This window comes from Mesorhizobium sp. C264A (assembly GCF_040324515.1).
Lineage (GTDB): Bacteria > Pseudomonadota > Alphaproteobacteria > Rhizobiales > Rhizobiaceae > Mesorhizobium.
This window is the reverse complement of record NZ_JAMYVY010000001.1, coordinates 1,916,666-1,973,376: the sequence shown is the minus strand read 5'-3', so window position 1 is coordinate 1,973,376 and position 56,711 is coordinate 1,916,666. Positions and strand designations below refer to the sequence as shown.

The window sequence follows — 56,711 nt, the reverse complement described above, 5'->3', positions numbered from 1 at the left end:
CATCCGCTCCCGTCTCCGGCGGCGGCAATCCGGCCTATGTCAACGCGCTCGACAGCGCCTTCGGCGAGGCGGCGAAGGATATCGTGGGCTGGACGGATTCGGTGATCTGAGCCGGTCGAGGCTTCGAACGATCGTTCGTCGCGTTAAACCAGCACTCGACCAAATATCGCAGGTTCGCGCTGCCCCTCATTGCGCTGCCGGGCATTTCTCCCCGTATAGTGAGAAAGAACGCCATCGCCAATGATTTCGCCAATTGTCACCGTCGCAGTATGGGCGGCGAGGCTGATGCCATCTCCCTTCACCCTCGCTATACGGGAGAAGGTGCCGGCAGGCGGATGAGGGGCAGCGCAGACCGACGATTTTGCACAAAGAAAAAGGCGGGAACTTCCCGCCTTTTCTGTGTCTGTGGTGTCGCCTCAATCAGTGCAAACGGCCGCTCGCATGGGCCAGCATGGTGTAGACCTTGCCGGTGTCCGACGTCAGGTAGGTCTGCGCCATGATGTTGTCGCGGTCGTTGCGCGAGACGTCCTTGAGCAGCTTCTCGAAATCGTCGCAGTAGCGGTCGACGGCGGCGCGGAACTCCGCCTCGGCCTGATATTTGCGGCGGATTTCGTCAAAGGTCTGCTGGCCCTTGAGCGTGTAGAGGCGGCGCGTGAACACGTCACGCTCGCCGCGCCGGTAGCGGTTCCACAGCTCGATAGAGGCGTCGTGGTCGATCGCCCGGGCGATATCGACCGAGAGCGAGTTGAGCGACTCCATGACATGCAGGGGCGAGCGCTGGGCGGGAGCCGCGCGCGGTGCTTCCGCGGGCGCTGCCGGCCTGGCGACTTCCTCCTCACGGGATGCCCCGGTCAGGAGATCGCGCACCCAGCCGCCTTGCGGCGTACGGGCGTTGGCGTCGCGCTGGCGCGGTGCTTCGGCAGGACGTTCGATATCGAGCGTGCCGCGCAGGCCGCCCAGCGGCGCCTGCGGAGCAGGGCGCTCCGGCTGTGGCGCCGGCGGCGGGCGGCGTACCGGCTCGGCCGGGCGCTGCACTGGCGCCTGCGGCGCCGGGCGCAGGGCGCGCGGTTCGGCATTGTCGCCGCCGCGTCCCGATTTCGCAACGATATCCGAAAGTTCCTTGAGCGCGTTGATCTGCTCGGCAACGGCACGGCGGATCGCCGAGGTCGATTCCTTGGCCTCTTCCGGCATCTCGATGACGCCCTTCTTGAGCTCGGCGCGGGTGAGGTCGAGCTCGCTCTTGATCGAGCTTGCGGTGCGCCGCATCTCCTCGGTCGCGTCGGCGAACCGGCTGGTTGCCGAATCGACCACTTCCGTTATGGCGATGCGGATCTTGTCGGCTGATGCCAGCGTCTTGCCTTCGGCATTCTGCATCGTCTGGCCGACAAGGTTTTCGAACGAACGCATGACCTTCTCGAGGTCTTCCGACTTCTTGACCAGGCCGACGGCTAGGTCTTCGAGCGACGACTGCCGCTCAAGCGTGTGTTCGAGATTGCTCTGCGCCGAGCTCAACAGATCCGAAGCCGAGGACAGCAAGCGGCTGTGCTCGTCGAACTTGGTGGCGATCGAGGCCACTTCGCGCAGGGTCGACGACGACAGTTCGGTAAGCCGCGTGGTGTTCGAATCGACCAGGCGTGCCGAGCTGGCGAAGGTCTGCGCCGCCTTTTCGGTGGTTGCCGCGAAGCTTTGCGTGCTGCCGCTCAGACGTTCGTCAACCTGGCCGAGGTTGATCGCCGCCTGTTCGATCAGCTCACCAAGCTGCGAGCTGGAGACGCTCATGCGGCCGATGAGGTCGGCGACGCTATCGGCGAGCGACGAGCGCGCGCCTTCGACGGCCGACAGCGTTTCGGCGGTGCGGCTGGCGAGCGCGTTGACGAGGGCGGCATTTTCGCTGCGCAGCTTCTCGGTCGCGCGTCCGGTGACCTCTTCCATGCTCTTTTGCAGTTCCGAGCCGCCCTGGGCGAAGCGCTCCACCAGCGGCCGCGCGGTTTCGTCCAGGATCTTCGCCATCTCGGCCGAACGCGCCGCCAGCATCGTATTGAGCTCGCGGGTATTGGTGCCGATGGTCTTGGCAGCGTCGTTGGTGCTCTGGCCGATGTGCTGGCCGACCGCGGTAAAAGTCTCCGCAACCGTGTTGGCGCGCGAGATCAGCTGAGCTTCTGCGCTGGAAACCTGCTCGTTGAGCTTCTGGCCCATCGTCTCCGTCGTATAAAGAAGGCGGTTCTCGACGCTGGCGACCTGTTCCTCGACGCGCGAAGCTGCGGACGCAACGCTCGCGGCCAGCCGCTCGTCGGCCCCGGCCAAAGCCTGCTCCATCTCGCGGGCGTGGACGGCAAGTTCCTGGCCGGTCTGGCGTGCGCGTTCGGCAACGCGCTGCTCGGTGCTGGCGAAGGCGCCGACGATGTTGTCGGCATGCTCGCCGATCGTCGACGTGGAGTCGGCGATGCGCGACACCAGGCGGTGATCGGCCTCGTCGAAGATGCGGCTGATCTCGGTGGCGCGTGCCGACAGCGCGTCCGAACCCTCGGCAATGCGCGAGATCAGCTGCTGGTCGGCGGCGTCGAAGATGCGGCCAAGGTCGGAGGCGCGGGCCGCGAGCGCTTCGGCGGATTCGCCGATGCGCATGCTCAGCCGCTGGTCGGCGCCCTCGAAGTTGCGCAGGATGTCGCCGGCGCGGTCGGCCAGCGACTGCGCCGTCTCGACCGCGCGCGCGACCAGCTTCTGGTCGGCGGCGTCGAACGTGCCGGCGATCTCGCCGGCGCGGGCAGCCAGCCGTCCGGCCGTTTCTTCGGCGCGGGCGAGCAGCGAGTTCGACGTCTCGTCGTGCCGGGCAAGCAGCACGCTCGTCGTGTCTTCGGCGCGAGCAAGCAAGGCATTCGTCGTATCCTCGGCGCGAGCAATCAGGGCGCTCGACGTGTCCTCGGCACGGGCGTGCAGACGGCGATCCGCGTCCTCGAAGGTGCGGGCGATGTCCTCGGCCCGGGCCAAAAGGGCGGCCGAGGTCTGCTCGGCACGCTCGGCGATCTTGCGGTCTGCGTCGCTGAAGGCAGCACCGGCCTGTTCGTGCAGCGCGCTGGTGACTTCCATCACCTTCTCGCGGAGCGCGCCGGCAACGAAGACGGCGCTCTTTTCGAGCACGCTGCGGACATTGTCGACACCCACCGACAACGCGCGCTCCATGGTTCCGGCGCGCTCTTCGATGATGCCGGTCTGCTTGCTGAAGGCCTGCTCGATCTTCTCGACATCGGCAGCGATTGCCGCTGAGATATCGGTGCTTCTGCCGGCAATCTGGTCGATATGGCCCGACAGCGAGCGGTCGACATCCTTGCGTATGTCGGCGAGCTTTGCCAGATCGTCTTCCAGCGCCTGGGTCAACATGTTGCGGCCTTCGGCCAGCTTGCCGACATGGCCGGCGATGATGTCGTCAACCTCACCGCGGCTTGCCGACAGCTTCTGCAGGTCGGCTTCCAGCGCACGTTTCAGGATGTCTCGCCCCTCGGCCAGCTTCTCGACCTGGCCTGCGACCAGTCCGTCGATGCTCGACCGGCTCTCGGCCAGCTTGGCGAGGTCGTCCTCGAGAGCCTTCGACAGCGTCGCGCGATCCCGGACGAGCTTGTCGCTGTGACCCTCGATCAGGCTGTTGACATTTTCCAAATCCGCTTCCAGCACCCGTGCGAACTCGCCACGGTTTTCGCTCAGCTTCTGCGACTGGTCGGCAATGGCGCTCCTGATCGCATTGAGATCGGCTTCGAGCGCCCGTGTGAGGATGTCCCGGCCCTCGGCAAGCTTCTCGACCTGCCCGGCGACCAGCCCATCGATGTTGGAGCGGCTCTCCGCCAGCTTGGCGATGTCGTCTTCCAATGCCTTTGAGAGCGCCGAACGGTCCTGGACGAGCCTGTTTTGATGATCGGCCATGATGCCGCTGACATTGTGCAAATCGTCCTGAAGCGCCTGGGATAGCGTCGAACGATCCTGGACAAGCCGGCTCGAGTGGTCGGTGATCAGGCTGTTAACATTCTGAAGGTCATCCTTAAGCGCCTGGGATAGCGTCGAACGATCCTGGACAAGCCGGTTCGAGTGGTCGGCGATCAGGCTGTTCACATTCTGCAGGTCGGCCTCCAGTGCCCTGGAAAGCTGACCGCGCTCTTCCGCCACCTTGTCGGAATGACCCGCGATGGCACCCTTGATGGTGTTGAGGTCGGCTTCGAGCGCGCGCTTGAGGATATCGCGGCCCTCGGCCAGCTTCTCGACCTGGCCGGCGACCAGCCCGTCGATGCTCGACCGGCTCTCGGCGAGCTTGGCGAGGTCGGCCTCGAGCGTCTGTGACAACAGGCCACGATCGTCGGCAAGCCGGCTCGAATGGTCGGAGAGCAGGCCTCTGATGCCGGACAGGTCGTTCTCCAGCGCCTTGCTGAGTTCGGTGCGATCCTCGGCCAGTTTCGCCGAGTGGTTCTCGATCACGCCCTTGATGCCGATAATGTCGTTTTCGAGCGCCTTGGTCAGGATGGCGCGGCCTTCGGCGATCTTTTCAACCTGGCCAGCGACCAGCCCGTCAATCGAGGCGCGGCTGTCGGCGAGCTTGCCGAGATCGGCTTCCAGGGCGCGCGACAGAATGTTGCGGCCTTCGGCCAGCTTACCGACATGCCCGGCGACCATTTCGTCAATGATCGTACGGGCTTGCACAAGTTTTCCGGAGTCTTCATGCAAAGCCTGGTTGAGCCGGTTGCGGCCTTCTTCAAGCCGCTCGAGATGGCTGCCCAGCGACGCGTCGATGGCGGCGCGCGACTCGTTGACCTTGCGCAGATCCTCTTCCAGGGCGCGCGAGATCAGGTTGCGGCCTTCGGCCAGCTTCTGCACCTGGTTGGTTACGGCCGCATCGATGCCGGCGCGGCCCTCGGCGAACTTCGCCAGGTCCGCCTGCATGGCAGCCGCCATGCGTTCGCGGCTTTCGGACAGCTTGCGGCTGTGGTTTTCGACGGCGTCCTCGATGCCGACACGGGCATCGGCAAGACGCTGGATGTCGGTGTCGAAGGAGCGCGACACGACATGGCGGGCGGCTTCCATCCGGCCGGCGAAATCGCTGGCGCGGGCTTCGAGCATCGACGAGGTCGACGAGACGATGTCGGCCATGTCGGCGCCGATCTGGGTCTTGCCCTGATCGATCATCGCCGACAAATGATCCTTGCTCTCGGCAAAGGTGTGGGCGATCTCGCGGGCGCGCTCGACCAGCGTTTCGTTGATCTGGCGGGCGCGCGCCTCGAGCGCGGCGTTGAGCTTCTGCGTGCCGGTATCGAGTGCTTCGGCGCGGGTCTGGAATTCGCTGATCAGCGCCTGGCCCCGCTCGGCCAGCGTCCGCTCGATGCCGTTCAGGCTGGACTCGAATTCCGAGCTCAGGGTGCGGGCGGCGCCGCCGAGCAGCGACACCATACCGGTGGTGCGGTCGTCGAGCAGGTCGGTCAGCGACCGGGTTAGGCCGTCTGTGGTGTCCGTCAGCTTGGCGATGCGGGTGTCGAGCAGCGAAGCAAAGGCTTCGCCCGATGTCGACAGCCTGTCGGTGATCGAATCCAGCCGGGTTTCGACCGAATCGAAGATCGACATCGAGCTTTCATTGATGCGGTCGATCAGCGTGTCGCCGGAATTGGTGATCGTCATCGACAGCTTGGTCGACGCGTTGAGGATAGAGTCGCGAATAATGTCGGAGGCGGCGCCGATCTCGTCCTTCAGCGTTTCATGCGCGCCGGTGATCGAGGCGCGCACGCGCTCGGCATGAGTGACGACGGCTTCGCGCTCGCTGCCCAGCCCGTCGACCAGCGACCGGATGCGCGATTCATTCTCCGAATAGGAGCGTTCGATCTGGTTGACCTCGCTGTGGACCAGCGTTTCGAGTTCGACGGCGCGCGCCAGTGTGCGCTCGATGCCTTCGCCCATCGCCGCCACTTCACGGCGAACGGCCTGGCCGATCATCATCACGCGATCCTGGGCGAGGTTTTCCGGCTCCGCCAAGCGGAAAGCCACCTCCGTCATCGACTGCGCGGCAATGCGCATTTCCTGCGCGCGGCGGATCATCGCCGCGAAGGCCCAAAACAGGACGACCGGTATGATTGCCGCGATCGCCAGGCCGATCAGTTCAGGGCGGGCCAGGATTTGATCGAACGTACGAATTTTCCAGATGCTGGGGCCAAACAGCAGATTGGCGAGGCCGCCGGCGCCGGCGATCCAGGCCAGCGACACGAACGCCACGACCCAATAGATCGTGCTCGACGCGCGCCGGTTGAGGCTGTGCAGCAGCGTCTTGTAATCTTTTTGGCGGTCATCGTTTGCCGGCTTGAAGCCGGCTGGCTGAGCGCTGTTGCGCGATTCGACCGGGCGCAGCTCGGCGGGCTTGGCTGCCGGCTTCGCACTCTGGTTTTGTTGGACGGGCGCGTTTTGAGCGGGGGCGGGCTTCTGGGGGCGGCCTTCGCGCGCCAGTTCGTCCGCGGCCTGCGATATCTGCGCTTCCAGATCTTCCATCGACGCCGCGATATCGAGATCGCCGCTGCCGTCTCCGCTGAGATCGAGGTCTAGTGCCTTTTCGAGTTCCCTGGCTACGTCGCTGTCGAGAGTTCTGGTCGTCGTTGGTTTCTTCGCCATGCCTTCGCTACCCTGTACTAGCTGCCGAGGGACTTCTTATTTTTGCCTGATTCTGGCTCGTCTTATCCCACGCAGGAGGCTGAAAATGGACCTTCGTATCGTAATGACACACAGGGGTAAAGAAAACATGCATTCCGCGAGATACGTAAAACTTTAAATATAAGGTTAACGACAACGTGATCTAACCGCCTCAGCGGCAACAATTTTCCAGCCCATTCATTAACGCGTTGGCGACGGAAATCGCCTAGTTTTTTCGGCGATCGGCACAAGGAGTTTCAAATTGGTACGCGGTGAAAGCGGCATTGCCTTCTCAATGCCGGGCGGCGATGCGTCGGGACCGGCCCGTTCCCGCCCAGTGGATCTGGCCCATCTGGCCCGTCAGACAATGGGCGATCGCGCCCTCGAACAGGAGGTATTGGCACTGTTCGTACAGCAGGCGCTTTCCGTCCGAGACAGAATAGTCGATGCCGACATCAGGGAGCGACTGCTTCTGGCGCATGGGCTGAAAGGTTCGGCGCGCGGGGTCGGCGCCTTTGCCATCGCCGACTGCGCCACCTCGATCGAACAGCAGCCGGAAGATGCGCGCATCCTCAAGCGCCTCGGCACCCTGATCGAGGAAGTGCGCGATTTCATCGCCGCCATCAGCCGGTAATGGCTGCCGCTCGGCAGCGGCCACCGGGATGAATCGACGGGGCCAGGGCGTGCGTTGGCCAGCTTTCCGAAAAAACGTCACAAAGCGGCGCTTTCGCGCCGCAGTTGACTTGTCCGGCGGATTGATTATCTCGGCTGGGACTCCCTTCAGGTGACAAATGACCAAGCTGACCTTCATTGCCCATGACGGCACTCCTTTCGATGTCGAGGCCGAAAACGGCTCGACCGTCATGGAGAATGCGATCCGTAGCGCGGTGCCGGGCATCGAGGCAGAATGCGGCGGCGCCTGCGCCTGCGCGACCTGCCATGTCTATGTCGACAAAGCCTGGACGGCCGAGGTCGGCGAGCCGGAGGCGATGGAAGAGGACATGCTGGACTTTGCCTATGACGTCCAGCCGAACTCGCGCCTGTCCTGCCAGATCAAGGTGCGCGACGCGCTTGACGGCCTCGTCGTGCGCGTGCCGGCTCGCCAGGGTTGATCTCCCGTACCATGTGATTTTTCCCGCCGCTTGGCAGCGGGCCAATGCTCATGCAGTCTCGCGCCAGTTTCGCCCCAGTTTGACAATGAGGCTCGCCTGGCATGACCGATGTAATCAAGACGGACGCACTCATTGTCGGGGCGGGGCCGGTCGGCCTGTTCGCCGTGTTCGAACTCGGCCTCTTCGACATGAAGTGCCATCTGATCGATATCCTCGACCGGCCGGGCGGCCAATGCGCCGAACTCTATCCGGAAAAGCCGATCTACGACATTCCAGGCTGGCCCTCGATCTCGGCGCAAGGGCTGGTCGACAAACTGCTCGAGCAAATTCACCCGTTCAAGCCGGATTTTACCTTCAACCGCATGGTCTCCAGCCTGGAAAAGCTGGACGACGGCTCATTTCGGGTCACCACCGACGAGAACGAGGTGTTCGAAGCCAAGGTGGTGGTGATCGCCGCCGGTGGCGGCTCGTTCCAGCCCAAACGGCCGCCCATTCCCGGCATCGAGGCCTATGAGGGCAGGAGCGTCTTCTATTCGGTGCGCCGTATGGAGGAATTCCGCGGCCACGACCTCGTCATCGTCGGCGGCGGCGATTCCGCACTCGACTGGACGCTGAACCTGCAGCCGGTGGCAAAAAGCGTGACACTGGTCCACCGGCGCGCGGAATTCAGGGCGGCGCCCGACAGCGTCAACAAGATGTATGCCATGCAGGAGATGAAGCAGCTGGAGTTCCGGGTCGGCCAGGTGAGCGGCCTGACCGGCGCCGACGGCGAGCTGGCCTCTGCTACCATCAAGGGCGGGCCTGACGGCGACATCGAGGTGCCGTGCACGCGCATGCTGCCGTTCTTCGGCCTGACCATGAAGCTCGGCCCGATCGCCGAATGGGGGCTCAACCTTCATGAGAACCTCATTCCGGTCGATACCGAGAAATTCCAGACTTCGGTGCCAGGCATCTTTGCCGTCGGCGACATCAACTGGTACCCAGGCAAGCTGAAGCTGATCCTGTCGGGTTTTCACGAGGTGGCGCTGATGGCGCAGGCCGCCAAGCGCATCATCAGCCCCGGTGAGCGCATCGTCTTCCAGTACACGACGTCGTCGACCAGCCTGCAGAAGAAGCTCGGCGTCGTGGAGTAGGTCCTACAGGGCTTTCCGAATCACTCCACCAGAACGACTGGCGCCTCGGCGTCGTCGCGGCCGCGCAGTGACTTCTCCGGCATCAGCGCCAGCGTCATCAGCGCCAGCACGAGCGTGACGGCCGCGGCAAGGAAGATCATCATGAAGGGCGTCGCCGAGACGATCTGTCCGGCAGCCGGCGCGCCTTCGCCGGCAAGCGGCAGGCCATAGCCGAGCGCGACGGCGCCGAGCATGGCGACGCCGAGCGCGCTGCCCAGCGAACGCAGGAAGGTCAGCACGCCGGTGGCAACGCCGAGATGCGCGCGGTCGACGGCGTTCTGCACCGATACGGTGGCGACCGGGAAAGTGGTGCCGCTTCCAAGGCCGATGCAGATGGTCAAGAGCTCGACCACCAGCAGCGAGGCGCGGCCGGCGACCAGGCTGAGCACGCCAAGGCAGATAATGGCGAAGAGAACGCCGACCATGGCGATACGCTTGTAGTGGAAGAAGCGCGGTATCGTGCGGCCGCTGAAGGTCGCGCCGGCGACCGTTCCGAGCAGCAGGCCGAGCATGGCAAGGCCCGACTGGCTGACCGACAGGCCGATGATCGACTGCAGATAGACCGGCAGGTACACCGACAGGCCGATATTGGCGGCCTGCAGCAGGAACATCGACGCCGTGCCGGCAAGCACGATCGGATTGCTCAGCACTTCAAGCGAAATCAGCGGCTCGGCCGCACGCATCAGCCTGAGGGCGAACGCACCCCAGAAGACCGCCGAACAGGCGAGCAGGCCGACGATCTCGCGCGAGGCCCATGGATAGGCGCTGCCGCCCCAGTTGAGGGCCAAAAGCAGCAATGCCGTCGCCACCACCAGAAGCAGCGCGCCCGGCGCGTCGATGCGATGCCGCTTTGCGGCGACCGGCAGTTTGCGCAGCGGCTTGTTGATGATGGCCATGGCCAAGATGCCGAGCGGGATATTGATCCAGAAGATCAGCGACCAATGCAGATGTTCGGCAAATCCGCCGCCGAGCAAAGGCCCGGCGATGCTGGCGACCGCCCAGGTGCCCGAAATCCAGGCGGCATAACGCGCGCGTTCGCGCGGCGGCACCAGGTCGCCGATGACGATCTGCGCCAGGGCGAACAGGCCGCCGCCGCCCGCACCCTGGATCGCCCGGCCGATGACCAGCACGAACATGTTGGGGGCCATGGCGCTGACCAGCGATCCCAGAAGGAAGATCAGGATCGCCGCATAGACGGTCGGCCGGCGGCCATAGACGTCGGAAATCTTGCCGTAGAGCGGCGCCATGGCGGTCGCCGTCAGGAGATAGCCGGTCACGATCCACGGCAGGTAGTCGGCATGGCCGAGCGAACGGCCGATGGTCGGCATGGCCGGCGCGACGATTGTCTGGTCGAGCGCCGCCAGCAGCATCGACAAAAGGATACCGGCGATGATGACGTTCTTCTCGCTTTCCGTCAGCGGCGCGGCGGGGGGCAGCCTAGCCGGCTTGTCGACAGCCTGGTCCATATCAGTTCATCCATAACGTTTGAGAGCGATTGCGCGGCGCCAAATGGCCGCTCCGCTACGCGCCGCCTCAATTGGTCTTGATCGAAGCTCGGGCCTTGCCAGCCTGACATATCTTGCGAGCCTGACATATGTCGTCCCGTATAGGCCGATTTCGACCTATGCCCGAAAATTTTCTGGGGCTGGCCTCATGTTTCGGCAGAATTGGCTTGGTATCAGTCCGTGTTTCAGCCGGGCGGAAGCTGGCCGTTCTCGACGCGCTGCATGCGGTAGCGCAGCAGCCGCAGGATGCGGCTTTCGAAATTCACGCCTTCGACGCGGTCGAAGCGCAACTGGTCCTGGTCATGCCTGGCGAGTTCGGCCGCGGTGATCTGCGCCGCCTTCGCCTTTGCCCCGGCGCAGGTCTTTTGCGCAAAGCTCGCGTTCAGCGCGTCTTCGAGCAGACGGCCGTGGTTCTTGGCGATCTCGACATGACGCTCCTCATGGCGCTTGATGTCGGCCGACAGCGTGTCCCAGAACAGTCTGACATCGGGATCGGCCTTGCGCGGCCTGCGCCACTCCGGAAGGATGACCTTGACCTTGACGGTGACGGCGGCCTTGGCGATGCGGCAGGTGTCTGCGGTTTGCGAGTAGCTGATGCGGGTGGTGAACGCCATCTGGGTGGCGCCTGGATGCCGCATCCCGGTGCTTTTCACCTCGGGTCCATGCTTCGACAATTGCGTCTCGATGTCATCGAGCGTGCTGCCGCCGATGGCAAAATAGCTGTAAGTCTTCACCAGATTGGCAGCATTCGCCGGCAGGACGGTCAAAGCCAGCATCAGGGCGCAGAGCAGGGGTCGTTTCATCATGTTGCCTCTTCACTCACCTTGCTTTACGGCCGTTGCCGGCGCAACGGAATTGATCTTCCACCGATCACGCATCGTTGATGGATTGCAAGCGCTCGATGAGCCCCATGCCAATGAGCCACATGCCAACGAGACACATGGTTGAAGGACAATGACGACAAGGCGATGGCAACTGGCGCATAAGTGCCATCTCGACCTTGGCGAGAAAGCCATTGTGGTCGGCATTCTCAACGTCACGCCGGACAGTTTTTCGGATGGCGGACTGTTCATCACGCCTGACCAGGCGGTGGCGCAGGCGCACCGCATGGTGGAAGAAGGCGCCGCCGTCGTCGATATCGGCGGGGAATCGACGCGCCCCGGCGCCTCGCCCGTGACGCCTGAAGAAGAGCAGACCCGCATCCTGCCGGTGATCGCAGCACTTGCCAGTTCAGGCGAAGCCCTGATTTCGGTCGACACCTATCGCGAGGAAACCGCGCGCCTGGCCGTCGCCGCCGGCGCGCATATCGTCAACGATGTCTGGGGCTTGCAGCGTGAACCCGGCATCGCCCGCGTCGCCGCCGAGACCGGCGCCGGACTGGTCATCATGCATACCGGGCGCGGGCGGCAAAAACTGCCCGATGTCATCGCCGACCAGTTTTTGTTCCTCAAGGCTTCGCTGGAAATCGCCAGGCGCAGCGGCGTTGCGGACGATCATATCGTACTCGATGCCGGCTTCGGCTTCGCCAAGGAGACGGCTGAGGAAAACCTCGACCTGATGGCGCGGTTTTCCGAGCTTAAGGAGCTCGGTTTTCCCTTGATGGCCGGCACCTCCAGAAAACGCTTCATCGGCACCGTCACCGGCCGCGAAGCCGGCGCGCGCGCCGCCGGGACGGCAGCCACCAGTGTCATTCTGAGGCTGAATGGCGCCGATCTGTTTCGCGTCCACGATGTCGCAATCAACGTGGACGCACTGGCCGTCGCCGATGCTATGCTGGCGCGTGAAAAGCCAGGACGCTGAGCCCAGGACACCAAGAAATGCCAGGACGCTGAGCCCAGGACACCAAGAAATGCCAGGACACTAAGAAATGTACGTCATCCGCATGAAGAACTGCGCCTTCTTTGCCCGGCACGGCGTGCTGGACGAGGAAGAGGCGCTTGGCCAGCGTTTTTATGTCGATGCCGAGTTGACGGTCGAGCCCAGCCGCCCACTGGAGGATGATTCCATCGAGGACACCGTCAATTACGGCATCGCCTTCACGGTGATTGAAAAGATCGTCACTGGACATCGCCGTTTCCTGATCGAGGCGCTGGCGCTCGAAGTGGCGAAGGCGCTGACTTCACGGTTTCCGCAGATCAGGAAGGCCGAGATCACCGTGCGCAAGCCCAACGCACCGGTGCCCGGCGTGCTCGATTATGTCGAGGTGACCGTTGTCTGGCCAGAGTAACAATAACACGGTCTATCTCAGCCTTGGCGGCAATCTCGGCGATCCCTCGGCCTCGATGGCCACGGCGCTGCGCCTGCTAGACGCCGACGAGAACACGCGTGTCATCGCCGTCTCTTCGCTTTACCGCACGCCGGCCTGGGGCAAGCTCGACCAGCCGGATTTCCTCAACGCCGCTGCCGAAATCTCGACCTCGCTGGCGCCAAGGGCGCTGCTCGACCTCTGCCTCGAGGCCGAGCGCAAGCTGAAGCGGGTGCGCGAGGAGCGCTGGGGGCCGCGCCTGATCGACATCGACATATTGGTGTTCGGCGACCGCACAATCCACGAAACCGGGCTGGAGGTGCCGCATCCCCGAATGCTGGAGCGCGCCTTCGTTCTGGCGCCCCTGGCCGAGATCGCGCCGGATCTGGCGGTGGGCGGCAGGAGCGTGACCGAGCGGCTCAGCGCCGTCGATACGTCAGGCATAGAGCGGCTGGCTTCCGGCCGCGACTGGTGGCGAGCTGACCAATCTTGGTCGCGTTAAATGGTCGAATTGGTCAACTCGGGAGGGATCGATGGAGGGTGGATGCCTTTGTGGCGCGGTGCGCTATATCGCGGAGTGCGAACCGATCGGCAGTGGCATCTGCCATTGCGAGACCTGTCGGCGCGCTGCATCGGCGCCCCGGCTGCCCTTCGTTGGCGTGCGGTCGGCAGGCTTTCGCTACACCCGCGGTGCACCGGTTGACTACACCTCCTCACCCGGAGTCACCCGCAGCTTCTGCGGCCGATGTGGGTCTCCGCTGACCTACCGGCGGGACGACACCCCCGACGAACTCGACGTAATGACAGTGAGCTTGGACAACCCGAACGCGATCCCTCCAACCTTCCACGTTTGGACGAGCGAGGCTCTCGAGTGGGACCGGTTGGCGGGGGATCTGACAAGCTACTTGAGATCACGCAAAGACTAAGCACTTTCCTGGAATTGCTTCGAAGTCAGCCGGAAAAACCGCCATCGTCCAGAAAGGCCTTTTCCTCGGCCGTCGTCTCGCGGCCAAGCATCTTGTTCCTATGTGGAAAGCGGCCGAAGCGCTGGATGATGTCGCGGTGCTCGACCGCGTATTTCACATAGTTGGGCGCCCTGGCGGTGGTGAGTTCGACCGATTTGTCCTGGTCCGCGGGCAGTTCCGAATGTTCGTAGGGCAGGTACAGGAAGACGCGCAGGTTTTCTTCCAGCGAAAGGTCATGGCCGGCGGCGATTGCCTTGGCGGCAAAATGCCTTGCCAGCGGATCGGTGGCGTACATATGGCCTGAGCCGCGAAAGCAGTTGCGTGGAAACTGGTCGAGCAGGATCATCAGCGCCAGCGAACCCTCGGCATGCTCCGACCATGCGTCGCACTCGCGCCGCGCGGCGGCAAAGTGCAGGTCGAGAAACCTGCTGCGGAAATTCGCGTCGAAGGCGTCGTTCTTCTCGAACCACGCGTCTTCGCCGGCCTCGCGCCAGAATTTTGTGACGGCGAGCGCGCGCTCATCCAATGCGGCCATCAGCTTTCCCCCTGATCGGCGGGCTCGGGCTTGTGCAGCACGCCGGCCGTCTCTTCGTTCAGCGCCTGGCCGGGCCGGCGCGGTTGCGTCAGCGGCGTCGGGATCGGCGTGCCGGTATTGCCCCTGAGGAAACGTTGCCCGGCGCGGACGCCTTCGGCCAGCTGCGTCTCCAGTCGGGCATTGTCGCGCCGTCGCACATCCTCGATGACATCGGCGACATCTTCCGGCTCGACGCCCAAAACCTCGAGCGCGGAACCGCCGAAGACGAGGGCCGATTCGAAGGTCTCGCGCAGCTGGAAGTCGACCCCGGCGCGGATGAGCGACAGCGCGGTGCCGCGATCGAAGGCACGCGCCAGGACAGTCAGCAACGGGAACTCCGCCTTGATCAGTTCCGCCATGCGCACGGCGGCGTCCGGCTTGTCGACGCAGATCAGCACGGCGCGCGCGCGGCCTGCACCTGCGGCGCGCAGAATGTCGAGCCGCGTGCCGTCGCCATAATAGACCTTGAAGCCGAAATCGGCGGCCGCCTGGATCATCTCGACATCATTGTCGATGATCGACACGTCGATGCCGCGCAACAAAAGCGGCTGGCTGGCGATCTGGCCGAAACGGCCGAAGCCGATGACCAGCACGCTGCCGCTAAGACCGTCGGCGATGTCGACGCCTTCAAGCGACTGCTCGTCGCGCGGCGTCAAATATTTGAGCGCAATGATGGCTAGCGGCGTCAGCACCATGGAGATGATGATGATAGCGGTCAGCGTTGCGTTGGCCCGGCTGTCGATGATGCCAACCGCCGCTGCGGCCGAATAGAGGACGAAGGCGAATTCGCCGCCTTGCGCCATGATCACGGCGCGTTCCAGCGCTTCACGATGACCGCTCTTCAGCATGCGGGCGACGAGGTAGATGCCGAGCGCATTCATCGCCATGTAGGCGACGACATAGACGGCGATCAGCCGCCAGTTGTCGGCCACCACATGCAGGTCGAGCGACATGCCGACGGCGAGGAAGAACAGGCCAAGCAGGATGCCGCGGAATGGCTCGACGTCGGCCTCCAGCTGGTGGCGGAAGGTCGATTCCGACAACAGCACGCCGGCCAGGAAGGCGCCCATCGCCATCGAGAGGCCGGAAAGCTGCATAACCAGCGCCGACCCCAGCACCACCAGAAGTGCTGCCGCCGTCATGACTTCGCGCGCCTTGGCGTCGGCCAGGATGCGGAAGAACGGATTGAGCAGATAGCGGCCGGCCACCACCAGCCCGACGATGGCGCCAAGACCGATGCCGATTTCGGTCAGCCTCTGCTGCAGGGTCATCTCGCTGCCGCCCGGCGCCAGGAAGGCGACCAGCGCCAGAAGCGGCACGATTGCCAGATCCTCGAGCAGCAGGATGGACACGATGCGCTGGCCCTTGGGGCTGGCCATCTCGCCACGCTCTTCCAGAAGCTGCATGACGATCGCCGTCGATGTCAGGACAAAGCCGGCGCCGGCAACGAAGGATTGCGCGATCGGAAAGCCGCCGGCGAGACCAACACCGGTAAGCAGCAATGCGCAGACGCCGACCTGCAGCGCGCCGAGGCCGAAAATCTCGCGGCGCAGGCCCCATAGCCGCGACGGCTGCATCTCCAGCCCGATGATGAACAGGAACATGACCACGCCGAGTTCGGCGACATGCAGGATGGCTTCCGATTCGGAAAAAATGCCAATACCGAACGGGCCGATGACCACGCCCGCGGCGAGATAGCCGAGGATCGAGCCCAGCCCCATGCGTTTGAAGATCGGAACGGCGACGACGCCTGCGGCAAGCAGCGCCACCACCTGAATGAGATCGCTGCCCGATGCTTCCGCTGCCATGCCTCTGGTCCCTGTGTCCGACAGCACTCCTTGCATGCACCGGGAGCGGGAGGCAAGGCGGGAAGCCTGCCAGAATGGGTAGGGTGCCGTGGCAGCGATTCCCCCGTGGAACAACAGTCTGCGCTTGCCTGTCGGACGGCTGGTATCTATATCTGGCAAATGCCTGATGATTCGTCCCGGCCGTCGCCGCTGCCACATATCCCGATGGATGCGCTCAGCGAAGTTCTGCAAGACTTTCGCTTGAGTGGCGTCAACTATGGCCGCTGCGAACTCCGGCACCCGTGGAGCATAGACTTTCCGCAACAACAACTGCTTCGTTTTCACTTTGTCGGCCAGGGTCCATGTTGGATTCACACCGAAGCGCAAGGCTGGCAGGAGTTGCGCGATGGCGATCTGGTGCTGCTGCCGCAAGGCATCGCCCATCGGCTGGCGAGTGCGCCGGACGTGGTGGGCGACTCGCTCGAGGGCTGCCAGGTGATCAAGTTGGGCGGCAACGTTTGCGAAGTGATACGGCAGGGAACGGGCGCGACAAGCACCCTTTTCTGCGGCTCCATGTCTCTCGGCTCCTATGCGCTCAATCCGTTGGTCACGTTGATGCCGCCTCTTATCAAGGGTTGCGACGTGGCCGGCAATGACCCGATGGTCGGCCCTTTGCTGGCGGCCATGACGGTGGAGGCCGCGCAACCGCAGATGGGCAGCGCCACCATCCTGTCGCGTATGGCGGATTTGCTGACAGCCAGGCTCATACGCTGCTGGGTCAATTGCAACGGCGCCTCGACCACCGGTTGGCTCGCAGCCATCCGCGACCCCCATATAGGCCGCGCTCTGGCGGCCATGCACCGCGACCCCGGCCACAACTGGACGCTGGGAAGCCTCGCCGGCGTGGCAGGCCAATCGCGTTCGATTTTCGCCGAGCGCTTCAGCGCGGTATTGGGGGAGGGTGCCGCACATTATCTCGCCCGCCTGCGAATGCAGCTTGCCCGCGAGTTACTGGGCCAAAACGGCTTGTCGGTTGCCGAAGTCGCTACCCGTTTGGGCTATGATTCCGAGGCGTCCTTCGCCCGCGCGTTCAAGCGCATCACCAATGTCTCGCCAGGCGTTGTGCGTCGCACAATTCCCGGACGAATGGATATGAATTTCGGATTTTAAGGTACATAACATCCGGACGGACTCGCCTATCTAAGATCTCCAAACTTTGGAGATCTTCCCGTGACTGACACAACACTACAGCTTGAAGACGCCGCGATTGATGCCGATGCACCAGCCGCGTGGAGTGCGGCCACCTGGTTCGCGGTCCTTTCATTGGCGGCCACCAGCTTTGCCCTGGTGTCCGCCGAGTTCTTGCCGGCAGGTCTGTTGACGCCGATGGCGCGCGATCTCGGCATCAGCGAGGGAACGGCCGGACAGGTCGTCACCGCCACCGCTTCCGTTGGCGCCGTGACGGCCATGTTGAGCAATGTTCTCATCGGCCGATTGAACCGCAAGGCGGTGCTGGTTGGCCTCATGGCCTTGGCGGTCGGTTCCAATATTCTTGCGGCGCTGGCGCCCAATTTCTGGCTGTTGTTGCTGGGCCGGGCCGGACTGGGGATTGCTCTCAGCGCTTTCTGGGCACTTTCGGTTGCCGTCGTGTCGAGGCTGGTCGGCGCCAATGCGACAGGTCGAGGCATGGCGATCGTCACCCTCGGCGTCTCGCTCGCCACCATTGCCGCGCCGTCGATGGGTGCGTTGATCAGCGACTGGCTGGGATGGCGCAGCGCGATGGCCATGACGGCGGGGCTGGCCGCGCTTGCCATGCTGCTGCAGTTTCTCAGCCTGCCGACCTTGCCTGCAACGGCAAGCAACAGCCTTGCAGACGTCTTTCGGCTGACGCGGCGGCGTGGCATCCAACTCGGCATGCTTGCCATTGTTCTGCTGATGACCGGGCATTTTGCCGGCTCGGTCTATGTGCGCCCCTTCCTCGAACAGGTGACGCTCCTCACAACCGGGCCGATTGCCCTGGCGCTGCTCGGGTTCGGCATCGCCGCTGTGATCGGCAATATTGCCGGTGGTCGCCTGGCCGACACCAACATCCACATGGCCCTCGCAGTAACCGCCGCGTTGATGGCGTTTGCGGCACTCGCTTTGGTGCTTTGGGGCGCGCAAACCAGCGTTGCCTTCGGCTTTGTTACGCTGTGGGGCTTCGCCTTCGGCATGGCGCCGGTGGTGCTGCCGACCAATATGTCTCGCGCGGCACCTGATGCGCTGGAAGCAGCAGGCAGCCTGATGGTCACTTCCTTCCAGGTTGCCATCACCGTCGGTGCGGTTGTCGGCGGCTATGTCGTGGACACCTATGGCGCTACGGGACCTTTGACCCTAACCGCCGTCCTTGCCGCGGCGACGGCCGCACTGGCGCTGCTGCAGCCTCGTGGCTGAAACCTTGCTTCGTCTGACACGGGCGGCCTCAATCAGGCCGTCCGCGCCGTTGCAGCAGCGCTGCACAGGTTTATGCGCCGCACACGTTGCGTTTTGCCGCAATCGGCGGCTATGGGACGCCAGGCTTCGGCCGTTGGAAGGCAGCGACGATCAAGTTCTGCCTTCGTGAGGAGAATGACTGACATGAAGAAGTTTTTGCTCGTCGGCGTGGGTGTCGCCATGCTTGCCGCATCGGCCTGTTCGAAGGCGCCTGAATGCACGCAGGAAATCGCGGCCAAGAAGGCGCAGGAAATGACCGCCGCGCTGCAGGAAGCGATCACCAAGGATCCGACCAAGGCCGCCGACCTGACCGCCAAGGTGCAGGCTGTGACGACCAAATATCAGGGCGCCACCACGCCGGCCGACGCCTGCAAGGCCTATGACGAGCTGACGGCCGCCATCAAGGGCTGATTCTTCGTTCGGAAATTGAGGAAGGCGGTGGCTCAAGTAGCCGCCGCCTTTTTTGCTGGTGTTCTTAAAGGGCATCGCGCTGACACGGGGGACCGCCGGCACGCACAGGACCATGACACGTTGGCCTTGCTATGGCTTGGGCCATCGGAGACGCTGACATCATCGGTTGCGCGCCACATGTCCGGTCGCGACAGAAAGGTGCCGCCCCGAGCGGCCCGTGCTCGAGGAGCGCCAACCTGGCCGCAAGGTGGCGTGTCACTTCCCGACATCGAGCTGAGCGGAACAGCTCAGCTATCGCGCAGTGCAACCCCGTTCCGCGCTTTTTTCGGGGAACCGCTTGAGAGTCAGTTTTTGGCGATGGAGCCGACTTCGACGGCGTCGACGCGCTTGAGGCTCATGCCGATGACCGGCACCAGTTGCTGGTCGACGCGCACGGCGATAGTCACCGTCATCGAATTGTCGTCGGGAATGCGGGCCTGCATGACGCCGCGCAATTGGTTGCGGTTGATGGTGAAGACGACTTTGCGGGCATCGACCACGTTGCCGCCGATGATGTCCAGGCCCGACCCCGCGGCGCCGCCCATGAAATTGCCCTTGTAGTCGCGGCCCTTGCGCTCGACGGTCGCCGACATTTTCTGGGTGAAGACACCGACGCGGCAGTCGCCATCGAGCGTCATGCCGGTCTTGTTGTCCGGCGTCGAGCCGTCGAAGCTGCAGGTGAACTTCGTGCCCTTGTATTTGCCGGCGATGATTTCGCCCGGGCCGACCCATTTGCCTTCGACGGTGCGGAAGAACTGCTTGTCGGGCTCGGCTGCAAAGGCTTTCCCGGTCGGGCCCAGAGGTGCTGCAAGCGCGACCAGGGCAGGACGCAGGACAAGATTACGCTTTTCATAGACGACACCCGGCAACAAGGAGGCTGTTGTTGGACGACCATGAACAAGATTGGTTAATGCTTGGTGACCGCGAGAGGGCGTTCACTTGCTTGAGGCGGGTGCTTCATTCTCTTTTTTGGCCGCAAACGAGGTCAGCGCCGACAGGAAATCGCCCATACCCGGCCGCCTGCCGGCAATGAAGGGCAGGGGCCGCGCCGTCTCCATGGCAGCAATGCCGATACGCGCCGTCATCATGCCGTTTACCACGCCTTCGCCGAGTTTCGCCGACAGCCGGGCGGCAAGGCCATGGCCGACGATCTGCTGGACGAAGCTGTCGCCGACGGCGATCGAGCCGGTTACCGCCAGATGGGCAAGAACGCTGCGCGCCAGCCGGAAAAAGCCCAGCGTGCCCGGCCTGCCGCCGTAGAGTTCGGACAAGCGGCGGATCAGGCGCCCGGCCTCGAACACGACATAGGCAACGTCTACGAGTGCGCGGGGGCTGACGGCGGTGACCAGCGACACGCGTTTGGCTGCTTCGAGGATCATCACCTTGGCTCTCGCATCGAGCGGCCCGAGAATCTCGGCTTCGGCCAGTCGCACCAGATTGCCGCCATCAATGATCTCGCCGCGCAATTCGGCCAGGGAGCGCCTGCCGGCCGCGGTTTCGGGTTTCGCAGCGACAAAGGCCGAAAGCTCTTCGACGACGGCCCTTGCAGCCTTCGGATCGTCGCGCGCCACGGCATCGAGCGCCCGCTTTTGCAGTTTTTCGACCTCGGCCAGCCGGGCGATAGCCAGGAATTCGCGCACCAGCACGACTGCGAGGGCCAACACGGCAATTGCGGCCATTCCCGCTGCCAGCCACCCCAGCCACTCTGCGCGCTCGAACAGGTCGCGGATGAGCTGGTCGGTCCACAGGCCGACGGCGAGCGAAACCAGCACGCCGACCGCGCCGAAAAACAGGCTGGCAAACAGCGAGCGCCTGCGCGGCGCGGTCGCCGGCGGCGGTTCGGCGGCGACAATGTCCGGCTCATCGAAGACATCGATCTCGGCCGGCACGACGACGGTGCGCGGCTTGCGCGGCGGCTCGGCATGGGGCGGCGCGTTTCCTGCTTCGGTTCGGCCTCCGGCTCGATGCGGAAAGCTGCCGGTCTGCGGGGCGCGGTCATGCCAGATGGTCTCCGATCAGGAACTGCAAGGCGCGGTCTAGCCTGATATGCGGCAGCGACAGCGTGACGCCTTCAGCGGTGCGTTCGAGCTTTGGCGGGCGAAAGCGCACGAAACGGATCGCCGGATCGTCGCTGCTCTGCCGGTGGTCGGCTTCCGAAACGTCGAAAACCGCGTCAATTTTCTCCGGCAAGTCCCCGGGAAATATGGCGGTTTCGGCTTTACCATCAAAGGTTTCGCCGTTGATCTTCTCGCCCTTCAGCGGCGTGCCGATGATCACCGGCAGGGTTTCGCGGCCTTGCTTGACCGTGCCTTCGCGCGTCGCGCGCACCGCCGCCATGGCGACCACGTCGACATCGGCGCCGGTGAAATTTGCCCGCGCCACGGCGCGGTCGGCAAGCCGCCGCACGATTGCCTGCAGCCGGTCATGGCTTTCGTGATGCAAATGGTCGGCCTTGGTCGCGGCAACCAGGATGCGGTCGATGCGGCGTGAAAACAGGTCGGTGAGGAAATTGCCTCGGCCAGGACGGAAACAGGAGAGGATTTCGGTCACCGCGCGTTCCAGGTCGGCCATCGCGCCGGGGCCGGCGTTCAACGCCTGCATGGCGTCGATCACCACGATCTGGCGGTCGAGGCGGGTGATGTGTTCGCGGAAGAACGGTTTCACCACATGCGTCTTGTAGGCCTCGTAGCGGCGCTCCATCATCGCTTGCAGCGAGCCGGAGCGCGGCCGTTTCTCACCCTTGAGCAGCAAGGGCGCGAAGGTCAGCGCCGGCGATCCCTCGAGGTCACCAGGCATCAGGAAACGGCCGGGCGGCAAGGTCGAAAGCGCCCGCTCGTCGAGCTTGCAGGCCTTGAGGTAGGCGGCAAAACTCTCGGCGAGGCGCCGCGCCGTCATCTCGTCGGCGTCGGCATTGGGGTCGATCCTCGCCGACAGCGCCCGCCAGTCCTGCGACAGGTCGGCCCGCACCGGCAGCATAGCCATCTCAAAAGCTTCATGCGAAAAATCGGCGAAGGATTTGCCGAGCAGCGGCAGGTCGAGCAGCCATTCGCCGGGGTAGTCGACGATGTCGACCGACAATCGGCCGCTGGAAAACATCCGGTTCCAACCGGAGGCAGACTCATATTCGATGGTGAGCCTGAGTTCCGAAATGGCGCGCGTCGAGTCCGGCCAGACACGGTCGTTGACCAGGGCGGAGATATGGTCCTCGTACTGAAAACGCGGCACGGCATCGTCCGGCTGTTCCTCGAGGAAGGCGCGAGCGATCCGTCCCGACTTCTGCGCCTCGAACAGCGGCAGGCGCCCACCATGGATGAGATTGTGGACGAGAGCCGAGATGAACACCGTCTTACCGGCCCGGGACAGGCCGGTAACGCCCAGCCGAAGCGACGGCGAAAAAAGCCCGCTCGCACGCCCCGACAGCGTATCCAGGGCAATTCTCGCTTCGTCGGTGAAAGTGGTCAGCGATGATGCCAAAATCTGTTCTCTCAGGCGTGCTCTCTTGCGCCGATATAGGCTTTGCGGTTCAAGTTTGAAATGGCGCCCGGCCTCGGCCGGCTCGGCTCAGAGATCGACGGGCGTCAGGAAGGCTTCGAGGTAGCCCGCGCCTTGCGCAGCCTCGGTGAGGGTGCCGTCGAAGCGCACGACCGCAAGGCCGGAGGTCGGGAAACCATGGTTCATGATGGCCCGAGCAGCCTCGTCGCCGTCGCCCGAGACCGCCATGGCAAGGTCTTCCGTCATCGGATTGTGGCCGATGACCAGCAGCGAGCCGGGGCCGCCATTGCTGCGGATGATGGCGAGGTAGCCGGCGGCATCCTCGCTGTAGAGCGTGTCGAAGAACAGCACCCGGCCGGTATCGGTGTGGCCGGCGATGCCTTCCAGCGTCTGGCGCGCCCGCTTGGCGTTGGAGCAGAGCGTGAGATCGGGGATGTAGTTGCGGGCACGCATCGCCGTCCCCATCATTTCGGCATCGGCAATGCCGGATGCGTCGAGCGGGCGATCGAAGTCGCGCACGCCGGGCAGGGCCCAGCCAGCCTTCGCATGCCTCAACAGATACAGTCTGCTCACCGGACCCCCAATGGTGTGCTGCCCACCAATGACACAACTGGATTAGCCACGAGAAAGGCCTGAGGCACAATGGGCGGCGACGCCCAAGCGCAGCGAATCATGTGCGAATTCGCCCGCGCCCTTGCTGTGGAAGGCTTTGCTACGGATCGCCCGCACGGCATTAACAATTGCGTGAAACGCGCGCGGATTACGCTTGTGCAGCCTTCTCTGCGCGAATATATAGGCGCCAAATTTGGGGTTGTTGGGTGAGTCGAATGAACGATATCGTTACAGCCAATTACGTACCCTCCGAAGACGAGCCGTTCATGAACGAACGGCAGAAATCCTACTTTCGCCTGAAGCTCGTCACCTGGAAGACCGACATACTGCGCGAAGCGCGCGAAACACTCGAAATCCTGCAGCAGGAAAACGCCAACCACCCCGATCTTGCCGATCGCGCTTCCTCGGAAACCGACCGCGCCATCGAGCTTCGCGCCCGCGACCGCCAGCGCAAGCTCATTTCAAAGATCGATTCGGCGCTGCAGCGCATCGATGAAGGCACTTACGGCTATTGCGAGGAAACCGGCGAGCCGATCGCGCTGAAGCGTCTCGACGCGCGTCCGATCGCGACCTTGTCGATCGAAGCGCAGGAGCGCCACGAACGCCGCGAGAAGGTCTATCGCGACGATTGAGCCGCTGCCGTCAGGCAGGACTGTTTCATCAGAAATGGCCGGGTTTCCCGGCCATTTGTGTTTTTGGCCGAAGGGTTTAGTCGCACGAAGTTAAAGCGCGTTGCGCTGAAACGGATTTGTGCGACGCGCTTTAAGCGCCGTTCCGATCGGGAAGCGGCAAGATGTGACGGTTCGCCGGGCTTTATCGTTTCTGGCTGGCGAGTTCGCCGAGCAGCTTGGTCATCTCGTCGTCGAGAGACTGCGGTGCCTTCGCAGCCGGCTTGCTTGCCGGTTTGGGGTGCGAATCGTCGAGCGAGACCTCGAGCTCCCGCATCAGGGTATCGTCGATGGACTCATGCTTCGGTGGCGGGGCCTGCCGGGCAGTATTGGCGGCGGAGCCATAGGCCGGCAGCGGTGTCACATTGCTCGCCTGGTAGATTTGAGCCGGTTTCGGCGCCGGTGCGGCCTGGCGCGGCGGAACGGCGGCTGGAGCAGCCCTTACCGGTTGCGGCGGTGGCGCCTGCCTTGCGGGCGCGGTGGGAGCGGGTTGTGCTGCGCGCGGCCGCGGCGCCTGTTGCTGCTGGCCAACACCGCCATCGCCGGTCAATGCCGGACGGCGTGGCGCTGCAAGTCTGATATCGCGCTCGACGACAACGTCGGTCGGGCCGCCGATCAAAAGCAGGTGTTCGATGTCGTCGCGACGGATGAGCACCAGCCGGCGGTGGCTGTCGACCGCCGTCGCGTCCATGACCGCCAGCCGTGTCTTGCGGTTCCTGCCGCCGGCAACGAAGGTGCCGAAGGTCAGGTTGCGGACCAGCCTGATGATGATGAGCACGATGACCAGCAGGACAAGGGCAGCAAACGTCCACAGCAGCGCTGCGGCATATCCGGGACCCGCCACATTATCCAGCCACTGCATCGGTGCCCCCAATCGGCTTTTGAAGTGGAGGGACACTAGACCGTTGCGGCCAGCCACCGCAAGTTGGCTTCACGCTTCGTGAACAGCTTGAAAACACCGACGCGTCATTTTTATCCGACATTTGCCGCCAGGGCCTTTTCCGGATTAGGAGAATGTGATTCAACCGGCCGGGGGCGGTGTCGGACAACTCACGAGCAGGGGGCATATGGCCAGGGAAACGCGCGGCGATTTCTATCCGGTACCGATCGTCGATCAGAACACGCGGCCAGGCGCGGTTACCCGGCTCATCGTGTTCATCATCGTCCTGACCGGGGCCGCGATCGTTTTCGGAATTTTCCGCGAGCGTCTTGGCGATCCGTTCCTGCTCGGCATGCTGGGCGTGCTTGCCATGATCGGCGTCGGCTTCCTGTTCGCCACGGCCATCGGCTTCGTGCAGATCGCGCCGCGTTCGACCGGGGATGAACTGTCGAAGGCCTTCGTCGATTCCATGTCGCAGGGCCTGATCGTCACCGACACGAAGGGCCGCGTGGTCTACGCCAACCGGGCCTATGCCGAGATGACCGGGGCTGCGTCGGCCGCCGATCTGAAGACGGTCGAAGGCCTGCTTTCCGATGTCCCCGAAGCTTCGGTGACCATATACCGGCTGGCCTCGGGCTTGCGCGATGGCCAGGCCGGCGACGGTGAGTTCCGGCTGGCACAGTCGATCCGGCCGGGCGCCGAACCCGGCGCGCGCTGGTACCGGGCGCGAGCCCGTACCTTCAGCGTTCCCGGTCAGCGCCTGCCGATGCTTGCCTGGCAACTTGCCGATATCTCGCAGGAACGGGCCGAGCAGGAGCGTTTCTTCCTCGACTTGCAGAAGGCCATCGACCATCTCGACCATGCGCCGGCCGGTTTCTTCTCGGCCGACCAGGAAGGCCGTGTCACCTACATCAACGCCACGCTCGCCGAATGGCTGGGCATCGATCTGGCGAGCTTCACCCCTGGCGCCGTGACACTCCCGGAAATCGTCGCCGGCGACGGCATGGCGCTGGTGCGCTCGGTCAAGGCCGATCCCGGCACCACCCGCAACGCCGTCATCGATCTCGATCTTACGACGACGACCGGCGAGGCGCTGCCGGTGCGCTTCATGCATCGGGTCTCGGCCAGCCGCGAGGGGACCAACGGTCCCACCCGCACCATCGTGCTCAACCGCACGCAGGGCGAGGACGCATCGGCCGATCTTCGGGCTTCGGAGGTACGCTTCACTCGCTTCTTCAATTCGACGCCGATGGCCATTGCCGCCGTCGACAATGGCGGCCGCATCCTGCGCACCAACGCGCCGTTCCTGTCGCTGTTTTCTTCCGTCGTCGACGGCGACGCGGTTGACCGCCGCGTGCGGCTGGACACCGTGATCCATGAGCGCGACCGGTCGGCCTTTGCCGCCGCCTTCGAGAAGGCGCGGCTGAGGCAGGCCGACATCGAGCCGATCGACACGCTGCTGCCCGGCAATGAGGAGCGTCACATCCGCTTCTACGTCAACGCCGTCGCCGACGGCACCGGCGAGGGCGCCGAGGAATCGGCCATCGTCTATGCCGTCGAGACCACCGAGCAGAAGGCGCTCGAGGGCCAGATGGCGCAGAGCCAGAAGATGCAGGCGGTCGGACAGCTCGCCGGCGGCATCGCCCACGACTTCAACAATGTGTTGACCGCCATCATCATGGCGTCGGATCTTTTGCTGACCAATCACCGGCCGTCGGACCCGTCCTTCCCCGACATCATGAACATCAAGCAGAATGCCAACCGGGCGGCCTCGCTGGTGCGGCAGTTGCTCGCCTTCTCGCGCAAGCAGACATTGCGGCCGGAAGTGCTGAACCTGACCGACGTGCTTGCCGATCTCCGGATGCTGCTTGCCCGCCTGGTTGGCAACGAGATCAAGCTGAAGGTCGACCACGGCCGCGATTTGTGGCCGGTCAAGGTCGATATCGGCCAGTTCGAGCAGGTGGTGGTCAACCTGGCCGTCAACGCGCGCGACGCCATGCCGGCCGGCGGCGACCTCACCGTGCGTACCCGCAACGTCACCGCCGAACAATGCAAGAGCTTCTCCTACCGCGAGCTCACGCCTGCCGACTATGTCGTGGTCGAGGTCGAGGATAGCGGCTCGGGCATTGCCCCGGACGTGCTGAAGAAGATTTTTGAGCCGTTCTTCACCACCAAGGAGGTTGGCAAAGGCACCGGCCTTGGCCTGTCGATGGTCTATGGCATCATCAAGCAGACGGGCGGCTTCATCTTCTGCGATTCCGAAGTCGGCAAGGGCTCGACCTTCCGCATCTTCCTGCCGCGCCATATCGTGGAGGCGAAGAAGCCCGGCGACGTCAGCGAGGCGCCGGCTGCGCCGGTGAAAGCCGCCGACAGCGCCAAGGACCTGTCGGGCTCGGCCACTGTGCTCCTCGTCGAGGACGAAGACGCCGTGCGCATGGGCGGCTCGCGGGCGCTGACCTCGCGCGGCTATACCGTCCATGAGGCCTCCTCGGGCGTCGAGGCGTTGGAAGTCTTCGAAGCGCTCGGCGGCAAAGTCGATATCGTCGTGTCCGACGTGGTGATGCCGGAAATGGACGGACCGACGCTGCTCGGCGAACTGCGCAAGCGCCAGCCCGACATCAAGTTCGTCTTCGTGTCCGGCTATGCCGAAGACGCTTTCGCCAGAAACCTGCCGCCGGACGCGCAATTCGGCTTCCTGCCGAAGCCGTTCTCCCTCAAGCAACTGGCCACCGTGGTCAAGGATGTATTGGAGTCCTAGGGCGCCCTAATTTCAAAGCTTGCGCAATGACGTGACACTGCCATTATTGCAGGCGAAACGGGCGGCGGGTTTTGGGGAGCATGTCGTGACGCCGCACAACGAGGCTGCCAGGGGCGACTATGCCGCAACGGTGCTGTTGCCGGGCGATCCGCAACGCGCCGAGTGGATGGCAAAGACATTTCTTGAGGCGCCGCGCTGCGTCAACCGCCGCCGGGGCGTACTCGGCTTCACCGGTCTCTATCGCGGCCGTCCCATCAGCATCCAGGCCACCGGCATCGGTGTCCCGTCCTTCCTGGTCTATGCGCATGAACTCCTGGATGTTCACGGCGTAAAAACGCTGATCCGCACAGGCACCTGCGGCGGCCTGACACCCCGCGTGCCGCTGCGCTCCTTGGTGATCTCGCAGTCGGTGCGCGCCGAAAGCGACCAAAGCGGCCAGGTCTTCGGCCTCTACGATGCTGCAGCCCGGCCCGATCCCGGCCTGTTCGCCCACGCTTTGGCCTGCGCCGCCCAGCTCGGCATCGACCACCAGGCCGGGCTGACCATCTGCAGCGATGTCTTCTACCACCCTGAAGGGCGCGACCGCTTTGCCGAAGCGCAGGCGCTTGGCGCTCTCGCTGTCGATATGGAAACCAGCGCACTCTACCGAATCGCGGCGCATTTCGGCGCCCGCGCGCTGTCGCTGCTGACCGTCGTCGACAACATCGTGACCGGCGAACAGACTGCCTATTCCGAACGTCAGGCGCTGTTCACCGATATGGCGCGGCTCGGGCTCGACGTTGCGGCGGAAGGCTAGCTTCCTCAGGCCGCTTCGCGCTTCGGCGTCAGCTCATCCATGTCTGGCCGGTGACCGCGCAGATAGAGCGCGCAGGTGGTACGCAGCATTGACGCGAAGTTGGGAATGGCGCCGTTGATCTCGATCGCCTCGTCATAGAGTTTTGAGATGAACTTCGGCGTCGTCAGGCCCTGGCTGTCGGCAATTTCGTCAAGCAGCGCCCAGAACGTTCCTTCAAGCTGGATACTCGTAGAGTGACCGTCGATGCGGATCGACCGGTTGATCTGTCGATAGCCTTCCGGATCCTGCCCGGCAAAAACCCTGCACATCCTTACCTCCCGATATTGTTGGTTTTGGGCGCAGCGTGTCGCGCCTTCAAGTTGTGGTTGTCCCTGCATGTTCGGCCTTGTGGGCCGAATCGGCAATCGGACTTTCGTCTTTAGGCGCAGGCATAGCAGCGATTGCAAATTTAGCCGTGGTAACCGGCTGCCACCACCTTTCGCGCGTGCCGCCCATAATCGCCTCCAACATGCAGCGGCGGAGACTGATTTGGCGAAGGCAATCCATTCCATGATCCGGGTTCTCCAAGAGGCCAGATCCGTCGATTTCTACAGAAACGCTTTCGGGCTCGATGTCGCCGACAGGCTGGATTTCGAGACATTCACGCTGATTTACCTTGCCAACGCCGAAACGGGGTTCGAGCTCGAACTCACCGTGAACAAGGGCCGCACCGAGCCTTATGGGCTAGGCGAGGGTTACGGCCACCTGGCGGTCTCGGTGTCCGATCTCGACAGCGAACACGACCGGATCGGCGCGCTCGGCCTCAACCCCAAGAAGATCGTCGAATTCAACCGCGACGGATCGCTGATCGCCCGCTTTTTCTTCATCGAGGACCCCGACGGCTACAAGATCGAGGTTCTGCAGCGTGGAGGGCGCTTCCAGTAGGGGACTATCGGCCGCATTCAGCCGCGCGGCGCCAGCAACGGCGCTGTTCAAGGGCGCAAACAGCAAGCAGGGAGGAACAAAATGGTCACGATCTATGACGCGAGGCTCTCACGTCGTGAACTTCTCAAACGCGGCGGCATCGGCGCGTTGCTCGTCATTTCCGGCAGCGCCGTCATCAGCCCTGAAAATGCCTGGGGGCTCGAGACATCGGCGCTCAAGCCCGAAACCATGGCGACGCTGATCCAGATGGCGCGCGACATCTATCCGCACGATCAGGTGCCCGACAAATACTACGCCATCGCCGTAAAAGGCCATGACGAGCAGGCCGGCAAGGACGCTGCCTACAAGACGATGATCGAAGACGGCATCGCCAACCTCGACAAGAAGTCGGGCGAGGGCGGCTATCGCGGCCTCGGCTGGGAGGAGCAGCGCGTTGCCGTGCTGCAGCAGATCGAGGCGACGCCGTTCTTCCAGTCCATCCGCGGCGGCCTCGTCGTCAGCCTCTACAACCAGCAGGAGGTGTGGCCGATTTTCGGCTACGAGGGCGAATCCTACTCCAAGGGCGGCTACATCGCGCGCGGTTTCGACGACATAGAGTGGCTCTGAGCCCTTCCGTCGTTCTGAAACCCCGCAAACAGGAATTCATGGGAGGAAACCATGGCAGCTTCATTTGATCTCAACAACGACGGCGTGGTCGTGATCATCGGCTCCGGCGCCGGCGGCGGCACGCTCGGCAACGAACTCGCCCAGAAAGGCGTCGATGTCGTCATCCTCGAGGCCGGCGCGCGCCACGAATACGAGGATTTCATCAACGACGAGTGGGGTTCCTTCAGCCAGCTCGCCTGGACGGACAAGCGCACAACCTCAGGCGACTGGCGGGTGTCGAAGGATTTCCCCAGTTTGCCGGCCTGGATCGTCAAATCGGTCGGCGGCTCGACCACGCACTGGGCCGGCGCCTCGCTGCGCTTCCAGGAGCATGAGTTTAGGACGCTCTCGACCTACGGCAAGCTGGAAGGCGCCAACCTGCTGGACTGGCCGGTCACATTGGCCGAGATGGAGCCGTACTACGCCAAGGCGGAAGCCAAGATGGGCGTCACCGGCACCAATGGCTGGCCGCGCCTGCCCGGCAACAACAATTTCAAGGTGCTCAAGGCCGGCGCCGACAAGCTCGGCTATAAGGAATGTCATACCGGCAACATGGCAATCAATTCGGTCGAGCGGGACGACCGCAACTCCTGCCAACAGACCGGCTTCTGCTTCCAGGGCTGCAAATGGGGCGCCAAATGGTCGACGCTCTATACCGAGATCCCCAAGGGCGAGGCCAGCGGCCATCTCGAAGTCCGGCCGAATGCCATGGCGATCAAGATCAACCACGACGCCTCAGGCAAGGTGACCGGCGTCGTCTATGCCGACAAGGACGGCAAGCTGCAGGAACAGAAGGCCCGCATTGTCGCCGTCGCCGGCAACTCGATCGAAAGCCCGCGCCTGCTGCTAAACTCCGAGTCAGCGAAGTTTCCGCAAGGGCTTGCTAATTCGTCGGGGCAGGTCGGCAAGAACTACATGCGCCACACCACCGGTTCGGTCTACGCCATTTTCGACCAACCGGTGCATATGTATCGCGGCACCACCATGGCCGGCATTATCCGCGACGAGGCGCGGCACGATCCCTCACGCGGCTTTGTCGGCGGCTATGAATTCGAGACGCTGTCGCTCGGCTTGCCCTTCATGGCCGCCTTCCTCAATCCCGGCGGCTGGGGCCGTTCCTTCACCACCGCGCTCGACCACTATGATCACATGGCTGGCCTGTGGATCGTCGGCGAGGACATGCCGCGCGCGGAAAACCGCGTCACGCTGCACAAGGACGAGAAGGACGCGCACGGCATGCCGATCGCCGACGTGCATTTCGATGATCATCCCAACGACACGGCGATGCGGAATCATGCCTACAAGCAGGCCACAGCGCTTTACGATGCGGTCGGCGCGACGCGCTCCTTCCCGACGCCGCCCTATCCCTCAACCCACAATCTCGGCACAAACCGGATGAGCGAAAAGGCGGAAGACGGCGTCGTCAACAAGCACGGCCAAGCGCACGACATCAAAAACCTGTTCGTGTCGGACGGCAGCCAGTTCACCACCGGTGCGGCTGAAAATCCGACGCTGACGATCGTGTCGCTGGCTATCCGCCAGGCCGAATACATCGCTTCGCAAATGTCGGCCAAGACGATCTGAGCCGTCCTCCCGGATCGCTACGCGGAACGCGCATGGCGCGTTCCGCCCTTTTCCCTAGGACTCACTATGCGCCGACCGGCTGTCCGTCCTTGCGGCGGATGGCGACGACGGACGGTCGCGGCAGCTGGCCATCCCTGAAGTCGGGCCACAGCGTCTGCGCCTTGTCGAGCGTCTCTGCATCTTCCGCAGGGTGCTGCACCGACAGGAACAAAGTCGTGCCGTCCGGCGTGAAGCATGGGCCGGTCGCTTCCGCTCCATGCGGGCAGGTGAACAGCAGCTTCGGCAGGCCGCGCGCCGCACCTTCGGTGTCGACGCCATAGACGCCGTCCGGCAGGTCGAAATCATTGGCGCCGTCCGTCGCCACCCACAGCCGCCCCGCCGGGTCGAAGGTGATGTTGTCGGGGCAGACGAACCAACCATTGTCCGACGTATCCGGATGAAAAGTGGCGCCGACCTTGGCATCTTTCGGGTTGCCGCAGAGCACGAACAGGTCCCAGGCATACTTTTCCGCCGTGTGGTCGGCATCCGCGCCGCGGCCGCCGGGCGGGATCAGTTCGACAATATGGCCCCAGAGATTTTCCGGCCGCGTGTTGGCCGGATTGACCTTTGACTGGTCGCGCTTCTTGTTCTTGGTCATCACCGCATAGACGCGGCCGGTCACCGGATTGGTCTCGATGTCCTCGGGCCGGTCCATCGGCGTGGCGCCGAGCGCATCTGCCGCAAACCGCGTCTTCAACAGCACCTCGGCCTGGTCGGCAAAACCGTTCTCGACGGTAAGCTTGCCCTGGCCGTGCACCAACGGCAGCCACGTCATCGAGCCATCGGCATCGAAGCGGGCGACCGACAGCACGCCATCGTCGAGCAGATCGGCGCCGGAGGCCGGGTTGGCCATGTCATAGGCCTTGGCCGAGACGAAGCGGTACATATATTCGAAATAGTCGTCGTCACCCATATAGACGACAACGCGGCCGTCCTTGTTGAGGACCACGGTCGAGGCCTCATGCGACATGCGGCCAAGTGCCGTGCGCTTCACCGGCTTGGACTGAGGATCGTAAGGGTCGATCTCGACCACCCAGTCGAAGCGGTTGGCCTCGTTCGGTTCCTTGTCGAGGTTGAAGCGGTCATGGAAGCGGCCGCGGCCATAGATGTCGGAGCCGTCGAAGCCGTAACGGTCGAGCAGGTCGGCAGTCGGCGCCTTTTTCGGGTCGCCGCCGAAAATGTCGGACACGCCTTCCTCGCAGGTCAGCACCGTACCCCAGGGGGTGAAACCGCCGCTGCAGTTGTAGCTGGTGCCGAGGACTTTGGTGCCAGTCGCGTCGGCCGAGGTCTTCATCAGCGCATGGCCGGCAACCGGTCCGGAAACGGTCATTTCGGTGTTGGCGGTGATGCGGCGGTTGAGCGGGCTGTCCGCCACGCTTGCCCACTTGCCGTCCTTCAATTGCACCTCGACGATCGAATGGCCCATCGCGGCCATGCCGAGATCGACCTGTTCCCTGGTCATCGTCTTGCCGGCATCGCCCTCGGTCATCCCCGGAAACATCACATTGGGCGAGATGTATTCGTTGTTGACGCAGAGCAGGCCATGATCGGAATTCACCGTGCCCTTGGGCAGCGGCATGAAGGCGATGTAGTCGCAATTGTAGCCGAAGCGCTTTTCCTGTTCCTCCGCCGCGACCTTGTTGCCGTCGAATTCGGCGAGGCCGGCTGCAAGCGGGTCGCCCCAGCGCGCGACGATGGTCGTCTCATAGCCTTCGGCGGCGGCATGGGTCTTGCCGTAGACCCGTTTCAGCTCGGGAAAGCCGAGCGTCGACTGCGCTGTGGCGGCATGCGTTTCGCCGGCAAACAAGGAGCCGACAAAGCTGCCGCCGGCAATCAGCGCGCCGGAGGCGAGGCTGCCTTTCAAAAGAGACCGGCGCGAGACGCGCTCGGCAATGATTTCGCGGATGACGGGGGAGGATGAAGACGGTGCATTGGCCATGGTGTCTGCCTCTCAGGGTGGATGTTACGGCGCACCGTTGCCCTAGTCTGCCTAGGCAACATTCACATGACATAAGAGGAAGGTTTTGCCGCAACTGGGCGCGGCACTACGCATCGCTCAGCCCTTGGTGCAGGTCGAGGCGGTGAAGGCGCCGTCGGGCTGCTTCAGAATGATGTCGAATGACGGGGCGGTCTCGCCGTCCAGTGTTGCCTGTGTCATGGAGACGGAGTTGCCACCGGTGGTATAGCCGCCCAGCGGCCCGAGCCAGGTGATCTCGCCATTGGCATTCATCTGATAGTTGTAGCCTTGCGTCGCGGTGCCGAATGTCACCGGACCACTATAGACATTGCCCTTGATAGTGATGTCGCCGAGGTTGAGGAAGGCGCCGAGCAAATAGACCTCGCAATGATAGGTGCCGTCCGGAAGCTTGCCCTCGCTGAAATCGGCGCGCGCGGCGCCGCTCGTTGCCATCAGCAGCAGGATGCCGGAAATGCATGAGGTGCGAGATGTCATGACGTCACTCTTTTGAAGGGCGAGCTTGCCCTATTTTTGCGCGGTACCGCAACATTGTTAGCCCGGAACACACGGCCGGAGATCAAAAACTAGGCATTTGTCTCAATTGGGCAAAAATTAGGCAAAAGCCATGTGCGCTGCGCAAATTTGCCTCAATCAATTTTCGCCGGCTACCACTGTTTTCTCGAGGCTAATATACCAACCGGCTGATAACGCTCGGCTATTCCATCTTCGTGAGCGGCGCCTTTGCGTTTGGCACGGCAGTTGCATTGCATTATCGCGGTGCAATCAAACAGCTTGGGAGTCTTCGGTATGAGGGGTAATTTCTCCACAATAACAAAAATGTTTTCGGCCGGCGTGGTCGCCGCCGGCCTGTCGATGTCGTCTCCGGCCCAGGCCGCCGAAGACACGATCAAGGTCGGCATTCTGCATTCGCTGTCGGGGACCATGGCGATTTCGGAGACGACGCTGAAAGACGCCATGCTGATGCTCATCGAAGAGCAGAATGCCAAGGGCGGTCTGCTCGGCAAGAAGCTCGAGGCGGTCGTTGTCGATCCGGCCTCCAACTGGCCGCTCTTTGCCGAAAAGGCGCGCGAGCTGATCTCGAAGGACAAGGTCGCCGCCGTGTTCGGCTGCTGGACCTCGGTGTCGCGCAAATCGGTGTTGCCGGTGTTCTCGGAACTCGACAACATCCTGTTCTACCCCGTCCAGTATGAGGGCGAGGAAAGCGAGCGCAACGTGTTCTACACCGGCGCCGCCCCGAACCAGCAGGCGATTCCTGCCGTCGATTATCTCATGAGCGAGGACGGTGGCTCGGTGAAGCGCTGGGTGCTGGAAGGCACCGACTACGTCTATCCCCGAACCACCAACAAAATCCTCGAGGCCTATCTGAAGGCCAAGGGCGTCGCCGCCGAAGACATCATGGTCAACTACACGCCGTTCGGCTTCTCCGACTGGCAGACCGAAGTCTCCGCAATCAAGAAATTCGGCTCGGCCGGCAAGAAGACCGCCGTCGTCTCGACCGTCAATGGCGACGCCAACGTTCCGTTCTACAAGGAACTCGGCAACCAGGGCATCAAGGCCGAGGACATCCCGGTCATGGCCTTTTCGGTCGGTGAGGAAGAACTGGCCGGTCTCGATACCGCGCCGCTGGTCGGCCATCTCGCTGCCTGGAACTATTTCGAGAGCGTCGACACACCCGAAAACAAGAAGTTCATCGCCGACTGGCACAAGTTCATCAAGAATGACAAGCGCACCACCAACGACCCGATGGAAGCTCACTATATCGGCTTCAACATGTGGGTGAAGGCGGTCGAAAAGGCCGGCACCACCGATCCCGACAAGGTCATCGACGCCATGGTCGGCGTGTCCGTGCCGAACCTCACCGGCGGCTATTCGACCATGATGCCGAACCATCACATCACCAAGCCGGTGCTGATCGGCGAGATCCAGGCCGACGGCCAGTTCGAGACCGTGTCGCAGACGCCCGGCCTCGTGATGGGCGACGAATGGTCCGACTATCTGCCCGATTCCAAGGACCTGATTTCGGATTGGCGCGCGCCTCTGTCCTGCGGCAACTTCAACGTTGCCACCGGCAAATGCGGCGGCAAGGGCACGAACTGATCCCTCCCGGGACCGACCGATCGTGGACGCGTCCACGATCGGTACCGCCAAGCGTCCGGGCGCTTCAGCCCGCCCGGACGCGGAATTTCCCCACAGAAGAGTATCTGAACGGATGATCCTGTTGCGCACTCTCGGCCTCATGCTGGTGTTCCTGGTGGCAAGCCTATTGCCGTCGAACGCAGCCGAAGCCGATCTGCGCGCCATCGTCGCCAAATTCGCCACGGGCACGGGCTTTGCCGCCACTGAGGCCGTCGTGCGCGAACTTGCCGCCACCGGCGATCCGCTGGTCGAGCGGCCGCTTGCAGCGCTCGCCGAAGGCAACCTTTACATCCGTAAAGCCGATTCAGCCGTCTTCGTCGGCAGTGAGGCCGCCGACAGCGTCACGCTGCTCGACCCGCTGAGTGGCGAGAAAGCCGGCGACGCCCCCAAGGCCGACATCACGAAGATCAAGGTCAACAACACGCTGCGTCGTGTCATCCGAGATGCACTGGGAACGCTGACGTTGCGCGCGAAAGATCCTTCTGTCCGCATCGCCGCCGCCGACACCATGTTCAAGACCCCCGATGCCGCCAATATCGAGCCGCTCGATGCAGCCATCGCCGCCGAGACCGACGCCAAGGTCAAGGCATTGTTCGAACAGGCGCGCGCGGCATCGGTGCTGGTCTCCGACAAGCCGGAGGCCGACAAGCTTGCCGCCATTGCCCTGATCGGCGCGCGCGGCGACCGCGACGCGGTCTCGCTGCTCACCGCGGTCGAGGCCAATGCGCAAGGCGCGGTCAAGGATGCCGCGACGGCGGCAATCGCCAGCATCAATTCGAGCCTGGCGCTGTGGGATGCCGGCCAGAACATATGGTACGGCATCTCGCTTGGCTCGGTGCTGCTGCTGGCCGCCATCGGCCTCGCCATCACCTTCGGCGTCATGGGCGTCATCAACATGGCGCATGGCGAGATGGTGATGCTCGGCGCCTACACCACCTTCGTCGTCCAGCAGGTGATCCGAACCTCATTCCCCGGCCTGTTCGACTGGTCGCTGGTGATCGCGCTGCCGCTCGCCTTCCTGGTTGCCGCTTCCGTCGGCCTGATCATCGAGCGCGGCGTCATCCGTTTCCTCTACGGCCGGCCGCTGGAAACGCTGCTCGCAACCTGGGGCGTCTCGCTTGTCCTGCAGCAGGCGGTGCGCTCGATCTTCGGACCGACCAACCAGGAGGTCGGCAACCCCTCCTGGATGTCGGGATCGTTCGATGTCGGCCAACTCGCCGTCACCTGGAACCGCCTCTGGATCCTGGTCTTCGCGCTCACCGTCTTCGGCGTGCTGCTCTTTGTTATGAAGCGCACGCCCTGGGGCCTTCAGATGCGCGCCGTCACCGCCAACCGCCGCATGGCCGCCTCGATGGGCATCAGGACGCCTTGGGTCGATGCGCTGACCTTTGCGCTCGGCTCCGGCATTGCCGGCATTGCCGGCGTCGCGCTCAGCCAGATCGACAATGTCTCGCCCAATCTCGGCCGCGGCTACATCATCGACAGCTTCATGGTCGTGGTCTTCGGCGGCGTCGGCAATCTCTGGGGCACGCTGGTCGGCGCCTTCTCGCTCGGCATCGTCAACAAGGTTCTCGAACCCTATGCTGGCGCGGTGCTCGGCAAGATCGTCGTGCTGGTGCTGATCATCCTGTTCATCCAGAAGCGCCCGCGCGGCCTGTTCGCGCTCAAGGGCAGGGCGGTGGAAACATGATCACGGGACGCTTCTTCGCCGCGGGTGCCGACCGTCGCATCGCCATCACTATTTTCATCCTGCTGACGGCCGCCATTATCGTGCCGCTGCTCAACCTCGCAGTGTCGCCGCAAAGCGCGTTCTATATTCCGTCCTACATCGTCGCGTTGACGGGCAAGTACCTCTGCTATGCATTGCTTGCCTTGGCGCTCGATCTCGTCTGGGGCTATTGCGGCATCCTCTCGCTCGGCCATGGCGCCTTCTTCGCCCTCGGCGGCTATGCGATGGGCATGTACCTCATGCGCCAGATCGGCTCGCGCGGCGTTTACGGCAATCCGATCCTGCCCGATTTCATGGTGTTCCTGAACTACAAGGAATTGCCCTGGTTCTGGACCGGTTTCGACCACTTCTGGTTCGCCGCCATCATGGTGCTGGCGGTGCCCGGCCTGCTCGCCTTCGTCTTCGGCTGGTTCGCCTTCCGCAGCCGCGTCACCGGCGTCTATCTCTCCATCATCACCCAGGCGATGACCTACGCGCTGCTGCTCGCCTTCTTCCGCAACGACATGGGTTTCGGCGGCAACAACGGCTTGACCGATTTCAAGGATATTCTGGGCTTCAACGTGCAGGCCGACGCCACCCGCTCGGCCCTGTTTGCCGCCAGCGCCATCATACTCGCGCTCGCCGTCTTCATCACCTGGGCGATCGTCGGCTCCAAATACGGCAAGCTGCTAATGGCGGTGCGCGACGCCGAGAGCCGCACCCGCTTCCTCGGCTGGCGGGCGGAGAACGTGAAGCTGTTTGCCTTCACCGTCTCGGCTGTCATGGCCGGCATCGCCGGCGCGCTCTATGTGCCGCAGGTCGGTATCATCAATCCCGGCGAATTCGAGCCGTCCAATTCCATCGAAGTCGTGATCTGGGCAGCCGTCGGTGGGCGCGGCACCATTGTCGGCCCGATCGTCGGCGCGCTGCTGGTCAATGCCGGCAAATCCTGGTTCACCGGCCTGCTGCCGGAGTTCTGGCTGTTTGCGCTCGGCGGCCTGTTCGTCGCCGTAACCCTGTTCCTGCCCAAGGGCATCGTCGGCATGTGGGATTCCTGGCGCGGTAACGCTCGGGCGATGCGGGCTGCAGCGATTGCAGAGGAAGCGGGCACAGACCCTGATGCCCCGCCGCCATCGAAGATCGTGCGCAGCGCAGCAACAACGCCCGGTGCCTGGTCCGCGTCCGGGCCTGAACCGCAGCCGGCGGAATAGAGCGATGTCGAAGTCCAACACCATCCTCTATCTCGACGGCGTCTCGGTCTCCTTCGACGGTTTCCGCGCCATCAACAATCTGTCGCTGGTGCTCGACAAGGGCGAGATGCGCGCCATCATCGGTCCCAACGGCGCCGGCAAGACGACGATGATGGACATCGTCACCGGCAAGACCCGGCCCGACGAGGGCGAAGTGTTCTTCGACGGCCAGGTCGATCTGACCCGGCACGACGAGGCGGAGATCGCCATGATGGGCATCGGCCGCAAATTCCAGAAGCCGACCGTCTTCGAAAGCCACAGCGTCGAAGACAATCTGATGCTGGCGCTGAAGGGCCCGCGCTCGATCTTTCCGGCGCTGTTCCATCGCCGCTCGGCCGCCGAAGCCAGACAGATCGACGACATCCTCGGCATCATCCGGCTGGGCGACAAGCGCCACGATCTGGCAGCCAATCTCAGCCATGGCCAGAAACAGTGGCTGGAGATCGGCATGCTGCTGGCGCAGGACCCGAAGCTGCTTTTGGTTGACGAGCCGGTCGCAGGGATGACCGATGCCGAGACCGAGGAAACCGCGCGGCTGCTCAAGGACATAGCGCGCGACCATTCGGTCATCGTCGTCGAGCACGACATGCATTTCGTGCGCGAACTCGGCGTCAAGGTCACCTGCCTGCATGAGGGCTCGGTGCTGTCGGAAGGCTCGCTCGATTTCGTCTCGGCCGACGAGCGGGTCGTCGAAGTTTATCTCGGGAGATGAGCATGGTCTGGCGGGTGCAATTCCATCGCTTCGACTTTTCGTTCCTCCGCTTCTGGAGAAGGCGCTGACATGCTCGAAGTTTCCAACGCCACGCTCCATTACGGCGCTGCTCAGGCGTTGCGCGGTGTGTCGCTGACGGCGGGTGCCGGCAAGATCACCTGCGTGCTCGGCCGCAACGGCGTCGGCAAGACCAGTTTGATGAGATCGATCGTCGGCCACCACCGGCTGACGAGCGGAAGCGTTGCCTTCGAGGGGAAGGCGCTCGACCGGAGCGCGGCGTATGATCGCGCCCGGTCGGGCATCGCATTCATACCGCAGGGCAGGGAGATCTTTCCGCTGCTGACGGTGCGCGAAAACCTGGAGTCCGGCTTTGCGCCGTTGAAGCGCGCCGACCGCAACGTGCCGGCGCATGTCTTCGAACTGTTTCCGGTGCTGAAGCAGATGCTGGGGCGGCGCGGCGGCGATCTCTCAGGCGGCCAGCAGCAGCAGCTCGCCATCGGCCGGGCGCTCGTCATGCGGCCGAAACTGCTGGTGCTCGACGAGCCGACCGAAGGCATCCAGCCCTCGATCATCAAGGACATCGGCCGCGCCATCCGCTATTTGCGCGATCAGGCCGGCATTGCGGTGCTTCTGGTCGAGCAATATCTCGATTTCTGCCGCGAGCTCGCCGACGAGGTCAACATCATGGACCGCGGCCAGATCGTCCACACCGGCCCGGCCGAAGATCTCGACCGGGCGGACGTCAGGAAGTTTCTGACGGTTTAACGCAGGTCGACGGCTGCACGGATCGTACACGTCGAAGATTGGCTGAAATGCCCACAATCACTTCGTCATTCTAGGGCGGAGCAAGGAGCGGAGCGACGCGCGCAGACCCTAGAATCCATGCCGCGACATCAGCCAAAGAGTGCCGCGATGCAGAACAAGATCGCTTCTGCGGCACATTGGCCATTCCACATTCTGCACCGTTAATGACGCTTCTTCGTCCCGGCATGGATCCCTGGGTCTTCGCTCCGCTTCGCGTCGCTACGCCCAAGGATGATGAAGTCGCGAAGGTCCGCACCCGTTGCGTCGGACTTTCGTCCGAGGCCGCCACACTCTGGCACGCCGAATACTACATGCTAGTCTTTCCTAGGCCTCGGTGAGTCGGCCGCTTCCGTATCAGTCTGGTTCTGTAGCAGATCGAGGGAATATGCTGGCTCAGCCTGCAAGTTCCACGCAAGCAAGCCACCCTAGCTTCCCTCGCAGTTCTGATTGTCGGTCGATGCGTTCAGATAATCTTGCCAGGAGAATGGGCTATGGAACGGTTCGTCGAGGACCACCAGAAACGACGGCTGACAGAGCGTGTCGACATCATCACCGCCATCAACATTCTGCGCTCGCAAGGCTACCAGCAGGATGAGCTGATCGGCGAAATCACCAAGGTTTTCTACGTCGACCTCGACACTTACAACGAGATCGTCATAGCGGCCTAAAAGCGCGTCGCGCCTGAACGGCCTCATGCGACGCGCTTTGGGGTGTTGTTTTACGTGTGGTGAGGTTCAGGCCGGCTGAATATCAGCCCAGCCTACCCGGCGCGCCGGAAGGCGAGCACACGGTTGCGGCCGCCGCGCTTGGCGCCGTAAAGCGCTTTGTCGGCGGCGCTGAGCACCTTGTCGAATTTGGTGCCGCCCTCGCTGCCGAAGGCGTAGCCGGCGCTGACCGTGCAGGACAGCAGGCGGGTCTCGGTATCGATCCGGCGCATGGCAAAACTGGCCCGGATCCGCTCGGCTATGAATTCCACCTTTTCAGGCAAGGTGCGATCGAGCACCAATGCAAATTCCTCTCCGCCCATGCGCGCGGCGACATCGCCTGGCTGGAGATTGGCGGTCAAATCCTTGGCGAACAGTTTCAGCACCTCGTCGCCGGTGGCATGGCCGAACTCGTCATTTATGGCCTTGAAGCCGTCGAGGTCGAACACGATCACGGCGGTGAAGGACCGGACCGGTGTTTTGCCGTGCAGGTCGAACAAAGCGCGCCGGTTGAGCAGTCCGGTCAGCGGATCGGTCAGCGCTTCGCGGCGATGATGCTGCGCCAGGCGTCCCTGGTTAAGCGCCAGCGAGAGCGCGCCGATGCCGGTCATGCAGGCGATGACGACGATGAGGCTGAAATCCTCGGCCCAGTTGCTCGGCGCATGGCCAAGCACCAGCCTGCCATCCCAGACAAGTGCACCGGAGCACAGCACGAAGGAAATTGCGGTGGCGGTGTAGAGCCCTGCAATGCCGAGGATCGGGGCCGGGAATTCCGTACGACCCTTCCAGTATTCATAGGCCGTCGCAAACAAAAGCAGCGCGGCGAAGGCATTCTCCAGCATGAAGCCCAGCCCGTCATAGCCAAGCGCCATCGGCGGCAAGGCGACTGCGAGCGAGACGCCGGCGCCGACAGCTATGCGCGGCAATGGCGAGCGGCCGGTCGTGAACTGATGGGCCGCGCCCAGCATGGTCGCGAAGCCGAGCAGCAGGAACGTGAAGCTGGCGAGGCCGAGCAGGCGTCCGGGCGCGTCGATATAGGCCTGGTAGGCGAAGACGTCGGCGACGATCAGAAGCACGCTGACCGCCCAGGTCAGCAGGAATTTTTCCGAGCGCGCGGTAAGCCAAATGCCGAACAGCGTCAGGCCGAGGCAAGCGGCGGAAAACCCGACAGCCAACAGAAGGGAACTGTAGTCGAGCGACATGCCCTCGTCCTTGCGCGCGGCGGCCGGCCTCTAGAAAGGACCCGCACCGGATTTATGCAGGATGGAGGTATCGATAAGGTTACGATGCGCATAAGCTATCACGCTTCGGTTCATCGTAGCAATTCTGGGTTGAAACCCTTTTCAAGGGAAAGCGCTGCCCGCTTTCCCGGGAAAAACGTTCCACACTTTTCCTGGAATTGCTCCTAATGCATGTCGCCCAGAAGTGTGCCGCGGTTCTGGGACAACGGCATGCATCAAGACAAAGACTTAAATCGCGCCGTATGAATCCGTTTCAGCGCGACGCGCTTTAACCGATCAGCTCACCCGCTTCATCAGCGCCATGGCGCCGAACGGCGCGCGCACCTTGCCCTCGGTGATGAAGTAGACGAACACATCGCGCGGTTTCACCGGCGCGTCGAAAGTCGGATCGGCGCGCCGCAGATCGGCCGGCTGCTTGCCTTGCGCCCAGGTCTTCACCCGCGCTGCCCATTCGTCCAGGCCATTCGGCGTATAGCAATCCGGATTGTCGTCGCTGCCGGTCTGCAGCCGCGCATAGATAAAATCGCCGGTGATGTCGGCGATACCAGGATATTTGGCATGGTCGGCATAGACGATTGCCGCCTTGTATTTGCGCGCCAGGCCCACAAATTCCGGCACGCTGAAACTGTCGTTGCGCACTTCCAGCGCATGGCGCAGCGCCACGCCATCCTGCTTTTCCGGCAGCAGCTTCAGGAAGGCCTCGAAATCGTCGGCGTCGAACTTTTTCGTCGGCGCGAACTGCCACAGGATCGGGCCCAGCTTGTCGCCCAGCGCGGCAATGCCGGAGCCGAGGAAGCGCGTCATGGACTCGCCGGCTTCGCCAAGCACGCGGCGGTTGGTGACGAAGCGATTGCCCTTCAGCGAATAGACGAAACCGTCCGGCGCCTCGCCCGCCCATTTGACGAAGGTCGGCTCCTTGAAGCTGGAATAGTAGGTGCCGTTGACCTCGATGCTCGGTACCTGGCGGGTGGCGTAACTCAGCTGTTTGGCCTTGGAAAGCTTGTCCGGGTAGAAGGACGTATCCCAGGGTTCGAAAGTCCAGCCGCCCATCCCGGCGCGGATTGTCCCGGATTTGCTCATGTCATCCTCCCGAGTTCAGAAATCTGGCCGAATTCAGAAAAATCAGGCCGCCTCGCCGACAGGTTTTGTCATGTCGACCACCATCCATCCCGGCCGGTGGGGATTGGCCCGGCGGCCGGTTTCCCTGAAACCATAGGCGGTATAGATCGCGATGTTCCGCTCCATGCGCGAATTGGTATAGAGCCGCACCTCCGGCAAGCCCCACAGCCGCGCCTGCTCGTCGGCGAAGTTGAGCAGCGCTATGCCGAGTTTCTTGCCGTGAAAGGCAGGGGAGACGGCGACGCTGAAGATCATCGCATGATCGGGATGCCGCTCGACGACGATCAGCCCGGCAAGCTCCGCGCCGCTCTCCAGCAGCCAGACCTCGCCGCGCTCGATGCGCGGGGCGTAGTCTTCCGTCACCGGGATCGGCGGCGCACCGAACAGGGCGGTGTAGGGGGCGTAAGCAGCTTCCGTCAGCGAGACGACGGCGTCGAGATCGAGGTAAAGCGCCTTCCTCAATTCGGCAAGAGATGTCATGGCCGTCTACCCACGGCGGTCATGTCAAATCTTGGCCTATCCACTGAAGACACCGAGCGAAGGTCTGCGGTCACTCCGACTTGATCTTGACGGTCAGCCGCTTCACCGGCGCGGATTCCCACGGCGCTTTCAGCGTAAGCTCGATGTCATGGGAGCCGAGACTGTCTGCGCGCACCACAAAACGGTCGGTGCCGGCAGCGCCGAAGGATTCCAGATTCGGCTCGACGCTATGGCCGATCACCTCCAGTTCTGGCGCTTGCTTGGCGACCTCCCAGGCATAGCCGGTGGTTCCGGCGCCCTCGAGCTCAATTGCGACTTTCTCGCCGCCTTTTACCCGCAATTCCTGCTTGGCATTGTCCAGAGTATCGACTTTGAACGCCTTCATGGAAAGGACTCCTTCGCTGCCGAAACGTTATCATCATAGTTCTGGAACCCAAAATGGGAATTGGCCGTCGATCCCGCAAGTGGTTCCATAGGCGATACGTCCGAAGCCGCCTGATCCCCACCCGGTGCCCCAGCTGTTCTTGATGATCCAGTATTTGCCGACATCGTCATATCCGATGACGCAGATGGCGTGCAGACCGAGCAACTCGTTGGACACCGGCTTGTAGACCCCGCCCTTGTAGTAGGTAAAATCCCTGAAAACCTTCATCGCGGCGACGACCGGACCGCCCAGGAACAAGGCGCACTTCCGATCGATCGGAGATGTCGCGATCGACGAGCTTTTTAGCTTCAGCACGGACTTTATCTTGGGTTTGCACGGTTGATTGGCCGGTGTGTAGGGAAAGCCGCTTTCGATGCCTATCCCGAAGCTTGTCGCAAACAGCATTGCCTGTGGAGGCTGCCAACCGGTCGAGCAGCAGTTTCCGCAACCGCAGAAGAAGAGGTGCGCTTCGGAAAGGTCCAATTGCGGATTTGGCGTCTTTTTCTTGACGGCATCTCTGGCTTCGATTGCCGCGCAAGTGGAAAACGCCACGCAGGCACCGCAGTTGAGCTGGTTTCGAACCGCAGTCACGAAGTTCTGTCCGCCCTTGTTTCGCCAGTCGAGGCTTTTGGGAGGACTGCAGGGCGCCGCGGCGGCCATCATGGCCATCGTCTCGTTGACCGCCAGTTCGTCTGCCGAAGCGCCGATGCCGAAATGAGCCATGCCCGGCGCTGCCTGCTCGGCGAGATGGCTCACACTCGTTTCGCCAGCCTCCCAGCGGTACTTTCGCTTGTTTTTGAGAAGCGACTTAACTTTTTCAAGTGAAAGCGTGGCCATAGGTTCCCCCTCCCGCCATTTGTCAAATCCGCAAGCTGATCCTCTTCAGAAAACCAGTTCAATTTACAGTTTGAGAGGCGATAATTTGCTTTTGATTGGAAATTGTCAACAATCAAAGACTATGTCGACTGCAAATAGTCAGGCCGACAATTCAACAGTCAAGATCAGGCTATCAGACATGCTGCTGCATAGAAGTGCAAACGGGATGTGTTCGCAAACGTGTCAAGACAGCTCACCGGGGTTCTTCCACGCAACCAACCGGTGCGGCTATCACTCCGCCGCTTCGCGCTTGCCTCCGGGCCGCCGCTCCAGCAGTTCCTTCAGGAACTGGCCGGTGTAGCTGCGCTTTTCGCGCACGATCGCTTCCGGTGTGCCTTGTGCCACCAGCTCGCCGCCGCCATCGCCGCCTTCGGGGCCGAGGTCGAGCACCCAGTCGGCGGTCTTGATCACCTCGAGATTGTGCTCGATCACCACCACCGTGTTGCCCTGGTCGACCAGCTCGTGCAGCACTTCCAGCAACTTGGCGACGTCGTGGAAGTGCAGGCCGGTGGTCGGCTCGTCGAGGATGTAGAGCGTCTTGCCGGTTGCCTTGCGCGACAATTCCTTGGCGAGCTTGATGCGCTGCGCCTCGCCGCCCGACAGCGTCGTCGCCTGCTGGCCGATATGGATGTAGCCGAGGCCGACCTGCTTCAGCGTCTCGAGCTTGTCGCGCACGCCGGGCACGGCGGCAAAGAAATCGACGCCTTCCTCGACCGTCATGTCCAGGACGTCCGCGATCGACTTGCCCTTGAACACGACATCCAGCGTCTCGCGGTTGTAGCGCTTGCCATGGCAGACGTCGCAGGTGACGTAGACGTCGGGCAGGAAGTGCATCTCGATCTTGATGACGCCGTCGCCCTGGCAGGCTTCGCAGCGGCCGCCCTTGACGTTGAAGGAGAAGCGCCCCGGCTGGTAGCCGCGGGCCTTGGCTTCGGGCAGGCCGGCGAACCAGTCGCGGATCGGTGTGAAGGCGCCGGTGTAGGTGGCCGGGTTCGAACGCGGTGTGCGGCCGATCGGCGACTGGTCGATGTCGATGACCTTGTCGAGGAATTCGAGGCCCTCGATGCGGTCGTGATCGGCCGGATGCTCGCGCGAGCCCATGATGCGGCGCGACGCCGCCTTGAACAGCGTCTCGATCAGGAAGGTCGATTTGCCGCCGCCAGACACGCCGGTGACGGCGGTGAAGGTGCCGAGCGGGATTTCGGCAGTGACGTTCTTGAGGTTGTTGCCGCGCGCGCCGACGATCTTCAGCCGGCGGTTTTTCTTGGCCTCGCGCCTGACACCGGGCGTGGCGACTTCGAGCGCGCCCGACAGATATTTGCCGGTGATCGAATTAGGATTGGCCATCACCTGCTGCGGCGTGCCCTGGGCGATGATCTCGCCGCCATGGATGCCGGCGGCCGGGCCCATGTCGACGACATAGTCGGCATGCAGGATGGCGTCCTCGTCATGTTCGACAACGATCACCGTGTTGCCGATGTCGCGCAAATGCTTCAGCGTGTCGAGCAGGCGCGCATTGTCGCGTTGGTGCAGGCCGATCGACGGCTCGTCCAGCACATAGAGCACGCCGGTGAGGCCGGAGCCGATCTGCGACGCCAGACGAATGCGCTGGCTCTCGCCGCCCGACAGCGTGCCGGAATTGCGCGACAGCGTCAGATAGTCGAGGCCGACATCGTTGAGGAAGCGTAGCCGGTCGCGGATCTCCTTGAGCACCCTGACAGCAATCTCGTTCTGCTTGTCATTGAGCTGCGCCGGCAGATCGGTGAACCATTTGTCGGCGTTGCGGATCGACTGCTCGGTGACCTCGCCAATGTGTTTTCCGGCGATTTTGACCGCCAGCGCTTCCGGCTTCAGCCGGTAACCCTTGCAGACCGGGCAGGGCGTCGCCGACATGAAGCGCTCGATCTCCTCGCGCATCCAGGCGGATTCGGTTTCCTTCCAGCGCCGTTCGAGATTGGGAATGACGCCCTCGAACGTCTTGGTCGTCTTGTAGGAGCGCAGGCCGTCATCATACTGGAAGGTGACCTCGCGCTCGCCGGTGCCACGCAGGACGGCATCCTTTGCCTCTTCGGTCAGGTCTTTGAACTTGTCGCCGAGCTTGAAGCCGTATGCCTTGCCCAGCGCTTCCAGCGTCTGCGCATAATAGGGCGAGGTCGATTTCGCCCACGGGCTGACGGCGCCGTCGCGCAGCGAGACGTTTTCGTCCGGCACGATCAGGCTGGCGTCGATGGCGCGCTGATTGCCGAGGCCGTCGCAGGTCGGGCAGGCGCCGAACGGGTTGTTGAACGAGAACAGCCTGGGCTCGATCTCCGGAATGGTGAAGCCGGAAACCGGGCAGGCGAATTTTTCCGAGAACAGGATGCGCTCATGGGTCTCGTTCTTCGATTTGTTGACCGAGTCCTCGCCGGTCTGGCTGGCGTCGAGCGGCCGGTCGGCGAACTCGGCCACCGCCAGCCCTTCCGCCAGCTTGAGCGCCGTTTCGATGGAATCGGCAAGCCGTGTCGCCAGGTCGCCGCGCACGACGATGCGGTCGACGACGACGTCGATGTCGTGCTTGTACTTCTTGTCCAGCGCCGGCACGTCGGCGATCTCGTAGAAGACGCCATCGACCTTGACGCGCTGAAAGCCCTTCTTCTGCAGCTCCAGCAGTTCCTTGCGATACTCACCCTTGCGGCCGCGCACGATCGGCGCCAGCAGGAAAAGGCGCGTGCCTTCCTCGACCGCCAGCACCCGGTCGACCATCTGCGAAACCGTCTGGCTCTCGATCGGCAGGCCGGTGGCCGGCGAATAGGGGATGCCGACGCGCGCAAACAGCAGGCGCATATAGTCGTAGATCTCGGTGACGGTGCCCACTGTCGAGCGCGGGTTCTTCGACGTGGTCTTCTGCTCGATCGAGATGGCCGGCGACAGGCCGTCGATCTGGTCGACATCCGGCTTCTGCATCATTTCGAGGAACTGGCGCGCATAAGCCGACAGGCTCTCGACGTAACGGCGCTGGCCCTCGGCATAGATGGTGTCGAAAGCAAGCGACGATTTGCCGGAGCCCGACAGGCCGGTCATGACGATCAGGCTGTCACGCGGCAGGTCGAGATCGACATTCTTTAGGTTGTGTTCGCGTGCCCCGCGAATGGAAAGGTATTTATGGTCGGCCATCGCCGGTCGCCGCCTCAGGTCTGGTGTCAGTGGGATCGGCGGGTTTTCCCGGCCATTCCCTATATAGGTATTTTTGCCGCCACGTCGAGAGACGCCACACTTCTCGACCAAAGCCGTTTAACCGTCTTTCGCGCGAACGGGCAAGCGGAAAGAACAAAGACCGAACACGCTCCTGACATAGCTGTGCAGAAACTGACAAGGGTGTTTCAGAAACTGACCCTGACGTAAGCTCCCGGCGATCACATTTTCCGTAACCGGCTATTCAAGGTTGACGCCGTCGAATCAGGGGCGCACTCTGCCGGAGTCAACGGAGCCGGCCGTCTTTGATGGCCTCGCCGCCCATAGCGGCCTGCGAGACGCCGCAGGTTTTTGCGATTTGTGCTTCGGATTGACACCAGTCGCAACGGACATAGGAGCGGAGCATGACGCCACCGGATAGTCCCTTGAGGCTCCACCTGCTAGTGGAGCCGCGGCGGGCATAAGTGCCAGGTAGTTTCAAGGCATTGGAGTGTATGCGTCCAAACGAACGCATCGCGTCAGTCCAACAAACCACCAGACAAACCGTGACCTGCCGAATCCCACAAAAATCAGAGACGGCTAGTCGGATCGTCGGCTGAATGCCGCGAAGCATCCGAAATCAAAGTCGGTATAACACTACCGGCAGTTTGGATTTGGAATCCAAAAAAAGCCCCGACCGTTAGCGGAAGCAACGGCGGGGCTGTTCTTTTGCGAGGAAGTCGTCGGCGCAGGCTTTCTCTCCCGTATAGTAGCTGGGAGAAGGGGCTACCGGCGCGGCGGCTTGATCCCACCCGTGCCGACATCGACAGTGATGCTGCCGGAAATCCTGACATCGGTGTCGCCGATCTTGAACGTGCCGTTCTCGCCGGCAGACAGCGCGTCGTCCGGCTCCGGCTGCGGCGCGGGCTTGGCGATGCGGTAGTCGCCGGTCACGCCGGGCAGGGCGCCTTTCCGCGACGTGCTGGTGCTGCCCCCGGCAAAGGCCATGCTCGATGTCGCCGCCGTGATGGCAATGGCTATGGTCAGTCTGTTCAGGTGGTAGCGCATGGCAAGACTATAGTGCCGCGCTCAAGGCGAGGCCAGACCAGCGGCGTTGAAATTGAGGGAACACCGGCCTGCATTCAATCCGCCGATCAGGCCGCTGCCTGCTTGCGGGTGTCGAAGACGTGGTCGACGAGGCCCCAGTCCTTGGCCTCCTTCGCGGTCATGAAGAAATCGCGGTCGAGCGTGCGTTCGACCTCTTCGTGGGTGCGGCCGCAATGTTGAGCGTAGAGGTCGGCCATGTGCCGCTTGGTGCGCAAAATGCCTTCGGCGTGACGCTGGATGTCGGAGGCCTGGCCCTGGAAGCCGCCCAAAGGCTGATGCAGCACGATGCTGGCATTGGGCAGCGCGATGCGCCGCCCCGGCGTTCCCGCCATCAGCAGGAAGGAGGCCATCGACGCGGCAAAGCCCATGCACACGGTCGACACCGGGCAGCTGACATATTGCATCGTGTCGTAGATGGCGAAACCGCTGGTCACCACGCCGCCCGGCGAGTTGATGTAGAGCGAGATCTCCTTGTCGGGATTGTCCGATTCCAGCGACAGGAGCTGGGCGCAGACCAGCGCCGACATGCCGTCATTGATCTCGCCATTGACGAAGATGATGCGCTCGCGCAGCAGCCGCGAGAAAATGTCGAAGGCGCGTTCGCCGCGGCTCGATTGCTCGATCACCATCGGCACCAGATTGGCAAAGCCGCTCATCTCATTGTCTCCGTTTTGATTTTTCCGGTTCAGGCGGCGCGCAGCAACAGGCGTGGCGCGTTGGCGGCGACAGGCCGCTTGGGCTTGTATGCGCGCAGCCAGAGCCGGCAGCCGGCGCCGGCCATCGCGACCGCAGGCGTCAGGACAAACCCGTCATGGACGATGCGCAGATGCGTGCCGCCGGAAACGGTGCGGGCGAGTGTGAAGGTGACGATGCTCCCCAGCTCCTCGCGGTCGGCGTCGCCGGAACGCTCGCGCCAGGAATAGCGCAGCAGGCGCCCCGGTTCGGCATCGAGCACTTCGCACTCGATCGGCTTCTCAGGCCCGGCAAAGGCAAAGCGGCTGCCGGTTTCCGGCTTGATGTCGTTCGGCATCATCCATTCCGCCAAGAGGTCTGGCACGGTCAGTGCCCGCCACACTTTTTCCGGTGCGTCCGGCAGATCGCATTCGAAGGCGAGGGCATCTTTGGCGGTCTGCGTCTGCTTTTCGTCGGTCATTGGTCCATGTCCTTCAAAACGGCCTTCAGTCTTTCGATGCGCTCCGGCCAGAATGCGCGGTAGCGTTCGATCCAGCCGAGCAGCGGCTCGAGCCCTTGCGGATCGGCGCGATAGTAGGCGTTGCGGCCGGCGCGTCTTTCGCTGACCAGGCCTGCGCCGCGCAGCACGGCAAGGTGCTGCGACACCGCCGGCTGCGACACGCTCATGCCGGTGCGCAACTCCGACACGCTCATCTCGCCGGAAGTCAGCCGCTCGTAGACGGCGCGTCGCGTCGGGTCGGCCAGGGCGCGAAAAATCTCTGCTTCGATCATGGCAAAAGCATAAGTCGATACTTATCGATTTGGCAAGGGGTGTTTTTGAATGCCGCGTATTGATTGGATCCTGCCGGGCCTCTAAGCCGTGGGGAACAAGATGGGCCGATCATCGCGAGGCAGGAGTAGTATTTATGAATTCCAACGTCGATCTTTCGTCCGCCGAGAACCTCAACGAGGCTCTGAGGCTCTATCGCCGCCTCGTACTCGGTATAGGAGCGATCGCCGTCATCGGTTTCGTGGCCGTGATCTTGTTGGCCAAGCTGGGTACGGCGCTATCGCCGCCATACGGGATTTACATCTTCGGCGAAGGATTGGGGACCTGGGGCCTGATCGCGGTGGTAGCGGCGCTCGTCGCTCAGGTGTGGTGGCACGGGCGCGCGATCGGGAAATTGCTGAATGACCCGGCTCTGAAATCTGAACCTGCAGTCGGGCTGATGTCGGCACCAACCGTGATCGCACAGCGCGCCCATGCCATGGGCATGGAGTGGAGCGGCTTTTTCGGTCCGTTGCGACCAGCGAAAAAACGGCGCTGACGACACCGCTTCTCGCCCCTGCGTGTCAGCTAAATCCACGCGCCCGCGTCGGCGATTGCTGCCATTCCTTGACAATCCGTGGTTAACAGTATAGGAACGAAAAGGGAACAAAAACCTTGTGGGAAAAGCCAGCCGCGGCAAGCCAGGATTGTCCGCGGCCTGTAAGGTGAACGACTTGAAATTTGTTTCGGATGAGCGCGGAGAAGTGTCATGGCGGGTAGCGTCAACAAGGTCATTCTGGTCGGTAACCTCGGCGCGGACCCTGAAATCCGCCGCCTGAATTCTGGTGACCCAGTCGTCAACATCCGCATCGCCACGTCGGAAAGCTGGCGCGACAAGAATTCCGGCGAGCGCAAGGAAAAGACCGAATGGCACAACGTGGTCATTTTCAATGACCAGATCGCCAAGGTCGCCGAGCAGTACCTGAAGAAGGGCATGAAGGTTTACGTCGAAGGCCAGCTGCAGACACGCAAATGGCAGGACCAGACCGGCGCCGACAAGTACACGACCGAAGTCGTGTTGCAGAAATTCCGCGGCGAGCTGCAGATGCTCGATTCTCGCGGCGAGGGCGGCGGTCAGGTCGGCAACTATGCCGGCGGCAGCGGCGCGAGCCGTGGCTCGGATTTCGGCCAGTCTGGCCCCAATGAGAGCTTCAACCGCGGCGGCAACAGCGGTGGCGGCGGTTCCAAGGGCGGCGGTGGCGGCGGCTCGTCGCGCGAACTGGACGACGAAATCCCGTTCTGAGCTGACGGTAGTCAGCGATATCTGAGGAGAGGGCGCGATGTCGCTCGGACCGCTTCTATCGGCGCGCCCTCCCATTCCATGGCACGCCTTCGCGGCCCTTGCCGCGCTGGCCATTGGCGCTACGCAACTGGCGCTGCCGAAAGGCACGACGCGTCATCGTGTCGTCGGCTATAGTGGGCGGCGCTGATGCTGGTCGTCGCCGTCTCCAGTTTCTGGATCCACCAGATACGCCTCGTCGGTCCGTTCAGCCCGATCCATCTCTTGTCGATTTTAGTGTTGATCGCCGTGCCGCTGGCGGTCTGGCACGCGCATATGCATCGGGTCGCCAAACATCGCAGGGTCATGATATCGCTGTATGTTTTCGCCCTGATCGGCGCCGGCGTGTTCACGCTGCTGCCGGGGCGGATCATGCACACGGTCGTCTCCGGCCAGTGACGCTTTCTGAAAGGAAGATTGCCGTGAAAGCCCGGATCAAATGGGTCGAGGAGCGCACCTTCGTCGGCGAGTCCGGCAGCGGCCACAAGGTTGTGCTGGGAACCGGCTCCGGGCCGGAAGGCAAGACGCCGGGTCCGAGCCCGATGGAACTGATGCTGATCGGCACCGGCGGCTGCTCGGCCTATGATGTCGTCCACATCCTCGAAAAAGGCCGCGAGGCGATCGAGGACTGTGTTGTCGAACTCGACGCCGACCGAGCCGAAACCGACCCGAAAGTCTTCACCCGCATCCACATGCATTTCATCGTCACGGGCCACGCGGTGTCGCACGACAAGGTCCAGCGCGCCATCAACCTGTCGATCGAGAAATACTGCTCGGCCTCGGCCATGCTGGCCAAGACGGCTGTCATCACCCACGATTTCGAGGTCGTCGATACGGCGGTGGAGTAGGGAGCAGGGAGCAGGGAGCAGGGAGCAGGGCCTGCCGTTCACCCCGCCATAAGCGCCTTGATGCCATCCGCGACGAACTGAACCGCAAGCGCGGCAAGGATGACGCCGAGCAGGCGGGTCAGGATCGAGCGGCCGGTCTGGCCGAGGATGCGGTCGATGCGCTCCGACAGCACGAACACCAGATAGGTGATGGCAAGGCAGACGAAGATGATGCCGACCAGCGCCGCTTGTGCTGCAAAACCCTGAAACGAGCCCGACAGTAGCACGGTCGCCGAAATCGCACCGGGGCCGGCGATCAGCGGGATCGCCAGCGGGAAGGCCGCGATGTTGTGGATCATGTCCTTGGTGATGGCGACGTCGCCGATCTTCTCCTTGCGGTCCTGGCGGCGCTCGAACACCATTTCGAACGCGATGAAGAACAGCAAAAACCCGCCGGCGACGCGGAAAGCCGGCAGCGTGATGCCGAACACCGACAGGATGGACGCGCCGGCCACCGCAAACAGCGCCATCACCAGGAAGCCGATGATCGAGGCGCGCACTGAAACCTGCTGACGTTCCTCGCGGTTCATGCCGCGTGTCACCGCGAGGAAGAGCGGCGCGAGACCTGGCGGGTCGATGGTCACCAGAATGGTGACGAAGGCGTTGAACAGGCTGTCGAAACTCGGCATCGCTGACCCCTCCCGCCGGGCCGGACCCCTGCGCCACGATAGTGGTAGAGCAAAGCCTGCCCGGTGGGAACCGTCTGAGATGCCGATACCGGAGACGCCGGCTATGTTAGGCGGCAGCGTTGCAATAGGCCTCCAGGCGATAGCCGTCGGGATCGACGATGAAGGCAGCGTAATAGTCCTCGCCATAGTCGGCGCGCAGGCCCGGCGCGCCATTGTCGCTGCCGCCTGCACGCAAGGCGGCGGCATGGAAGGCGACGACACTCTGCCTCGTCGGCGCGCTAAAGCAGAAATGCAGACCGAACTTCTCGTCCGATGGCACTGGCCGCTCCGCGTCGTTCACCCACAGCGCGACGGCTTGCGCACCATAACCCAGTGAGCCTGGCGACTGGCCGAGGCAAGAATAACCGAGCGGCTTTAGCGCGGCATCGTAGAAGGGCTTCGAAACGTTGGTGTCGCGGACACCGATCGAGACATGGTCAAGTATGTTTTTTCACCTTTTTTGCAATATGTTGCGTCATCAGTCCTGGGCGACGCGGCGCGCCAGGAACTCGACTTCGAGACGCCATGTCTTGCCATCGTCGTGCGAACGCTCGCCGAGCCAGCGGAAGCCGTCCTTGGTGATGCGCGAAAAGCTCCAGCGAACCGAGGAACCAGTGCCGTCGGCGCCGACCTGCACAATCGTGTCCCCTTCGGCGCGACCAAGCTGGCGGCTGTAGTATTGGTTGCGCGGGTCGCTCCAGAAGATGTGCCAGGCATCCGAGCCGGGATCATAGGCCCGCAGCGTTGTGCCATAGAAAGTCCATTTGCCGAGCGAGGGCGAGGGGCCGGCATCCCGTGCGGGCAGGATCCATACGTCCTGGATCGCCCTGCCTTCCAGGACCCAGCCGAAATGCACCTCGCCGCGTCCGGTGAAAACCGTGCCGTCCTCGAGATGGCGCGTGGCATCGAATGTCCAGGCGCCGACGAAGCGGCCGTAGAGATCCAGCTTTTCAGCCAGGCCGGGATTGGGGCCGTCGCTGTGGAGCGCTTCGGCAAAGGAGGATGTACCGATCATACTTGCTGCCTTCGTTGTGTCAGGAGGCTGCAAGCGATAGGCCCCGACCGGGTGTCGCGCTTGGGAAAAATTGCTATCTTTCAAGCCATGACGACGAGCGAACAAAAGCTGGCATCGGGGCAGGGCTGGCATGTCTGCGACGTGCTGTGCACGGCTGGCGCCGGCGACCGCCCGTTCGAGGAGGCGCACGACACCTTCTGCGTTGCCGCTGTCACCAGCGGCACCTTCCGCTACCGCACCAGCCAGGGCGCCGCCATGCTGGCGCCGGGCGCGATCCTGCTCGGCAATGTCGGCGCCTGCTATGAATGCGGGCATGAGCATGGCGCCGGCGACCGTTGCCTGTCCTTCCACTTCGCTCCGGCCTATCTCGACCGCATCGCCAGCGACGTGCCCGGCGCGAGCAAGCTCGCCTTCGGCGTGCCGCATCTGCCGCCCTTGCCGTCGCTCGCATCGCTGCTGGCCGAGGCCGAAGCGGCGCGGGAGACGGCCGATATCGACGCCTTCGAGGAGCTTGGCCTGCGAATTGCGGGCGCAGTACTGGCAGTTGCCGGCGCAGCACTGCCCGTCGCCAGCGATGCGGTGCCTGGCGTTCGACCGCCGAGCCGCCGCGACCAGAAACGGGTTGCCGAGGCGGTGCGGCAGATCGAGCTCAATGCCGACCGGCCGGTCTCGCTCACCGAGCTTGCCGGCGCGACGGCGACCAGCCCGTATCATTTCCTGCGCACATTCCGGCGGGTCGCCGGCATGACGCCCTATCAGTTTCTGCTGAGAACCCGGCTGCACCGCGCGGCGGTGCGGCTACGCATGTCAGGCGATGCCATCTCGGCAATCGCCTTCGAGGCCGGTTTCAACGATTTGTCGACGTTCAACCGCCGTTTCCGGCGCGTCATGGGCGAAACGCCTGGCCACTATCGCGCCGGGCGGGTGGCTACCCGCTGACGCGTCTGTCTGCCTCCAGATAAGCTCTTGGCTTGGAAAACTGTCCTTCGCAGGCTTTTGCCGCTGGCGGCGGCGAATGCGTTATGGCCAAATCGTCGCAATCAGAGGTATCCATTTGAATTTGCCACTGAAATCCTCATTGGAAAAGCACCACGAATATTGGAGTTTCGGCCGTGCTTCCTATATAAGCGGTCAGTGATTCCTGATTAGATTGTGATCCGATTTGACCGACCAAAAACCCCCGCGCGGCGCCGACGGCGGCCCTACCGGCATCGAGCCCATCTCCATCATCGAGGAGATGCAGAGCTCCTACCTCTCTTACGCCATGAGCGTCATCGTCAGCCGTGCGCTGCCCGATGTACGCGACGGCCTGAAGCCGGTTCACCGCCGCATTCTCTATGCGGCGCATGAGAGCGGTTACCACTGGAACCGCAAATATGTGAAGTCGGCCCGCCCGGTCGCCGACGTGATGGGTAAATACCATCCGCATGGCGACGCCTCGATCTACGACGCCTTGGTGCGCATGGCGCAGGACTGGTCGCTGCGCGTTCCGCTGATCGACGGGCAGGGTAATTTCGGCTCCATCGACGGCGATCCGCCGGCGGCGATGCGCTACACCGAATCGCGGCTGACCAAGGTCGCGCATGAACTCTTGGAGGACATCGACAAGGAAACCGTCGATTTCCAGGAGACTTATGACGCATCCGACACCGAACCGAAGGTGCTGCCGGCCCGCTTCCCCAATCTTCTGGTCAACGGTTCCGGCGGCATCGCCGTCGGCATGGCCACCAACATCCCGCCGCACAATCTGGCCGAGATCTGCAACGGCGCCATCGCCATCATCGACAATCCGGCGATCGATGCGCCGGCGCTGATGGAGATCATTCCGGGTCCCGATTTCCCGACCGGCGGCATCGTGCTCGGCCGTTCCGGCATCTACAGCGCCTATGCGACTGGCCGTGGCTCCATCGTCATGCGCGGCAAGGTCAATGTCGAACAGCGCGGAAACGACCGTGAATCGATCATCATCACGGAAGTCCCGTACCAGGTGAACAAGGCCTCGATGATCGAGAAAATGGCCGAGCTGGTGCGCGACAAGCGCATCGAAGGCATTTCCGACATTCGCGACGAAAGCGACCGCCAGGGCTACCGCGTCGTCATCGAGCTGAAGCGCGACGCTGTCGCCGACGTCATTCTCAACCAGCTTTACCGGTTCACGCCGCTGCAGACCTCCTTCGGCGCCAATATGGTGGCGCTGAACGGCGGCAAGCCGGAAGTGATGAACCTGACCGACATGCTGAAGGCGTTTGTCAGCTTCCGCGAAGAGGTGATTAGCCGGCGCACGAAATTCCTGCTGCGCAAGGCGCGCGACCGCGCCCACGTGCTGGTCGGCCTCGCCATCGCC

52 protein-coding genes and 3 pseudogenes (2 of these 55 running past the window's edge) are annotated in these 56,711 nt (G+C 63.1%); 29 read left to right on the top strand and 26 right to left on the bottom strand.

Features of this window, described 5'->3' with window-relative positions; all coding sequences use genetic code 11:
- A protein-coding gene (locus NKL04_RS09730) for an ABC-type transport auxiliary lipoprotein family protein (RefSeq protein ID WP_460221573.1) crosses the window boundary here: on the top strand, positions 1–110 show its end. It extends 532 nt beyond the left edge of the window; the window shows 110 of its 642 coding nt (coding positions 533–642); its start codon lies beyond the left edge, outside the window; it ends in the stop codon at positions 108–110.
- Between the two features lie 310 nt (positions 111–420).
- Here NKL04_RS09730 and NKL04_RS09725 read toward each other — a convergent pair whose 3' ends face one another.
- Positions 421–6,630: a kinesin gene (locus NKL04_RS09725; protein ID WP_352723669.1), complete on the bottom strand. Its 6,210-nt coding sequence runs from the start codon at positions 6,628–6,630 to the stop codon at positions 421–423.
- A gap of 313 nt (positions 6,631–6,943) precedes the next feature.
- Here NKL04_RS09725 and NKL04_RS09720 point away from each other — a divergent pair, with 313 nt between their 5' ends.
- The 3 genes from NKL04_RS09720 (at position 6,944) to NKL04_RS09710 (ending at position 8,893) form a co-directional block, all read left to right on the top strand.
- Positions 6,944–7,282 (top strand): Hpt domain-containing protein, encoded by a 339-nt coding sequence (locus NKL04_RS09720; RefSeq protein WP_023700815.1) that lies wholly within the window; start codon positions 6,944–6,946, stop codon positions 7,280–7,282.
- Positions 7,283–7,439: 157 nt separating this feature from the next.
- On the top strand, positions 7,440–7,760 hold the full coding sequence (locus NKL04_RS09715) for a 2Fe-2S iron-sulfur cluster-binding protein (protein ID WP_023700814.1): 321 nt from the start codon (positions 7,440–7,442) through the stop codon (positions 7,758–7,760).
- 101 nt (positions 7,761–7,861) lie between these two features.
- The gene (locus tag NKL04_RS09710) at positions 7,862–8,893 is read left to right on the top strand and encodes an NAD(P)/FAD-dependent oxidoreductase (RefSeq protein WP_023700813.1); all 1,032 of its coding nucleotides are present in this window, start codon (positions 7,862–7,864) and stop codon (positions 8,891–8,893) included.
- 20 nt (positions 8,894–8,913) lie between these two features.
- Here NKL04_RS09710 and NKL04_RS09705 read toward each other — a convergent pair whose 3' ends face one another.
- Both NKL04_RS09705 and NKL04_RS09700 read right to left on the bottom strand, forming a co-directional pair.
- Positions 8,914–10,398 (bottom strand): MDR family MFS transporter, encoded by a 1,485-nt coding sequence (locus NKL04_RS09705; RefSeq protein ID WP_023693362.1) that lies wholly within the window; start codon positions 10,396–10,398, stop codon positions 8,914–8,916.
- Positions 10,399–10,622: 224 nt separating this feature from the next.
- Positions 10,623–11,243: a DUF922 domain-containing Zn-dependent protease gene (locus NKL04_RS09700; protein ID WP_031209330.1), complete on the bottom strand. Its 621-nt coding sequence runs from the start codon at positions 11,241–11,243 to the stop codon at positions 10,623–10,625.
- 148 nt (positions 11,244–11,391) lie between these two features.
- Here NKL04_RS09700 and folP point away from each other — a divergent pair, with 148 nt between their 5' ends.
- The 4 genes from folP to NKL04_RS09680 all read left to right on the top strand — a co-directional run bounded on the left by folP (position 11,392) and on the right by NKL04_RS09680 (position 13,608).
- Positions 11,392–12,237, top strand: a complete 846-nt coding sequence (gene folP, locus NKL04_RS09695; RefSeq protein ID WP_023700811.1) for a dihydropteroate synthase — start codon at positions 11,392–11,394, stop codon at positions 12,235–12,237.
- A gap of 67 nt (positions 12,238–12,304) precedes the next feature.
- Positions 12,305–12,664: a dihydroneopterin aldolase gene (folB, locus tag NKL04_RS09690; RefSeq protein ID WP_023673502.1), complete on the top strand. Its 360-nt coding sequence runs from the start codon at positions 12,305–12,307 to the stop codon at positions 12,662–12,664.
- Positions 12,648–13,184, top strand: a complete 537-nt coding sequence (folK, locus tag NKL04_RS09685; RefSeq protein WP_023700810.1) for a 2-amino-4-hydroxy-6-hydroxymethyldihydropteridine diphosphokinase — start codon at positions 12,648–12,650, stop codon at positions 13,182–13,184. Before folB ends, folK begins: the two co-directional genes overlap by 17 nt.
- A 31-nt stretch (positions 13,185–13,215) precedes the next feature.
- On the top strand, positions 13,216–13,608 hold the full coding sequence (locus NKL04_RS09680) for a GFA family protein (protein WP_084568519.1): 393 nt from the start codon (positions 13,216–13,218) through the stop codon (positions 13,606–13,608).
- Positions 13,609–13,633: 25 nt separating this feature from the next.
- On the opposite strand, the gene NKL04_RS09675 is transcribed toward NKL04_RS09680, so the two are convergent.
- Positions 13,634–14,182 carry a DUF924 family protein gene (locus NKL04_RS09675; RefSeq protein WP_031209328.1) on the bottom strand — a complete coding sequence of 183 codons (549 nt, stop codon included), beginning with the start codon at positions 14,180–14,182 and terminating at the stop codon, positions 13,634–13,636.
- Positions 14,182–16,029, bottom strand: coding sequence for a monovalent cation:proton antiporter-2 (CPA2) family protein (locus tag NKL04_RS09670; protein ID WP_023700808.1), 1,848 nt, complete (start codon positions 16,027–16,029; stop codon positions 14,182–14,184). The genes NKL04_RS09675 and NKL04_RS09670 overlap by 1 nt, the downstream gene beginning before the upstream one ends.
- 159 nt (positions 16,030–16,188) lie before the next feature.
- Here NKL04_RS09670 and NKL04_RS09665 point away from each other — a divergent pair, with 159 nt between their 5' ends.
- From NKL04_RS09665 to NKL04_RS09655, 3 genes are all read left to right on the top strand, one after another.
- Positions 16,189–17,178 carry an AraC family transcriptional regulator gene (locus NKL04_RS09665; protein ID WP_023700807.1) on the top strand — a complete coding sequence of 330 codons (990 nt, stop codon included), beginning with the start codon at positions 16,189–16,191 and terminating at the stop codon, positions 17,176–17,178.
- Between the two features lie 60 nt (positions 17,179–17,238).
- Entirely contained in the window at positions 17,239–18,441 is a 1,203-nt protein-coding gene (locus NKL04_RS09660; protein ID WP_023700806.1) for an MFS transporter, read from the top strand.
- 183 nt (positions 18,442–18,624) lie between these two features.
- Positions 18,625–18,891 carry a hypothetical protein gene (locus NKL04_RS09655; protein ID WP_023673496.1) on the top strand — a complete coding sequence of 89 codons (267 nt, stop codon included), beginning with the start codon at positions 18,625–18,627 and terminating at the stop codon, positions 18,889–18,891.
- A gap of 344 nt (positions 18,892–19,235) precedes the next feature.
- Here the strand turns inward: NKL04_RS09655 and NKL04_RS09650 are convergent.
- The 4 genes and pseudogenes from NKL04_RS09650 to NKL04_RS09635 all read right to left on the bottom strand — a co-directional run bounded on the left by NKL04_RS09650 (position 19,236) and on the right by NKL04_RS09635 (position 22,995).
- Positions 19,236–19,783 (bottom strand): annotated as a pseudogene (locus tag NKL04_RS09650) (hypothetical protein).
- An 82-nt stretch (positions 19,784–19,865) separates the two neighbouring features.
- Positions 19,866–20,929: pseudogene (locus tag NKL04_RS09645) on the bottom strand (YcjF family protein).
- Positions 20,926–22,404, bottom strand: coding sequence for a YcjX family GTP-binding protein (locus NKL04_RS09640; RefSeq protein WP_023693369.1), 1,479 nt, complete (start codon positions 22,402–22,404; stop codon positions 20,926–20,928). The pseudogene NKL04_RS09645 and the gene NKL04_RS09640 overlap by 4 nt, the downstream one beginning before the upstream one ends.
- 87 nt (positions 22,405–22,491) lie before the next feature.
- Entirely contained in the window at positions 22,492–22,995 is a 504-nt protein-coding gene (locus tag NKL04_RS09635) for a SixA phosphatase family protein (protein ID WP_023700804.1), read from the bottom strand.
- A gap of 254 nt (positions 22,996–23,249) precedes the next feature.
- On the opposite strand from NKL04_RS09635, the gene dksA reads away from it, so the two are divergent.
- A complete protein-coding gene (dksA, locus tag NKL04_RS09630; protein ID WP_023673491.1) occupies positions 23,250–23,666 on the top strand; it encodes an RNA polymerase-binding protein DksA in 417 nt (138 codons plus the stop codon).
- 181 nt (positions 23,667–23,847) lie between these two features.
- Here the strand turns inward: dksA and NKL04_RS09625 are convergent, their stop codons facing one another.
- On the bottom strand, positions 23,848–24,564 hold the full coding sequence (locus NKL04_RS09625) for a flagellar biosynthetic protein FliO (protein ID WP_023693371.1): 717 nt from the start codon (positions 24,562–24,564) through the stop codon (positions 23,848–23,850).
- 205 nt (positions 24,565–24,769) lie between these two features.
- Between NKL04_RS09625 and cckA the strand changes: the two genes are divergently transcribed.
- Positions 24,770–27,340: a cell cycle histidine kinase CckA gene (cckA, locus tag NKL04_RS09620; protein ID WP_023700803.1), complete on the top strand. Its 2,571-nt coding sequence runs from the start codon at positions 24,770–24,772 to the stop codon at positions 27,338–27,340.
- 85 nt (positions 27,341–27,425) lie between these two features.
- Positions 27,426–28,136: a purine-nucleoside phosphorylase gene (locus NKL04_RS09615; RefSeq protein ID WP_023700802.1), complete on the top strand. Its 711-nt coding sequence runs from the start codon at positions 27,426–27,428 to the stop codon at positions 28,134–28,136.
- A 5-nt stretch (positions 28,137–28,141) separates the two neighbouring features.
- On the opposite strand, the gene NKL04_RS09610 is transcribed toward NKL04_RS09615, so the two are convergent.
- Complete coding sequence (locus tag NKL04_RS09610) at positions 28,142–28,444, bottom strand: ribbon-helix-helix domain-containing protein (RefSeq protein WP_023670924.1); 303 nt, start codon at positions 28,442–28,444, stop codon at positions 28,142–28,144.
- Positions 28,445–28,664: 220 nt separating this feature from the next.
- Here NKL04_RS09610 and NKL04_RS09605 point away from each other — a divergent pair, with 220 nt between their 5' ends.
- The 3 genes from NKL04_RS09605 (at position 28,665) to NKL04_RS09595 (ending at position 31,289) form a co-directional block, all read left to right on the top strand.
- Positions 28,665–29,060: a VOC family protein gene (locus NKL04_RS09605; protein ID WP_023700801.1), complete on the top strand. Its 396-nt coding sequence runs from the start codon at positions 28,665–28,667 to the stop codon at positions 29,058–29,060.
- A gap of 81 nt (positions 29,061–29,141) precedes the next feature.
- On the top strand, positions 29,142–29,666 hold the full coding sequence (locus NKL04_RS09600; RefSeq protein ID WP_023684617.1) for a twin-arginine translocation pathway signal: 525 nt from the start codon (positions 29,142–29,144) through the stop codon (positions 29,664–29,666).
- Between the two features lie 51 nt (positions 29,667–29,717).
- Positions 29,718–31,289, top strand: a complete 1,572-nt coding sequence (locus NKL04_RS09595; RefSeq protein ID WP_023700800.1) for a GMC family oxidoreductase — start codon at positions 29,718–29,720, stop codon at positions 31,287–31,289.
- A gap of 64 nt (positions 31,290–31,353) precedes the next feature.
- Here NKL04_RS09595 and NKL04_RS09590 read toward each other — a convergent pair whose 3' ends face one another.
- Together NKL04_RS09590 and NKL04_RS09585 are read right to left on the bottom strand one after the other, a co-directional pair.
- Positions 31,354–33,267, bottom strand: a complete 1,914-nt coding sequence (locus NKL04_RS09590; protein ID WP_023700799.1) for a PhoX family protein — start codon at positions 33,265–33,267, stop codon at positions 31,354–31,356.
- Positions 33,268–33,384: 117 nt separating this feature from the next.
- Positions 33,385–33,780 (bottom strand): hypothetical protein, encoded by a 396-nt coding sequence (locus tag NKL04_RS09585; protein WP_023688644.1) that lies wholly within the window; start codon positions 33,778–33,780, stop codon positions 33,385–33,387.
- A 312-nt stretch (positions 33,781–34,092) separates the two neighbouring features.
- Here NKL04_RS09585 and urtA point away from each other — a divergent pair, with 312 nt between their 5' ends.
- The 6 genes from urtA (at position 34,093) to NKL04_RS09555 (ending at position 40,584) form a co-directional block, all read left to right on the top strand.
- Positions 34,093–35,403, top strand: coding sequence for an urea ABC transporter substrate-binding protein (gene urtA / locus NKL04_RS09580; protein WP_023688643.1), 1,311 nt, complete (start codon positions 34,093–34,095; stop codon positions 35,401–35,403).
- Positions 35,404–35,515: 112 nt separating this feature from the next.
- Positions 35,516–37,132, top strand: a complete 1,617-nt coding sequence (gene urtB / locus NKL04_RS09575) for an urea ABC transporter permease subunit UrtB (protein WP_023684622.1) — start codon at positions 35,516–35,518, stop codon at positions 37,130–37,132.
- The gene (gene urtC / locus NKL04_RS09570; RefSeq protein ID WP_023670933.1) at positions 37,129–38,361 is read left to right on the top strand and encodes an urea ABC transporter permease subunit UrtC; all 1,233 of its coding nucleotides are present in this window, start codon (positions 37,129–37,131) and stop codon (positions 38,359–38,361) included. Before urtB ends, urtC begins: the two co-directional genes overlap by 4 nt.
- 4 nt (positions 38,362–38,365) lie before the next feature.
- The gene (gene urtD, locus NKL04_RS09565) at positions 38,366–39,112 is read left to right on the top strand and encodes an urea ABC transporter ATP-binding protein UrtD (RefSeq protein WP_023696501.1); all 747 of its coding nucleotides are present in this window, start codon (positions 38,366–38,368) and stop codon (positions 39,110–39,112) included.
- A gap of 69 nt (positions 39,113–39,181) precedes the next feature.
- Positions 39,182–39,877: an urea ABC transporter ATP-binding subunit UrtE gene (urtE, locus tag NKL04_RS09560; protein WP_023700798.1), complete on the top strand. Its 696-nt coding sequence runs from the start codon at positions 39,182–39,184 to the stop codon at positions 39,875–39,877.
- Between the two features lie 530 nt (positions 39,878–40,407).
- Positions 40,408–40,584: a hypothetical protein gene (locus NKL04_RS09555; RefSeq protein ID WP_023670936.1), complete on the top strand. Its 177-nt coding sequence runs from the start codon at positions 40,408–40,410 to the stop codon at positions 40,582–40,584.
- Positions 40,585–40,676: 92 nt separating this feature from the next.
- On the opposite strand, the gene NKL04_RS09550 is transcribed toward NKL04_RS09555, so the two are convergent.
- From NKL04_RS09550 to NKL04_RS09505, 10 genes are all read right to left on the bottom strand, one after another.
- Positions 40,677–41,822, bottom strand: coding sequence for a GGDEF domain-containing protein (locus NKL04_RS09550; protein ID WP_023670937.1), 1,146 nt, complete (start codon positions 41,820–41,822; stop codon positions 40,677–40,679).
- 315 nt (positions 41,823–42,137) lie between these two features.
- Positions 42,138–42,941, bottom strand: coding sequence for a DUF72 domain-containing protein (locus NKL04_RS09545; RefSeq protein ID WP_023700797.1), 804 nt, complete (start codon positions 42,939–42,941; stop codon positions 42,138–42,140).
- A 42-nt stretch (positions 42,942–42,983) separates the two neighbouring features.
- On the bottom strand, positions 42,984–43,460 hold the full coding sequence (locus NKL04_RS09540; protein WP_031209325.1) for a GNAT family N-acetyltransferase: 477 nt from the start codon (positions 43,458–43,460) through the stop codon (positions 42,984–42,986).
- A 70-nt stretch (positions 43,461–43,530) separates the two neighbouring features.
- Positions 43,531–43,845, bottom strand: coding sequence for a protease inhibitor I42 family protein (locus NKL04_RS09535; protein ID WP_023700795.1), 315 nt, complete (start codon positions 43,843–43,845; stop codon positions 43,531–43,533).
- Positions 43,846–43,878: 33 nt separating this feature from the next.
- Positions 43,879–44,721, bottom strand: coding sequence for a C1 family peptidase (locus tag NKL04_RS09530; RefSeq protein WP_023700794.1), 843 nt, complete (start codon positions 44,719–44,721; stop codon positions 43,879–43,881).
- 270 nt (positions 44,722–44,991) lie between these two features.
- Entirely contained in the window at positions 44,992–47,913 is a 2,922-nt protein-coding gene (gene uvrA, locus NKL04_RS09525; protein ID WP_023700793.1) for an excinuclease ABC subunit UvrA, read from the bottom strand.
- A 783-nt stretch (positions 47,914–48,696) separates the two neighbouring features.
- Positions 48,697–48,918: a hypothetical protein gene (locus NKL04_RS09520; protein WP_155923853.1), complete on the bottom strand. Its 222-nt coding sequence runs from the start codon at positions 48,916–48,918 to the stop codon at positions 48,697–48,699.
- 146 nt (positions 48,919–49,064) lie between these two features.
- A complete protein-coding gene (locus NKL04_RS09515; protein WP_023700791.1) occupies positions 49,065–49,673 on the bottom strand; it encodes an ATP-dependent Clp protease proteolytic subunit in 609 nt (202 codons plus the stop codon).
- A gap of 29 nt (positions 49,674–49,702) precedes the next feature.
- Positions 49,703–50,170 carry an SRPBCC family protein gene (locus tag NKL04_RS09510; protein WP_023700790.1) on the bottom strand — a complete coding sequence of 156 codons (468 nt, stop codon included), beginning with the start codon at positions 50,168–50,170 and terminating at the stop codon, positions 49,703–49,705.
- Positions 50,167–50,481, bottom strand: coding sequence for an ArsR/SmtB family transcription factor (locus tag NKL04_RS09505; protein WP_023670944.1), 315 nt, complete (start codon positions 50,479–50,481; stop codon positions 50,167–50,169). Before NKL04_RS09505 ends, NKL04_RS09510 begins: the two co-directional genes overlap by 4 nt.
- Before the next feature lie 134 nt (positions 50,482–50,615).
- Between NKL04_RS09505 and NKL04_RS09500 the strand changes: the two genes are divergently transcribed.
- The 4 genes and pseudogenes from NKL04_RS09500 (at position 50,616) to NKL04_RS09485 (ending at position 52,645) form a co-directional block, all read left to right on the top strand.
- Positions 50,616–51,017: a hypothetical protein gene (locus NKL04_RS09500; RefSeq protein ID WP_023670945.1), complete on the top strand. Its 402-nt coding sequence runs from the start codon at positions 50,616–50,618 to the stop codon at positions 51,015–51,017.
- Between the two features lie 210 nt (positions 51,018–51,227).
- Positions 51,228–51,761 carry a single-stranded DNA-binding protein gene (ssb, locus tag NKL04_RS09495; protein ID WP_023684633.1) on the top strand — a complete coding sequence of 178 codons (534 nt, stop codon included), beginning with the start codon at positions 51,228–51,230 and terminating at the stop codon, positions 51,759–51,761.
- A 37-nt stretch (positions 51,762–51,798) separates the two neighbouring features.
- Positions 51,799–52,196, top strand: a pseudogene (locus tag NKL04_RS09490) (DUF2306 domain-containing protein).
- Positions 52,197–52,219: 23 nt separating this feature from the next.
- Positions 52,220–52,645, top strand: coding sequence for an OsmC family protein (locus NKL04_RS09485; protein WP_023700789.1), 426 nt, complete (start codon positions 52,220–52,222; stop codon positions 52,643–52,645).
- A gap of 38 nt (positions 52,646–52,683) precedes the next feature.
- Here the strand turns inward: NKL04_RS09485 and NKL04_RS09480 are convergent, their stop codons facing one another.
- From NKL04_RS09480 to NKL04_RS09470, 3 genes are all read right to left on the bottom strand, one after another.
- Complete coding sequence (locus NKL04_RS09480; protein WP_023670949.1) at positions 52,684–53,313, bottom strand: MarC family protein; 630 nt, start codon at positions 53,311–53,313, stop codon at positions 52,684–52,686.
- A 106-nt stretch (positions 53,314–53,419) separates the two neighbouring features.
- Positions 53,420–53,797, bottom strand: a complete 378-nt coding sequence (locus tag NKL04_RS09475; RefSeq protein ID WP_023700788.1) for a VOC family protein — start codon at positions 53,795–53,797, stop codon at positions 53,420–53,422.
- Positions 53,798–53,830: 33 nt separating this feature from the next.
- Positions 53,831–54,367 (bottom strand): hypothetical protein, encoded by a 537-nt coding sequence (locus NKL04_RS09470; RefSeq protein ID WP_023700787.1) that lies wholly within the window; start codon positions 54,365–54,367, stop codon positions 53,831–53,833.
- An 87-nt stretch (positions 54,368–54,454) separates the two neighbouring features.
- On the opposite strand from NKL04_RS09470, the gene NKL04_RS09465 reads away from it, so the two are divergent.
- Complete coding sequence (locus tag NKL04_RS09465) at positions 54,455–55,306, top strand: helix-turn-helix transcriptional regulator (protein WP_023700786.1); 852 nt, start codon at positions 54,455–54,457, stop codon at positions 55,304–55,306.
- A gap of 223 nt (positions 55,307–55,529) precedes the next feature.
- Positions 55,530–56,711: the 5' end (the start) of a DNA gyrase subunit A gene (gene gyrA / locus NKL04_RS09460; RefSeq protein WP_352723667.1), read on the top strand. 1,608 nt of this gene lie beyond the right edge of the window; 1,182 of the gene's 2,790 nt are visible here — the first part of the coding sequence; the start codon lies at positions 55,530–55,532; its stop codon lies beyond the right edge, outside the window.

Bases quoted from the DNA above. Each gene is read 5' to 3' on its own strand.
- NKL04_RS09610 (WP_023670924.1), bottom strand. From the start codon at position 28,444: ATGTGCAGGGTTTTTGCCGGGCAGGATCCGGAAGGCTATCGACAGATC.
- NKL04_RS09590 (WP_023700799.1), bottom strand. From the start codon at position 33,267: ATGGCCAATGCACCGTCTTCATCCTCCCCCGTCATCCGCGAAATCATT.
- NKL04_RS09665 (WP_023700807.1), top strand. From the start codon at position 16,189: ATGCCTGATGATTCGTCCCGGCCGTCGCCGCTGCCACATATCCCGATG.
- NKL04_RS09715 (WP_023700814.1), top strand. From the start codon at position 7,440: ATGACCAAGCTGACCTTCATTGCCCATGACGGCACTCCTTTCGATGTC.
- NKL04_RS09510 (WP_023700790.1), bottom strand. From the start codon at position 50,170: ATGACCGACGAAAAGCAGACGCAGACCGCCAAAGATGCCCTCGCCTTC.
- NKL04_RS09540 (WP_031209325.1), bottom strand. From the start codon at position 43,460: ATGACATCTCTTGCCGAATTGAGGAAGGCGCTTTACCTCGATCTCGAC.
- urtA (WP_023688643.1), top strand. From the start codon at position 34,093: ATGAGGGGTAATTTCTCCACAATAACAAAAATGTTTTCGGCCGGCGTG.
- NKL04_RS09600 (WP_023684617.1), top strand. From the start codon at position 29,142: ATGGTCACGATCTATGACGCGAGGCTCTCACGTCGTGAACTTCTCAAA.
- NKL04_RS09550 (WP_023670937.1), bottom strand. From the start codon at position 41,822: ATGTCGCTCGACTACAGTTCCCTTCTGTTGGCTGTCGGGTTTTCCGCC.
- NKL04_RS09470 (WP_023700787.1), bottom strand. From the start codon at position 54,367: ATGATCGGTACATCCTCCTTTGCCGAAGCGCTCCACAGCGACGGCCCC.
- NKL04_RS09655 (WP_023673496.1), top strand. From the start codon at position 18,625: ATGAAGAAGTTTTTGCTCGTCGGCGTGGGTGTCGCCATGCTTGCCGCA.
- NKL04_RS09545 (WP_023700797.1), bottom strand. From the start codon at position 42,941: ATGAGCAAATCCGGGACAATCCGCGCCGGGATGGGCGGCTGGACTTTC.
- NKL04_RS09555 (WP_023670936.1), top strand. From the start codon at position 40,408: ATGGAACGGTTCGTCGAGGACCACCAGAAACGACGGCTGACAGAGCGT.
- NKL04_RS09585 (WP_023688644.1), bottom strand. From the start codon at position 33,780: ATGACATCTCGCACCTCATGCATTTCCGGCATCCTGCTGCTGATGGCA.
- folP (WP_023700811.1), top strand. From the start codon at position 11,392: ATGACGACAAGGCGATGGCAACTGGCGCATAAGTGCCATCTCGACCTT.
- NKL04_RS09595 (WP_023700800.1), top strand. From the start codon at position 29,718: ATGGCAGCTTCATTTGATCTCAACAACGACGGCGTGGTCGTGATCATC.
- NKL04_RS09720 (WP_023700815.1), top strand. From the start codon at position 6,944: ATGCCGGGCGGCGATGCGTCGGGACCGGCCCGTTCCCGCCCAGTGGAT.
- ssb (WP_023684633.1), top strand. From the start codon at position 51,228: ATGGCGGGTAGCGTCAACAAGGTCATTCTGGTCGGTAACCTCGGCGCG.
- NKL04_RS09520 (WP_155923853.1), bottom strand. From the start codon at position 48,918: ATGGCCTTTGCCGGGGGCAGCACCAGCACGTCGCGGAAAGGCGCCCTG.
- NKL04_RS09710 (WP_023700813.1), top strand. From the start codon at position 7,862: ATGACCGATGTAATCAAGACGGACGCACTCATTGTCGGGGCGGGGCCG.
- urtE (WP_023700798.1), top strand. From the start codon at position 39,182: ATGCTCGAAGTTTCCAACGCCACGCTCCATTACGGCGCTGCTCAGGCG.
- NKL04_RS09480 (WP_023670949.1), bottom strand. From the start codon at position 53,313: ATGCCGAGTTTCGACAGCCTGTTCAACGCCTTCGTCACCATTCTGGTG.
- urtB (WP_023684622.1), top strand. From the start codon at position 35,516: ATGATCCTGTTGCGCACTCTCGGCCTCATGCTGGTGTTCCTGGTGGCA.
- NKL04_RS09535 (WP_023700795.1), bottom strand. From the start codon at position 43,845: ATGAAGGCGTTCAAAGTCGATACTCTGGACAATGCCAAGCAGGAATTG.
- NKL04_RS09465 (WP_023700786.1), top strand. From the start codon at position 54,455: ATGACGACGAGCGAACAAAAGCTGGCATCGGGGCAGGGCTGGCATGTC.
- NKL04_RS09530 (WP_023700794.1), bottom strand. From the start codon at position 44,721: ATGGCCACGCTTTCACTTGAAAAAGTTAAGTCGCTTCTCAAAAACAAG.
- NKL04_RS09515 (WP_023700791.1), bottom strand. From the start codon at position 49,673: ATGAGCGGCTTTGCCAATCTGGTGCCGATGGTGATCGAGCAATCGAGC.
- NKL04_RS09625 (WP_023693371.1), bottom strand. From the start codon at position 24,564: ATGCAGTGGCTGGATAATGTGGCGGGTCCCGGATATGCCGCAGCGCTG.
- uvrA (WP_023700793.1), bottom strand. From the start codon at position 47,913: ATGGCCGACCATAAATACCTTTCCATTCGCGGGGCACGCGAACACAAC.
- urtD (WP_023696501.1), top strand. From the start codon at position 38,366: ATGTCGAAGTCCAACACCATCCTCTATCTCGACGGCGTCTCGGTCTCC.
- NKL04_RS09505 (WP_023670944.1), bottom strand. From the start codon at position 50,481: ATGATCGAAGCAGAGATTTTTCGCGCCCTGGCCGACCCGACGCGACGC.
- folB (WP_023673502.1), top strand. From the start codon at position 12,305: ATGTACGTCATCCGCATGAAGAACTGCGCCTTCTTTGCCCGGCACGGC.
- NKL04_RS09700 (WP_031209330.1), bottom strand. From the start codon at position 11,243: ATGATGAAACGACCCCTGCTCTGCGCCCTGATGCTGGCTTTGACCGTC.
- NKL04_RS09705 (WP_023693362.1), bottom strand. From the start codon at position 10,398: ATGGACCAGGCTGTCGACAAGCCGGCTAGGCTGCCCCCCGCCGCGCCG.
- NKL04_RS09680 (WP_084568519.1), top strand. From the start codon at position 13,216: ATGGAGGGTGGATGCCTTTGTGGCGCGGTGCGCTATATCGCGGAGTGC.
- NKL04_RS09670 (WP_023700808.1), bottom strand. From the start codon at position 16,029: ATGGCAGCGGAAGCATCGGGCAGCGATCTCATTCAGGTGGTGGCGCTG.
- NKL04_RS09725 (WP_352723669.1), bottom strand. From the start codon at position 6,630: ATGGCGAAGAAACCAACGACGACCAGAACTCTCGACAGCGACGTAGCC.
- urtC (WP_023670933.1), top strand. From the start codon at position 37,129: ATGATCACGGGACGCTTCTTCGCCGCGGGTGCCGACCGTCGCATCGCC.
- dksA (WP_023673491.1), top strand. From the start codon at position 23,250: ATGAACGATATCGTTACAGCCAATTACGTACCCTCCGAAGACGAGCCG.
- cckA (WP_023700803.1), top strand. From the start codon at position 24,770: ATGGCCAGGGAAACGCGCGGCGATTTCTATCCGGTACCGATCGTCGAT.
- NKL04_RS09500 (WP_023670945.1), top strand. From the start codon at position 50,616: ATGAATTCCAACGTCGATCTTTCGTCCGCCGAGAACCTCAACGAGGCT.
- NKL04_RS09675 (WP_031209328.1), bottom strand. From the start codon at position 14,182: ATGGCCGCATTGGATGAGCGCGCGCTCGCCGTCACAAAATTCTGGCGC.